Consider the following 56,987-nt stretch of genomic DNA (forward strand, 5'->3'; position numbering starts at 1 on the left):
GAGACGCGCATGCTGCTGCTCGGCGCTGACGGCAGGTATCACCTTGACCGGCCGTTCGAGCGCTGGTGCACCCCCGAATCGTATGGCTTCACCGGTTAGAGTTCGCTGCGATGACAACTGACCGATTCCACCGAGCCCTGGCGAGCCTGCGAGGGCTGGCCGTGGGTGACGCCCTCGGCTCCCAGTTCTTCGTCCCCGCCAACTATCCGTCGCTCAAGCGCCGCGAGCTGCCGCCCGCGCCCTGGCGATGGACCGACGACACCGAGATGGCCTGCTCCGTGCTGGCCGTCCTCGCCGAGCACGGCCGCATCGACCAGGACGCCCTCGCGCGCTCCTTCGCCGAGCGCCACGACTTCGACCGCGGCTACGGCCCGGCGGTCAACCGCATGCTGCGCCTGGTCAGGGAGGGCGGCGACTGGCGCGAGCTGGCCGCGGCCCTGTTCAAGGGGCAGGGGTCCTGGGGCAACGGTGCGGCCATGCGCATCGCCCCTCTGGGCGCCTGGTACGCCGACGACCCCGAGCAGGCGACGCACCAGGCGGAGATCTCGGCGTACACCACGCACCAGCACCGCGAGGCCGTGGCCGGAGCCATGGCCGTGGCCGCCGCCGCAGCCCTCGCGGCCGGCCCGGCCGGCACCCTCACCCCCGAGAGCCTGCTCGACGGCGTGGTCGCCCTCGTGCCGCGCAGCGCCGTCCAGCAGGGACTGCGCCGCGCCCGCGACATGCTCGACTACGGCGACGCGACCACCGTCGCCGCCGTCCTGGGCTGCGGCCGCCGGACCAGCGCGCACGACACCGTGCCCTTCGCGCTGTGGGCCGCCGCGCGCCATCTCGACTCGTTCGAGGCGGCTTTCTGGACGACGGCGCAGGCGGGCGGCGACGTGGACACCACGTCCGCCATCGCCGGCGGCGTGGTCGCCGCGGCGGAAGGAGGCGCTCCGCCGGCGGACTGGCTGCGGCACACCGAAGCGCTGCCCGACTGGCTCCCGGAGGCCGTGCGCTGACCGGACGGCGTGGAGTGGGGGCGGGGCGGGGCGGGACAGCTCGGCGCCGGGGGCGTAACCTTACAGGCGCCATGCCCTACCAACCGCCTACCCACAGCGTCGAGCGCTCGCTCCGAGCGACGACGGGAGCAAAGATCGTCGCCGGTGTGGACGAGGTCGGCCGGGGCGCCTGGGCCGGACCCGTCACCGTGTGCGCGGCCGTCACCGGCCTGCGCCGCCCGCCCGAGGGACTGACGGACTCCAAGCTGCTCACCCTCAAGCGACGCACGGTGCTCGCCGCGGCCCTGGAGACGTGGGTCACGTCCTACGCCCTCGGGCACGCCTCCCCGCAGGAGATCGACGAGCTGGGCATGACGGCGGCGCTGCGGCTGGCCGCGACCCGCGCCCTGGACGGCCTGCCCGTGCGACCCGACGCGGTGATCCTCGACGGCAAGCACGACTACCTCGGCGAGCCGTGGAAGGTCCGTACGGTCATCAAGGGCGATCAGTCCTGTGTGGCCGTCGCCGCGGCCTCCGTGATCGCCAAGGTGCGGCGCGACACGCTGATGGCCGAACTGGGCGCCGTGCACGCGGACTTCGGGTTCGGTGACAACGCCGGATATCCGTCGCCGGTGCACCGTGCCGCCCTGGAGGAGCTGGGGCCGACCCCGCACCACCGGCTGTCGTGGTCGTACCTGGACGCGCTGCCCCGCTGGCAGCACCTCAAGCGGGCCCGCATCAGCCCCGACAACGTGGCATTGGAGGCCGGAGGCCAGCTCGGCTTCGACTTCTGAGTGGCCCAAAACGCCACCCGCCGACGCGACTCGCACCGGCGTTTGATAGACATCACCCCATGCCTCTCATCCCCGAGGAGCCTCAGATTCACGAGAGTGTCCCGGGTCCCCGCGCAGTTCCGGCCGCCGGCCGTCCCGCGATGACCCCCCGCCCTGTCCCTGGTCCCCGCCCGGCCCCCGCGCGGTCCGGCAACCCCGGCCCGCGCAGCGGCCCTGTCCCGGGCCCCCGTCCTCCGCGTCCTGCGGCGGGCTCCCCGGCGGCCACCGCGCAGGTCCAGCTGATCCCCGCCCCCGCGGAGGGTGCGCTGGGCGCCGCGGACGAGGCCGTCGACCTGCTGCTCGATGCCGGCCGGGCGCCCGGCGAGGTCCTGGTCCTCACCACCGGCGACCCCCACCCGTGGGCGGCCCACGAGCTGTCCTTCGGCGAGGCGTCCTACTGGGCGCAGCACGACGCCGGGGACGACGTCTTCTACGCGGCCGCCGATGCCGACCGTGCCGCGACCCGGCCGGTCGTGGTCGTCGCCGTCAACGGTGGTTCGGACGCCGAGGTGGCGCGTGCGCTTCCCGCGGCCATGGCCCGTGCCGGTGCGCTGCTGATCGTCTGTGGCGACCCGAAGCGCGTCAACGCCCTTCTCTCCGCAGGAGTCTGACGTCCGGTTCCGGTGGCCGGCCCGCCCCCGCCGGGTGTGTCGGCCACTGTGCCGTCCCGGGTCACCGGGCGGCGGCGCGGCGGTGCGCTTCGGGTGCCCCGCCGCCGAAGCCGATCCGTGCGGCCGGGTAGGGCGAGGAGCGGGGGCAGCGTCCGCTGCGGCCCTCGCCGAGGATCTGCCAGCCGGTCCGGGTGAGGGTGATGTACGCGCCGCAGCGCAGCCCGTGCAGGGTGCATGCGTCGCGCAGCCCCCACATCCACGCCCCGTCCTCCTCGGTCCAATGGGCCTCGCCCTCACGGCAGTAGAGGAGTACGGCGGTGCGTATGGGCGCCCGTCTGCGCAGGTCGTGCGGGATGATCTGACGCAGTCGGCTCAGGAGCGCATTGCGCAGTTCCCAGCCGTCGGCGACGCCCGCCCGTCCGGTGTGGCGTGCGAAGGACGCACTGGCCGCGAGCCGTTCGTCGGGATCGAACACCGCGATGACGGCTGTGGACGGTGTCGGCATGTGGCGCGCGTGCAGACCGGTGACGACCTCGCGCGGATTGCGCAGCAGGGGGACGCCGGAGGCCACCCACTCGGCCGGTTCCAGCAGCCTGACCGGGCGGGGAGCGGAGTCGGCGGACGGTGCAGGAGCGGAGCCGAAGGTCATGGTTCTCCCTTCGTCTGCACGCCCGCGGAGCCGGGCGGAGGGGCAGGCAGGGCGGGCCGCCGCGTCGTCGGTCGTGGCAGACCGCGAGCGGGCGGGAGTGGGGAGCGGTTCAATTCTCGCGGCCCCATCGGCCGTGCGGCAACGATCAATTGACGCCACTGACCGGTATCTGACGATCCGCCGACTAAATTCCGCTTCGCCTCGCCCGCCTGCCCCTGCTCACCCCTGGACGGCCAGGACCAGGGGGAACACCTCCGCCGCCCCGGACCGCCGCAGCAGCCGAGCCGCGACGGCAAGGGTCCAGCCCGTATCGGCCAGGTCGTCCACGAGCAGGACCGGGCCGCCGGCCGTCGCCAGCGCCTCGGCGAGCGCGGGGGGAACGGTCAGTGCTCCGTCCAGCGCCCGCAGCCGCTGCGCGCTGTTGGTCCGCGGAACCCGGGTGTCCTCTTCGGCGCGTCCATAGTCGACCGTCCCCAGGAGCGGCATGCGCCCGACCCGGGCGATGTGCTCGCCCAGCGAGTGGATCAGCCGCGGCCGGGTGCGGGAGGCGACGGTGACGACACCCACCGGTCGCGCGGGAGCGTCCGGTGCCCCGGACGCCCAACCTCCGCTTCCCCGGGCCCAGTCGGCCAGCACGGTGACCACCGCGTCCGCCACATCATCCGGAATGTCGACGTCCGGAGCGTGGGGGGCGAGGAGCGGCCGCAGCCGGTTGCCCCAACCGATGTCGGAGAGCCGCCCCAGCGCCCGGCCCGTGGCGGCCTGCTCGCCCGCCGGGATACGGCCCTTGAGGTCCACGCCGACCGCCGGCATGCCCGTGGGCCACATCCGCCGCGGCTCCACCTCCACCCCCGGGCGGCCCAGTTCACCCCGCGAGGCGTCCAGGGAACCGGCGGACACGTCGGCGCCGAACCGGGGAGCCGCGCAGTTGTCGCACCGCCCGCACGGGGCGGCCTCCTCGTCGTCCAGCTGGCGCCGCAGGAACTCCATCCGGCACTGCGTCGTCGTGGCGTAGTCGCGCATCGCCTGCTGCTCCGCCTCGCGCTGGCGCGCCACCCAGGCATAACGCTCCGCGTCGTACACCCACGGCTCGCCCGTCGCGGTCCATCCGCCGCGCACCCGGTGGACCGCCCCGTCCACGTCGAGGACCTTGAGCATGGTCTCCAGCCGCGAACGGCGCAGCTCGACCTGGGGCTCCAGGGCGGGGAGCGACACAGGGCGCTCGGAGGCGGCCAGCACCGCCAGCGTGCGGCGGACCTGCTCCTCCGGGGGGAAGGCGAGCGAGGCGAAGTACTTCCAGATCGCCTCGTCCTCGCGGCCCGGCAGCAGCAGCACCTCGGCGTGCTCCACGCCACGTCCGGCGCGTCCCACCTGCTGGTAGTAGGCGATGGGGGAGGACGGCGAGCCCAGGTGGACCACGAAGCCGAGGTCGGGCTTGTCGAAGCCCATGCCGAGCGCGGACGTGGCGACGAGCGCCTTGACGCGGTTGGCGAGCAGGTCCTCCTCCGCCTGCTGGCGGTCCGCGTTCTCCGTCTTGCCCGTGTACGAGGCCACCACGTGGCCACGGCGCCGCAGGAACGCCGTGACCTCTTCGGCCGCGGCGACGGTGAGGGTGTAGATGATGCCGGAGCCCGGCAGCTCCTCCAGGTGGTCGGCGAGCCAGGCCAGGCGGTGCGCGGCGTCGGGCAGCGTCAGCACGCTCAGGCTCAGGCTCTCGCGGTCCAGCGGCCCGCGCAGGACGAGCGCCTCCTCCGCGCCCTCGCCCGTGCCGAGCTGCTCGGCGACGTCGGCGGTCACACGGGCGTTGGCCGTGGCGGTGGTCGCCAGCACCGGGACACCGGGCGGCAGGTCGGCCAGCATGGTGCGCAGCCGCCGGTAGTCCGGCCGGAAGTCGTGCCCCCAGTCGGAGATGCAGTGGGCCTCGTCGACGACCAGCAGACCGGTGGCCGCCGCGAGCTTGGGCAGCACCTGGTCGCGGAAGTCGGGGTTGTTCAGCCGCTCGGGGCTCACGAGCAGGACGTCGACCTCGCCCGCGGCGACCTCGGCCTGCACGGTCTCCCACTCCTCGGTGTTGGAGGAGTTGATCGTGCGGGCGTGGATCCCCGCCCGGGCGGCGGCGTCCACCTGGTTGCGCATGAGGGCGAGCAGCGGGGAGACGATCACCGTCGGACCGCTGCCGCGCTCGCGCAGCAGCGCGGTCGCGACGAAGTACACCGCCGACTTGCCCCACCCCGTGCGCTGGACGACCAGCGCGCGGCGGCGGTCGGCGACGAGCGCCTCGATCGCGCGCCACTGGTCCTCGCGCAGTCTCGCCGTGCCCGTGGTGTCTCCGACGAGACGGGCGAGGACGGTGTCCGCCGAGGTGCGGAGGGCTTCGTTGGTCATGCCCCCATGCAACACGAGGGCACTGACAAAGCGCGAATGGGCCGGGGGACCTGTGGAAAACCCGGGAGGCAGGCTGTCCACAGCGTTAGTACGACAATATTCCGGAGTTATCCACAGGGGTGGCGGGCCGGCTCGGCCCCGCGGGACTCTCGGGCCATGACGCAGCCCGATGAATCAGCTCCCATGCCGTCCTCGTCCGCCCCCTCGTCCGCGGTTCCTTCCCCGGCTGGGGGAACCGGCCCGGAGACGCAGATCACCCTGCGCAGCCCCGCCGAACTCGCGGATGCCCTCCCCTACCTGATGGGCTTTTATCCCACTGACTCGGTCGTGCTCCTCGCGCTGCACGGCGAGCGCGGCCGCTTCGGCGGCCGGCTCAGGCTCGGCATCCCCGGCAACCAGGCCGAATGGCCCGACGTCAGCGACCAGCTCGCCGAGACCCTCGTCACCGGCTGTGACAAGCGGGGATCCCGCCCCGACGGCATCGTGCTGTTCCTGTGCCAGGACCCCGCGGAGGGGGAGACGGGGCAGCAGGTGAGGGAACGGCTCCACCCGCTCGCCCAGAGCCTGCGCCTCGCCTGCGGCGGGCTCGACGTCCCCGTCTACGAGGCCCTGTGCATCTCCGACGGCCGGTTCTGGTCCTACTGCTGCCCCGACGACCGCTGCTGCCCGCCGGAAGGGGTGCCCCTGGCCCTGCCGGGCACCTCGGTGATGGCCGCGGCGGCCGCCTACGCCGGCATTCAGGTCCGCGGAACGCTGCGCGAGATGGAGGCGCGCTACGCGCCCCTGACCGGCCCGCGGGCCCATCAGCAGCAGACGGCGCTGGACGCGGCCGCCGCGGACCTCGTTCCCCGCATCCTCCGGGGAACGGACTGCGAGACCGTCCGGCAGGAGACGCTCGACCTCGCCGGCCTGCTCATCGGGCGCTTCCACGAAGCCCCGCCCGCGGCCGGCCGTGCGGCGGCCGACGAACGGGACGACGCCCTGGTGGCCGCCGACGAGGCGGCGGCCATCGTCCTCGGCCTCCAGGACCGCACCACGCGCGACCGGGCCGCCGAATGGATGGAGGGGCCGCAGGCCCCGGCAGCGCTGCGCGTGTGGCGCGCCCTCGCCCGGCGCTGCGTGCCGCCCTACATCGAACACGCGGCCGCCCCGCTCACCCTCGCCGGATGGGTCGCCTGGTCCACCGGCGACCAGCCCGAGGCCCGGGTCGCCCTCAGCAGCGCCCTGAGTGCCGACCCCGACTACCTCTTCGCCCAGCTCCTGCACCGCGCCTGCAACGACAGCATGGACCCCGAGCTGCTGCGCCGGTGCCTGCGCCGTGAGCGCGCCGACCGCGCCGTGCACTCCCGGACGCCGGAGGCAGGGGCCACCCCGGCCCCGCCCGCAGAAGCGGCCACGGCCACCCCGGCCCGGGACGCCCCGGCGCCCGAGGGCCGAGGCCGCCGGGCCGCGGGCCCGGGCAGCCTCGGCGGCCCCGGCGGGGCGCGCCGCCCCGCGGGCCCGGCAGGGGCGAGCGGACCGGCAGGAAAGGCCCGGCCGCGGCGCACGGGCCCCCGAGGGGTGCGGGGACGACAGTGACCGGGGCCACTCCGCACCCCCGTGACCTCCGCGGGCCCCGCGCCGTTCACCTGAGTGGCCCGCAGTCGTCGTCGGTCGTCCAGGCCCGTGATGCCCACAGGGAGCGCAGACACGTGCAAGGCATTGCCCCGAACGGTCCCTCGATCCGCCGCCCACCCGAACAGCGACGCGCCCCCGCCGGACGACCGCAGGGACCGCAACCCGTGCACGAGGCGCTGATCTGCGTCGCGCTCCCCGCGCTCGCGATCTCCTCCCAGCACGGGCAGCTCACCGGTCACGGCCTCGACGGCTTCTACCGCAGCGGGCGACGGCTGCTGGCCCGGTGCCGGGTCAAGGTCGCCGGTGCCGAGCCGGTGCCCGTCCAGGGGCGCATGCTCGGCGCGGAGCGGGCCCGCTTCGTCGGTACGGTACGCACGCCCGCCGACGCGGGGCCCGACCCGGCCGTCACCGTGGAACGGGTCCGGGACGCCGAGGGCATCGAGCGGATCACCGTGCGCAGCGCGGCCGTCCAGGAGCTCCGGCTGGTCGTCGAGGTGTCCCTGGGCACCGACCTCGCCGAGCTGGGCGCGATCGCCGCGGGGCTGGCCGGCCCCGAGGTGCCGGCCGCGGTGCACGGTTCCGGCCTGCGCTGGTCCACCCCCGGTCTGCACGCCGTCGTCACCGCCGATCCCCCGCCCGGGGACGCGCTGGCCTCGGCCGGCCTGCTCTGCTGGGAGATACAGCTGCCGCCCGGCGGCAGTCGTACGGTCGAGCTGCGGGTCCGCCCGGAATTCCCCGGCCGGCCCCGCACGCCGGAGCCGGCCGTCCACGGTCGCGGCGGAGCGGCGCCGCCCTGGGGCGACGCCGAGGCCGAGGGGGACGACGCACGGGCCGCGGCGCTGCTGGCAGCCGGCCTCGACGACCTGCGGGCCCTGCTGGTGCGCGACCCGGCGCACCCGGCCGATGCCCACCTCGCCGCGGGCATCCCCTGGCGGTGCGGTCACCTCGCGCCCGCCGAGGCCCTGTGGGCCGCCCGCATGACGTTGCCCCTGGGTGTGCGGCTCGCCGCCGGGACGCTGCGCACTCTGGCCCGTACGCAGCAGACCGGACCGGGCCCCGACCACGGCCGCATCCCCGGTGCGCTGCGGCACACGGGGGCGCATCTGCCGCCCGGATGCACGGGCGTCGAAGCCACGCTCCTGTTCCCCGTCGTGCTCGCGGAGGCCCGGCGCTGGGGGCTGCCCGCCCACGAGACCCAGGCGCTGCTTCCCGCCGCCGAGCGATGCCTGGACTGGCTGCGGACCGCTGCCGGGGACGGGCCCTACCTCGCGGACCCGGCCCCGGGCGGCCCGTACCGCTGCGAGGTGCAGGCGCACGCGCACCGGGCCGCCCTGCTCGGCGCGGACCTGCTGGAGTCGTACGACCGCCCCCGGTCCGCGGAGCTGCGGGAGTGGGCGGCCGAGCTGCGCCGCCGCTTCCGGGAGGGCTTCTGGACCGACGACCCGGGCGGCGGACGCCCCGTCGCAGCCCGTACGCCCGACGGCCGGCGGATACCTCACCTCGGCAGCGCTGCCGCGCATCTGCTCGACACGGGACTGCTGGGCGGCGGGGCGTACGCCCCGGGGCTGCTGGACCGGGTGCAGACCGAGCAGCTGGCCCGGTTGCTCGGCGGCCCCGCCCTCGACTCCGGCTGGGGGCTGCGCAGCCTCGGCTCCAAGGAGCCCGGCCACAATCCCTTCGGCCACCGCAGTGGGGCCGTGCGGGTCCATGAGACGGCCGTGGCCGTGGCCGGGCTCCTGGCGGCGGGCTACGAGAAGGAGGCGAGCGGCCTCCTGCGCGGGGCGCTGGACGCCGCCGAAGCCTTCGGATACCGGCTGCCGGAGATGTACGCGGGGGAGCAGCGCACCCTCGGCAGCGCGCCGCTGCCGCACCCGGCGGCGTGCCGGCCGGCGGCCGTCGCAGCGGCGGGCGCGGTCCACCTGCTGGCGACGCTCGCCGGGGTGCGGCCCGACGTGCCGGCCGGCACGGTGGCGGTCCGTCCTCCGCGCACCGCGCCGTTGGGCGAGCTGCGGTTCACCGGGCTCCGCGTGGCCGAGCAGCCGTTCGCGGTGCGGATCAGCAGACTCGGGCTGGGCATGGTCGAGGAGGCAGCCGAAGGGCTGCAGCTGGGGGCGTGAGCGGCATGGAGACGGGGTCGCCGGACGGCCTCCTCACGGACCGCGGTCGGGAGCTTGTCCACCGTGACCAAGAGCCTGTTTATCGTCAGGCAGACGACTATGATCACGTCATGCCCTACGACCCGTCGGCCTTCCCGCCCTTCGCCGTCACCGTGGACCTGGTCGTGCTCACGGTGCGACAGCACGCGCTGTGCGCGCTGGCCGTGCGCCGTGGCGAGCCCCCGTTCCAAGGACGCTGGGCGCTCCCCGGCGGCTTCGTCCGGGGTGACGAGGACCTGACGACCGCGGCGGCTCGCGAGCTCGCCGAGGAGACGGGGCTGCTCGCCCACGACCCGGCGGCGCCCGCGGTCGCCAACGCCGCGCACCTCGAACAGCTCGCCACGTACGGCGACCCGAAGCGCGACCCGCGCATGCGGGTGGTGAGCGTCGCGCATCTCGCGCTCGCGCCCGATCTGCCCGCCCCGCGCCCGGGCGGGGACGCGCGCAGCGTGCGCTGGGCGCCGGTGGAGGACCTGCTGGACCAGGAGATGGGCTACGGCCGCGAGGACGAGCAGGCCGCCCCGCTCGCCTTCGACCACGCCCGTATCCTCGCCGACGGCGTCGAGCGCGCCCGCTCCAAGATCGAGTACTCCTCGCTCGCGACCGCGTTCTGCCCGCAGGAATTCACCGTGGGCGAGCTCCGCCGCGTCTACGAGGCGGTGTGGGGCGTCGCCCTGGACCCACGGAACTTCCACCGCAAGGTGACCGGCACGCCCGGCTTCCTCGTGCCCACGGGTGGCACGACGACGCGCCAGGGCGGCCGACCGGCGCAACTCTTCCGGGCGGGCGGAGCCACGCTCCTCAACCCGCCCATGCTCCGGCCCGAAGCCTGACCAGGCCTGGCCCGGACCGGCTCCGCCGAGGGACGGGAGCGGGGGTTCGGCGGCGTCAGGTGTGACACACGTGCCGGAAGATGCTCGCGGTGCGTCGCAAATAGGACATATCGGGTTACGGTGCTCCGGTACGTGCTCCCGCCGTCCCGCGAGTGAAGCCATGATCCAGGCCATTGGACTGACCAGCGTCCCCCGCCGCCACCAGCCACCCGTCGTCGACGACCTCACCTTCGAAGCCCGGCCGGGCCGCGTCACCGTCCTGCTCGGCGAGCCCGGAGCCGGCAAGACCGCCGCCCTGCGCCTCCTGCTGCGGCTCGACCCCGGCCGCGGCGTCACCCTCTTCCGGGGTCGCACCCTGGACCGCATCCCCCACCCCACCCGCGAGATCGGCGTGATGCTCGGCGACGTCCCGGGCCACCCCTCCCGCACCGCCCGCAGCCACCTGCGCATGCTCAGCGCGGCCGCCGGCGTCCCCGTCGAGCGTGCCGACGACGTCCTTGAGGTCGTCGGCCTCAGCGGCCTCGCCGACCAGCGCCTCGGCGACTTCTCGCTCGGCATGGACCGGCGCCTCGGCCTCGCCTCCGCCCTCCTCGGCGACCCCCACACACTCGTCCTGGACGACCCCGCCCACGGGCTCTCCCCCCGCGAGACAGCCTGGCTCCACGGACTCCTGCGCGGCTACGCCGCCCAAGGGGGCGCCGTTCTCGTCACCTCCCGCGACGCCAAGGAGGCGGGCCGCATCGGCGACCAGGTGGTCACCATCGACCAGGGCCGCCTCGTCGCCGACCAGGACGCCGCCGCCTTCGCGGGCTGCCGGCTGCGCCCGCGTGTGACCGTCCAGTCGCCACTGGCCAACCGGCTCGCCCACGTTCTGGCCGAGGAGGCCGACATGGCCGACGAGGCGACGGGCGGGCCTTCCGTCGAAGTGGTGTACGAGGGCGGCAGCCGCATCTCCGTCTACGGCAGCAGCTGCGCCGCCGTGGGCGAGGCCGCCTTCCGCCACGGCATCCTCGTGCACCGCCTGGCCGAGGAGGCCGGCGACACCGGTCCCGTGACCCCGTTGCAGCGCGCCGACGGCCGCCCCTCCGGCCCTCCGGCGGACGAGGCCGCCACGACGGAGAAGCCCGAGAAGCCCGAGAAGCCCGAGAAGGCGGTCCCGCGGCCCGCGGCCGATGCCGGTGAGGGCCCCGGCGGCCGGCTGACCGCACCCGGGCCCGTCTGGCCCCTGCGGTACGAAGTGCGCCGGGCCACGGGCGTACGGACCGGCTGGAACGTGGCCGCGGCGGCCCTCGCCGCCTCGCTGGTCGCCTCCGTCCTGCTGGCGCGCACCGATGCCTCCCCGTCGCTGCGGCTGCTCACGGGCTGGCCGGTCTGGCTGCCCCTGCCGCCGGCCGCGTTCGCCGCGGGGCTGCTCGGAGCGCTCGCTTTCGGCCAGGAGTTCCGCTACCCGGCGCTCGCCCCGGACCAGGGAACGGTCCCGCGTCGCCTGGGTCTGCTCGGGGCGAAACTCGTCGTGACGGCCGGAGCGGCCCTCCTGCTTGCCGTCGCCTCGGTCGGCCTGGACGCCGCCGTCCTGCGTCTGCTCTTCGGCCGCTCCGCCGTCCTCCTCACGGACGGCTGGGGCGTGCCCCTCGCCGGCTGGGCCGGCCTCGCCCTGGGGTGCGCCTGGGCGGGGCTGCTCGCCGCGGGGTTGTTCCGGTCCACCGCCCTGGGGCTGGTGGCCGTGCTGGCGGTACCCACCGTGGTGGTGCCCGTCCTGGGCGGGCTGCTCTCCCGCCCCGCGGCCCGGTCGCTGATCGGACTTCCGGAGCGGCTGCGCTCGGCCGCCGTCGTGCAGTGGCCGGCGGGGCTCGACCAAGGCGTCTCCGCGGCCCTGCGGCTGATGTCCCAGCCCACCGGCTGGGCCCTGGCCCTGGCGCTGGCCGGGCTGCTCGGCGCCTACGTCCTCACGGTCTTCAGGGGGCGTCCGAGGTGAGAGCTGTGCTATTGCGCCGGGTTGGGCAGCAGCGAACGCAGAGTGACAATCTGCCGGAAGAGGCCGGAGAAATCGACCCACCGCCCTTACACTCCGCATTCGCCCCGCCGCGCAGGGTGCCCGATTCTGTCCATTTGGACGTCAATTGCGAGGTAATGGGCGATCACCCTTTCGTGTGCTTTTCACCAAAGACCTCAAGGGGCTGAGAGGTGTCGCCGACAAAGGAAGCGTGAGTACCCTTGCGCACACCATGATGACCGCGGCTCGCCCCGCCGACTCCGGCCTCGCCGGCCCGGGCGAGCTTGACCGCTACTCCTACGCGGAGGCCCCCGGGGCCGACCGCGTCGCCCCGTCCGCCTGGGACGGGGACGCGGAGCTGAGCCGGGCCGGCCGCCGCGCCGCCGGCAGCCGTGGCCGGGGGCTGCACGGCCAGCTCGTACAGCAGCTGGGACAGATGATCGTCTCCGGTGATCTGGGCGCCGACCGCCCGCTGGTCCCGGAGGAGATCGGCCAGCGCTTCGAGGTCTCCCGCACCGTCGTCCGTGAATCCCTGCGCGTCCTGGAGGCCAAGGGCCTGGTCAGCGCCCGGCCCAACGTCGGCACCCGGGTCCGCCCCGTCAGCGACTGGAACCTGCTCGACCCCGACATCATCGAATGGCGGGCCTTCGGGCCGCAGCGCGAGGACCAGCGCCGGGAGCTCTGCGAGCTGCGCTGGACCATCGAGCCGCTGGCCGCCCGGCTCGCCGCCGGCCACGGCCGGGAGGACGTCCAGCAGCGGCTCGCCGACATGGCCGAGATCATGGGGCACGCCCTCGCCCAGGGCGACTCCCTCACCTTCGCCCGTGCCGACGCCGAGTTCCACTCCCTGCTGCTGCAGGTCGCGGGCAACCGGATGCTGGAGCACCTCTCGGGCATCGTCTCGGCCGCCCTGCACGTCTCCGGTGCCTCGGCCGGCGGCTGCGACCGCCCCACCGAGGCGGGCGTCGGACAGCACCTGCGGATCGTGGACGCCGTGGCCGCGGGCGACGCCGCCGGGGCCGAGGCGGCGATGCGCCAACTGCTCGTCACGCACCCGGAGGTCGAGCGCGTGGTGCCCGCGCCGCGCGAGCACTGAGCGCGGAGGGCACCGGAGGGCGCGGTACGTACGGGACCGCTCGTCCAGCGCGCGCGTACGACCGTGCGCGCGGGCCGGACGAGCGTTCTGCACGCCGCGGACGGCACCGAGTCGTCGATCTGTCCACTTCAGTGGCCATTCACTCCGTTATGCGGTGTGACTCGGGCCACGAGGAACGGGCGTAACGCTCCTTGAGGCAGCGCGATGACTAAAGAGGTGGTGGTCGCGGAGGGAATACAGGTCTCGTCCGAGGCGCTGTGTTGCTCTGCATCATCACCCGCGCCGTCGGTTCATCCTTGCCGACGGTCGTCGGAACCGGTCGCCCGTCCAGGGCGGGCCGGTGCCGGAAGCCGTTTCCATCGTTCCGAGAGGTTGTTCGTGTCGGCCAGCACATCCCGTACGCTCCCGCCGGAGATCGCCGAATCCGAGTCTCTGATGGCGCTCATCGAGCAGGGAAAGGCCGAGGGGCAGATCGCCGGCGACGACGTGCGTCGGGCCTTCGAGGCTGACCAGATTCCGCCAACCCAGTGGAAGAACGTTCTGCGCAGCCTCAACCAGGTCCTCGACGAGGAGGGTGTGACGCTGATGGTCAGTGCCGCAGAGGCGCCCAAGCGCACCCGCAAGAGCGTCGCAGCGAAGAGCCCGGCGAAGCGCACCGCCACCAAGGCCGTTTCCTCCAAGACGGTCACGGCCCGGCAGGCGTCCACCTCGACGTCCGCGTCCTCGGCATCCGCCCAGGGCGCGTACGACGCCGAGGCCGACGAGGCCGTGGCGCCCGCCAAGAAGACCGCCGCCAAGAAGGCGGTCGCCAAGAAGACGGTGGCCAAGAAGGCCACCGCCAAGAAGACGACGGCCAAGAAGACCGCCGCGAAGAAGGACGCCGACGAGCTCCTTGAGGACGAGCTCCTCGAAGAGACCCCCACCCCGGGCAAGGGTGAGGACGAGGACGAGAGCGGCGAGGCCAAGGGCTTCGTCCTGTCCGACGAGGACGAGGACGACGCCCCGGCGCAGCAGGTCGCGGTCGCCGGTGCCACCGCCGACCCGGTCAAGGACTACCTGAAGCAGATCGGCAAGGTCCCCCTGCTCAACGCCGAGCAGGAGGTCGAGCTCGCCAAGCGCATCGAGGCCGGTCTGTTCGCCGAGGACAAGCTGGCGAACTCCGACAAGCTGGCCCCGAAGCTCAAGCGCGAGCTGGAGATCATCGCCGAGGACGGCCGGCGCGCCAAGAACCACCTGCTGGAGGCCAACCTCCGTCTGGTGGTCTCCCTGGCCAAGCGCTACACCGGCCGCGGCATGCTCTTCCTGGACCTGATCCAGGAGGGCAACCTCGGTCTGATCCGCGCCGTGGAGAAGTTCGACTACACCAAGGGCTACAAGTTCTCCACGTACGCGACCTGGTGGATCCGCCAGGCGATCACGCGCGCGATGGCCGACCAGGCCCGCACCATCCGTATCCCGGTGCACATGGTCGAGGTCATCAACAAGCTCGCGCGCGTCCAGCGCCAGATGCTCCAGGACCTGGGCCGCGAGCCCACCCCGGAGGAGCTGGCCAAGGAGCTCGACATGACCCCCGAGAAGGTCATCGAGGTCCAGAAGTACGGCCGTGAGCCGATCTCCCTCCACACCCCCCTGGGTGAGGACGGCGACAGCGAGTTCGGTGACCTCATCGAGGACTCCGAGGCGGTCGTTCCGGCCGACGCGGTCAGCTTCACGCTCCTGCAGGAGCAGCTGCACTCCGTCCTGGACACGCTCAGCGAGCGCGAGGCGGGCGTGGTCTCCATGCGCTTCGGTCTCACCGACGGCCAGCCCAAGACCCTCGACGAGATCGGCAAGGTCTACGGCGTCACCCGCGAGCGGATCCGGCAGATCGAGTCCAAGACGATGTCGAAGCTGCGTCACCCGTCGCGTTCGCAGGTGCTGCGGGACTACCTCGACTAGTCCGGACGGTTCGTCACTCGTCCACACCGTAGGGCCCGGTACCTCCTTGGAGGGACCGGGCCCTACGGCCGTTCCGGGGCGCGAGGATGCGCACCTGGGTGACTCTGGGTAAGTTGAAGACTCCATTCCGTCAGGAGAGTCCTATGCGAACCCTGAGATACCCGCTGGCCGTGGCCATCGCGCTGCTGCTGGCCGTCCCCTGCCCGGTGCGGGCGGAGGACCGCGGGGTCGTCGGGGGTCAGATCGTGAAGGTGGCTGACGCGCCCTGGATGGTGGCTCTGGCGAGCCGGGAGCGGTTCGGCGGCGTACGGTCCGGGCACTTCTGTGGCGGGGCTCTGGTGGGGCGCACAACGGTTGTGACCGCCGCGCACTGCCTGAGCCAGGAAGTGCTCGGTGTCGACGTCCTCGACTCCAAGGATCTGCGGGTGATCGTCGGGCGTGACGATCTGCGCGGCACCGCGGGTGTGGAGGTGCCGCTGCGGAGCGTCTGGGTCAACCCGGATTTCGACACCGAGACGAATGCGGGTGATGTGGCCGTGCTCACACTGGCCCAGTCCGTACCGTCCGGCCGTTCGATCGGCATGGCGCAGGCCGGGGACCCGGCGTACGAGCCGGGTACGGCGGCCGGGGTCTACGGCTGGGGTGATGTGAACGGCACCGGTGCGTACTCGGACAAGCTGCGCGGCGCCCGGGTGCTCGTGCTCGACGACGCGCTGTGCCGGCATGCCTACCCGGGCGGGCCGGAGGGCACGTACGACTCGGCGACGATGCTCTGTGGCGGGCTGCCGCTGGGCGGGCGGGACGCCTGTCAGGGGGACAGCGGGGGGCCGCTGGTGGCGCGGGGACGGCTGGTGGGGCTGGTGTCGTGGGGGAGCGGCTGCGCCCAGGCGGGGCGGCCGGGGGTGTACACGCGGATCTCGTCGGTGGCCGCCCTGGTGCGGGCCCACAGCACCGAGAGCCTGTCGGGGGCGGCTCCCGCCACGGCGCTGCCGGGTGCCTCGGCGCCGCTGGGCAAGCCGCAGTTCGACGTCCCGACGCACTGGGGTCCGCGGTGAACCGCCCGGCCGGTGCGGGGCGCGGGCGCACGAGGGTACGAGAGCGGGCGGCCTCCCCCGCTCTGGGGGAGCCGCCCGCGGCTGTCCAGCCCTGGGTGGCGGGACCTCGCTCGTCGTGGGGTGCGATGTGTCAGCGTTCCGTGGGGACTCAGCGGTCCTCGTCGGACGCGGACGCCGGGACGGCCGTCAGCCGCTCCGTCTCGTCCTGTATCTCCGCGGCGATCTTCTTGAGTTCTGGCTCGAACTTGCGGCCGTGGTGGGCGCAGAAGAGCAGTTCACCGCCGCTCATGAGAACGACGCGCAGGTAAGCCTGAGCGCCGCACCGGTCGCAGCGGTCAGCGGCCGTCAGCGGGCTCGCGGGGGTCAGAACAGTAGTCACGTCGCCTCTTCTCTAGCTCGACGAGCTGTCGTACCAGGGTCAACATCCAACCAGGCCGAAAACGTTCCCGCTCGTGGCTTTTCCTCGAAACTTCCTTCCGAGTGAGCCGGATCTTGACGTTTGGCGGCGAATGAGCCGTATTGCGTGGGCTTACGGTTTCACGTCGCTGGGGGTTGTCGTCCTCCCCGGCCGGCTTGCCGGGTTGTTCTTGAGGACGTGCCCGGAGCCTAAATGGTTCATGCCTCGAAGGGAACGTGATGTGCACGTCACCCCAACGGGGGATCGAACGTGTGATCGAATATCGATTAGGATGGTTGTTCTCAAGGGTGGCGGCACAAAGGCTCTATCTGGCCTCGGTACCCTCTGAACGGCAACTGAGCCACTCATGTGCCCGGACTCCGGGCAGACAGAAATTCAGCGAGGAGCGAACCGCGTGACCGCCGATACGTCCGTGCCGTCCACCGCATTGCTGACCGGGGCAGACCGGGACGGATCCAACTACACCGCGCGGCACCTGCTCGTCCTCGAAGGTCTCGAAGCCGTCCGCAAGCGGCCCGGCATGTACATCGGCTCCACCGACAGCCGCGGCCTGATGCACTGCCTGTGGGAGATCATCGACAACTCCGTCGACGAGGCCCTGGGCGGGTACTGCGACCGCATCGAGGTGATCCTCCACGACGACGGCTCGGTGGAGGTGCGCGACAACGGCCGTGGCATCCCCGTGGACGTCGAGCCGAAGACCGGGCTGTCCGGCGTCGAGGTCGTCATGACCAAGCTGCACGCGGGCGGCAAGTTCGGCGGCGGCTCCTACGCCGCCTCCGGCGGTCTGCACGGCGTCGGCGCCTCCGTCGTCAACGCGCTCTCCGCGCGGCTGGACGTCGAGGTCGACCGGAACAGCCGGACCCACTCGATCAGCTTCCGCCGCGGCGTGCCCGGCATCTTCACCGAGTCCGGGCCCGAGGCCCCGTTCGACCCGGCCAACGGCCTCCTCAAGGGCAAGAAGGTTCCCAAGGCCCGCACCGGCACCCGCGTCCGCTACTGGGCGGACCGCCAGATCTTCCTCAAGGACGCCAAGCTCTCCCTGGAGACGCTCTACGGGCGTGCCCGCCAGACGGCCTTCCTGGTGCCGGGCCTGACGATCGTCGTCCGTGACGAGCGCGGCCTGGACGGTCAGGAGAGCACCGAGGAGACCTTCCACTACGACGGCGGCATCAGCGAGTTCTGCGAGTACCTCGCGCAGGACAAGGCCGTCTGCGACGTCTTGCGGCTCAGCGGGCAGGGCACGTTCAAGGAGACCGTGCCGGTCCTCGACGACCGCGGCCACATGACCCCGACCGAGGTCACCCGCGAGCTCGGCGTGGACATCGCGCTGCGCTGGGGCACCGGCTACGACAGCACGGTGAAGTCCTTCGTCAACATCATCGCCACCCCCAAGGGCGGCACGCACGTGACCGGTTTCGAGCGCTCGATCACCAAGACGGTCAACGAGGCCCTGCGCTCGGCCAAGCTGCTGCGCGTCGCCGAGGACGACGTCGTCAAGGACGACGCCATGGAGGGCCTCACGGCGGTCGTGACCGTACGGCTGGCGGAGCCGCAGTTCGAGGGGCAGACCAAGGAGGTGCTGGGCACCTCGGCCGCCTCCCGGATCGTGGCCAACGTGGTGGCCAAGGAGCTCAAGGCGTTCCTGACCTCCACCAAGCGGGACGCCAAGCAGCAGGCCCGGGCCGTGCTGGAGAAGATCGTCGCCGCCGCCCGCACGCGCATCGCGGCCCGCCAGCACAAGGAGGCGCAGCGGCGGAAGACGGCCCTGGAGTCCTCCTCGCTGCCGGCCAAGCTCGCCGACTGCCGCAGCGACGACGTCGAGCGCAGCGAGCTGTTCATCGTCGAGGGGGACTCGGCGCTCGGCACGGCGAAGCTGGCGCGCAACTCCGAGTTCCAGGCGCTGCTGCCGATCCGCGGCAAGATCCTGAACGTCCAGAAGTCGTCGGTCTCGGACATGCTCAAGAACGCCGAGTGCGGTGCGATCATCCAGGTCATAGGGGCGGGGTCCGGCCGGACCTTCGACATCGACGCGGCGCGCTACGGGAAGGTCATCTTCCTCGCCGACGCCGATGTCGACGGCGCCCACATCCGCTGTCTGCTGCTGACGCTGTTCCAGCGCTACATGCGGCCGATGGTGGAGGAGGGCCGGGTCTTCTCGGCGGTGCCCCCGCTGCACCGGGTGGAGCTGACCCACCCCAAGAAGGGGCAGGACAAGTACATCTACACCTACTCCGACAGCGAGCTGCGGCAGACGCTGATGGAGCTGGACCGCAAGGGTGTTCGCTACAAGGAGGGCATCCAGCGCTACAAGGGTCTCGGTGAGATGGACGCCGACCAGCTCGCGGAGACCACGATGGACCCGCGCCACCGCACCCTGCGCCGGATCAACATCAGCGACCTGGAGGCCGCGGAGCGCGCCTTCGACCTCCTGATGGGCAACGAGGTCGCGCCGCGCAAGGAGTTCATCACCAACTCCGCGGCGACGCTCGACCGCTCGCGCATCGACGCCTGACCGGCGGGCGCCCGAGAGGCGCCTGCCCGGGGCGCCGTGGGCGGCCGGGGAGCCGGCCGGCGCGGGCGTCCACCCCCGGGTGGAGAGACGGTCTCCACCCGGGCTCCACCCCGGCTCCACCCGTGCTCCGATCCGCGCCGGGAGCCGACTCCGTAGCGTCGTATGCGTTGGTCATCCCCGCGCATCCGCGGTCCGCCCACGCTCTTACGGAGGCACTCCCATGTCCGGTCCGTCCGACGCCGCTGTTGCCGTCTCCTGCGCCCTCGTGGCCTGGACCACGCGAATACGGACCGCCCCCTCGGGGGTGGCGCGGGCCCGGGCAGGGGTGGTGGTGCACCGGGCCCGGGGGATCCGCCCGGCGTACCGTGTCCCTGCCGGTGCCTGAGCCCGACGCGCCGGGGGAAGGACCGCCCGTGACGTTCGAGACGTGGACCGAGTGGCCCGCCCGGGAGGCGCTCGCCCACACGGGGGTGCCCCGGCGTCGGCAGGCGATGTCCTGGGTGGTGCGGACCGTCCTGGTCGGGCTCTTCCTGTGGAACGTGCTCCGGGAAGGCGCCTTCGACGGATGGGGGTACGCCGCTCTGGGGGCTGGCTTCCTGCTCTGTGCGGCCGCGGTCCGGCGCTGGTACTCCTCGACGCTGGAACGGCGGCTGTGGCTCTCGGTGGGGCTGCTGGGGGTGCTGGTGGCGGTGGGGGCCGTCGCCGAGCTCGCCGGCGTGCACGCCGCGGCCACGGGGCTGTGGTGCGTGGCCGCGGCGCTGGCGGTGGAGCGGCTTCCGCTCGGGCCGGGGCTGGCCGTCGCCGCGGTCTGCATGGGGGCGTACGTCCTGGCGGGCGTGGACCGCTCGGTGACGACGGCCGGGACGGTGGGCGGCGTGCTGCTCATCGGGTATGCGCTGAGGCTGGACGAGGAGGCGCGGGGGGCCGGGTTCCGGCTGCTGGCCCAGGAGCGGGCGGCCCGGCAGGCGGAGGCGGAGTCGGCGGCGCTCGCCGAGCGGGCGCGCATCGCCCGGGAGATCCACGACGTGCTCGCGCACAGCCTCTCCGCCCAGTTGGTGCACCTGGAGGCGGCGCGGCTGCTGATCGAGAGCGGTGCGGAGCGGCAGCAGGTCCTGAAGCGGGTGGCGGCGGCCCGGGGGATGGCCCGCGAGGGCCTGGCCGAGACCCGGCAGGCGCTGTCCGCCCTGCGCGGGGAGCTGACGCACGCGGAGGACTTCCTGCGGGAGGCGGCGGCCTCGCAGGGGGCGCATCTGGAGGTGACGGGGGAGCCGCGCCGGCTGTCCGCCGAGGCCGGACTCGCCGTGCGGAGGGTCGCGCAGGAAGCGCTGACCAATGTGCGCAAGCACGCTCCGGGTGCGCGGGTGGAGATGGGATTCGCCTATCTGGTGGGGGAGGTGGAGTTGTGGGTGCGGGACAGCGGCGCACACGGGATCGTCGGAGGGCTGGCGGTCTCCGGCGCCGGGTACGGTCTGCTGGGGATGCGCGAGCGCGCCGAGCTGCTGGGCGGGACGCTGGAGGCCGGGCCGGCCGGGCCCGATGAGGAGGGATTTGTGGTGCGTCTGCGGGTGCCTGCGTGACGGGCGGTACGGACGGCGGGGGAGCGGGCCGGAGGCCGGCGCGCGTGGTCGTCGCCGACGACCAGACCGTGGTGCGCGAGGGCATCGTGATGCTGCTGGGACTGTTGCCGGGCATCGAGGTCGTGGGGGCGGCGGCCGACGGTCTGGAGGCCGTGCGCCTGGTCGCCGAGAAGGCCCCGGACGTGGTGCTGATGGACCTGCGGATGCCGCGGTGCGACGGAGTGGAGGCGACGCGGCGGATCCGGGCCGCGCATCCGGCCACCCAGGTGGTGATCCTCACCACCTACGGCGACGACGACTCCCTCTTCCCCGCCCTGCAGGCAGGTGCGCGCGGCTACCTCACCAAGGACGCCGGCGGAGAGGAGATCGTCCGGGCGGTGGAGCACGTGATGTCCGGGCAGGCCGGGCTGTCGCCCAAGGTGCAACTGCGGCTTCTGGAGCGGCTCTCCGCCGGCGGCGACCCGCGCCCGCCCGCCGCGCCCATGGCCCCCGGCGAGCTGCCGGACGGGCTCACGACCCGGGAGGCGGAGGTGCTCGCGCTCGTCGCCGAGGGCATGACGAACGCCGAGATCGCCCGCCGCCTGCACGTGAGCACCGCGACGGTGAAGACGCACATCAACAACCTGTTCGCCAAGACCGGGGTACGTGACCGGGCGCAGGCCGTGCGGTACGCCTTCCGGTACGGCATCGCCCGGCCTCCCGGGGCGCCCATCACCTGATGGGGTGAACGTCCGCTGGTGCGACGGGCTGGATCTTTCCGGTCTGTCCATTCTTGGGCACGCGGCCAACGGGGTCGGCGACCAAGGAGAGTTCTGTGAGAGACAGCGACGGGCGCGTTGCCGTAACGGTTCAGCGGACGGCCGGGGGCGAGCCCGCACGCGATGCGGCAGGGATCTACCGCGAGGTCCAGCGCAGCCCCGCGTTCCGGGAAGTGCGCCGCCGCTACCGCCGTTTCGCCTTTCCCGCCACCGTCGCGTTCCTCGGCTGGTACCTGGCGTACGTGCTGGCGGCGATCGCGGCGCCGGAGACGATGGCCCGTCCCGTGGCGGGAGCCCTCAACGTCGCCATGGTCGCCGGGCTCGCACAGTTCGCCACCACCTTCCTGCTCACCTGGGCCTACGCCCGCCACGCCCGGCTGCGCCGGGACCCCGCCGCCCGGGAACTGCGCTGGGCCGTCGCACTGGAGACGCTGCAGGGCGACGCGCGGTCGCAGCGGCCCGCGATCACGGCCGGCCCGGCGCACGACGCCCGGGTGGTGCGGGGGCCGGGTGAGCTCCGTTGACCGGCGCCCACCAGGGCCTGGCGCCGGCCCTCTTCACCGCCTTCGTCCTGATCGCCCTCGCCATCGCCGCCTGGGCCGGTCGCCAACGCCGCGGCTCCACCGAGGAGTTCTACGCGGGAGGCCGCCTGTTCTCCCCCCTGGAGAACGGTTTCGCCATCACCGGCGACTACCTGTCCGCCGCTTCCTTCCTCGGTATCTCCGGCCTCATCGCCCTCTACGGATACGACGGAATGCTCTACTCCGTCGGCTTCCTCGTCGCCTGGCTCGTCGTGCTGCTCCTCGTCGCCGAACTCGTCCGCAACTGCGGCCGGTTCACCCTCGCCGACGTCCTGGCGGCCCGGCTGCGCGAGCGTCCGGTCCGCATCGCCGCCGGCTTCTCCTCCCTCACCGTCTCCGTTCTCTACCTCGTCGCCCAGATGGTCGGCGCGGGCAGCCTGGTGGCCCTGCTGGTCGGCGGCACCGGCGACCGGGCCCGGGGCTGGACCGTGGTCGTCGTCGGGGCCCTGATGGTCGTCTACGTCACGCTGGGCGGGATGCGGGCCACCACCTGGATCCAGATCGTCAAGGCCGTGCTGCTCATGGGCGGCACGGTCGTCCTGACCGTCCTCGTGCTCGTCCGCTTCCACGGCGACGTCTCCGCCCTGCTCACCACGGCCGCGGACCGCAGCGGGCACGGCCGGGCCTTCCTCGCTCCCGGTCTGCGGTACGGCCACGACCTCACCTCCCGGCTGGACTTCATCAGCCTCGGCCTCGCCCTCGTCCTCGGCACCGCCGGGCTGCCGCACATCCTCGCCCGTTTCTCCACCGTGCCCACGGCCCGGGCCGCCCGCCGGTCCGTCATCTGGTCCATCGCCCTCATCGGCGGCTTCTACCTGATGACCATCGTGCTCGGCTTCGGCGCCGCGGCGGTGCTCGGCAGCGACGCCGTGCGCGCCTCCAGCCCGGCCGGGAACACGGCCGTGCCCCTCCTCGCCCTCGACCTGGGCGGCGGGCCCGGCTCCACGGGAGGAACGATCCTCTTCGCCGTCGTCGCGGCCGTCGCCTTCGCCACCATCCTCGCCGTCGTCGCGGGCGTCACCCTGGCCTCCTCCGCCTCGGTCGCCCACGACCTCTGCGCGACGCTCGGCCGGCGAACGGGCCGTGCACACCGCGGCCCCCGTGGCGAGGTCGCCGTCGCCCGCGCCGCGGCGGCCGCCACCGGCGCGGTCGCCATCGGCCTCGGGCTGCTCGCCCAGAACCTCAACGTCGCCTTCCTGGTCGGCCTCGCCTTCGCGGTCGCCGCGTCGGCCAACCTCCCCGTCCTGCTCTACTCCCTCTTCTGGGGCCGGTTCACCACGCGCGGCGCGGTCTGGTCCGTCGTCGGCGGGCTGCTCCCGGCCCTCGTGCTCGTGGTTCTCTCCCCGGTCGTCTCCGGGTCTCCGGACGCCCTCTTCCCCGGGCTCGACTTCCGGCTCTTCCCCCTGGAGAACCCCGGCCTGGTCTCCGTGCCGCTGGGCTTCCTGGCCGGCTGGCTCGGCACCGTCACCTCCCCGGAGGGCGCGGACGCCGCCGGGCACGCCGAGGCCGAGGTGCGCTCCCTCACCGGCGCCGGCGCGGCCTGAGGGGCACGGCGCGGCGGTTGGCCGGTTCGGCAGGGCGGAAGACCGTCCACCGCCTTACTCGTCCTGCAGGGTCGGTGGTAGACGTGGGAGACCCGCGAGCGAAGGAGCTCTCCATGCGCAAGCTCGTCGTACCGTTCGCCTCCGTCCTGCTGGCAGGAGCCGCAGGACTCACGTTCAGCGCACCCGCCGGAGCGGCGCAGGCCGCCGGGCAGGTCCCGGTCACCCAGGAGTGCGGGACGGTCTGTCCCGCCAACTACGACCCGGTCTTCTGCAGATTCTCCGACGGATCCACCGGAAGATTCACCAACCAGTGCTTCGCCGTCGTGCACGCCTGTCAGCGGGGCCTGCGCATCCTGTCCTGCCACCGGGTCCCCGGCACGGCGTGACCGGCTGACGCACCGGCCCTACCGTCCCGCCCACGCGTAACGGTGCTCGGGGCGGCCCGTCTCGCCGTACCGCAGCGTCAGGCTGAGCCGCCCCGACTCCTCCAGGCGCTTGAGGTACCGCTGGGCCGTCGAGCGGCTCAGCCCCGAGCGCTCCGCCACTTCGTGCGCGGACAGCGGTCGCGCGGCGTCCGAGAGGACCCGCCGTATCAGGTCCGCGGTCGGGGCCGAATGCCCCTTGGGCAGGGGAGCGGCGGCCGAGGCGGCGCGCAGCGCGCCGAAGATCCGGTCCACCTGGTCCTGCTCCGCCTCCTCGGCCCCCTCGAACGTGCGGCGCAGCCGCGCGTAGGCGTCGAGCTTCGCCCGCATTCCGGCGAAGGAGAACGGCTTGACCAGGTACTGCAGGGCCCCGTAGCGCATCGCCGTGCGGACCGTGGCGATGTCCCGGGCGGCGGTGACCATGATGACGTCCGTGTGGTGGCCCAGCTGCCGGATGCGGCGCACGAGCGACAGTCCCGTCTCGTCCGGCAGGTAGTGGTCGAGCAGTACGAGGTCGATGCCGCCGCGCTCCAGCAGGGCCAGTGCCTGCGCCGCGTTGTGAGCCGTCGCCCGGACGCGGAAGCCCGGCACCTTCGCCACGTACGCGGCGTTGATCTCGGCGACGCGGAAGTCGTCGTCCACGACCAGGACCTCGATCATCGGTTCACTCCTTCGAGGGATCGCACCGCACGCGCCGGCCCGGCCGGCGGATGCAGCGCCTCCGGCAGCTCCACGGTGAACACCGCGCCCCCGCCGTCGCGTTCGCCGGCCCGGGCCGAGCCGCCGTACCGTTCGGCGAGCCGCCTCACGAGCGAGAGGCCCAGGCCCCGGGGCCGGTTCGGGGCCGCCTCCTTGGTGGACCAGCCGTCGGCGAAGACCAGCTCGCGGGCCGCGGCGGGAACGCCCGGCCCGTTGTCCGCGACGCTCACCACGACCGTCGTGCCGCTCACCCGCACATCGACCTCCACGAACGCCTCCGCCCGGTGCCCGCCGGCCGCGTCCAGCGCGTTGTCGACGAGGTTGCCGAGCACCGTGACCAGGTCCCGGGCGTCCACCACCCGCCCCGGCAGATGCGTCCGGCCGCTCACCCGCAGTGCCACCCCGCGCTCCGCGGCGACCGCGCTCTTGCCCACCAGCAGGGCGCTGACCAGTGGCTCGTGCACCCGCTCGGTCACCTGCTCGGCGGTGGCCCGGTGCGCACCCGTCACCTCCGCCACGAAGTCCACGGCCTCCTCGTACAGCCCGAGCTCCAGCAGCCCGACGATGGTGTGCAGCCGGTTGGCGTGCTCGTGGTCCTGGGCCCGCAGCGCCTCGGTCAGCCCGCGGGTGCCGTCCAGCTCCCGGCCGAGCTGTTCCAGCTCCGTACGGTCGCGCAGCGTCGCCACCGCACCGCCGTCGGCCGTGCCCATCCGGTTGGCGACGAGCACCCGGCCGTCCCGGACGGTGAGCAGGTCCGTACCGCTCACGCGCCCCGTCAGGACGTCGGCGGTCCGGCCGGGCGGCAGGACGGCGTCCAGCGGCCGGCCGATGGCGTCCGGCCCGAGGCCGAGCAGCCGCTGCGCCTCGTCGTTGACCAGGCGCACCCGGCCGCGCCGGTCGAGCGCGACGACGCCCTCGCGGATGCCGTGCAGGATCGCCTCGCGCTCGTCGAGGAGGGCGGAGATCTCGGAGAGTTCGATGCCGTGGGTGCGCTTGCGCAGCCGCCAGGAGAGGGCGAACGCGGCCAGGGCGCCGGCGCCGAGCGCGGCACCGGCGTACGTCAGGAGGCCGGGCAGGGCGTGCAGCAGGACGTCGCGCACGTCGTCGTAGGCGATGCCGACGGAGACGGCGCCGACGATGGCGCCCTCGGTGTCGCGCAGCGGCACCTTGCCGCGGGCCGAGCGGCCGAGGGTGCCCTTCTCGATGCCCGTCCACTCGTGTCCGGTCAGCGCCGGGCCCGGGTCGGTGCTGACGTGCCGGCCGATCCGGCCGGGGGTGGTGTGGGAGTAGCGGATGCCGCGGGTGTCGACCACCACGACGTAACTGGCGTCCGTGGCCAGGCGGATGCGCTCGGCGGCGGCCTGGACCGGGCCGTCGGGCCCGGGGCGGCCGGCGAGCACGGCGTGGGCGATGCCGGGCTGCGCGGCGGTGGCCTGGGCGATGGCCAGCGCGCGGTGTTCGGCCTGCTCGTCGAGCTGGGCGGCGAGGGGCCTCAGGAACAGACCGGCGGTGAGCGCCGTGACGCCCGTGGTGATCAGGAGCTGGACCGAGAGGACCTGCGCGAAGACGCGGCGGGGCCACCGGAGGCGCATGCGTGTCCCTTTCGTCCTGCGGTCCGTCGCCCGGTCGGCCGGTCCGGCGGACATGTCCTGGAGATCACCGCGGCCGGGACCGCGTCCGTGGACATGCGTGTCATGGATGCGTACCGAACGTAGCCGGACGATGGCCTCTTGTGTTGCCCCCGTGTCACTTTTGTTGTTCTATCGCGAGCAAAACGAGCAGAACAGGCTTCGCGCACTCAAGTCGCACAGCGCACACAAGACTGCCCCTGTGGCGCACGCCACTCCTAACCTCCAGCACCGGCCGCCCTGCACGGGACGGCCGGGCAGGCCGGCCCTGAACATCCCGGCAGCGGAGGCGGACGCATGAACCACGACACCCCACCCGGCACCCCGCCGGACGGCGCCCCGGCGATCGAACTGCGCGGTGCGGGCAAGACGTTCCGCACGCCCTCGGGCGCGACGCACACGGCCGTCCGCGATCTCGACCTCACCGTCGCCCCAGGGGAGTTCGTCGCCGTCGTCGGCCCGACCGGATGCGGCAAGTCCACCACGCTCACGCTGGTCAGCGGGCTGGAGGAACCCACCGAAGGCGAGGTGTCGGTCGGCGGCGAGGCGGTGACCGGCATCCGGCCCGACGTCGGGTTCGTCTTCCAGCAGGACGCGGTCTTCCCCTGGCGGACGGTGCTGTCCAACGTGATGGCCGGGCCGCGCTTCCGCGGGGTGGCGAAGGCCGAGGCGCGCGAGCGGGCCCGCGACTGGCTCGGCCGCGTGGGCCTCGCGGCCTTCGAGGACCGTTACCCGCACCAGCTGTCCGGAGGGCAGCGCAAACGCGTGGCGCTCGCGCAGACCTTCGTCAACGACCCGGCGATCCTGCTGATGGACGAGCCCTTCTCGGCGCTCGACGTGCAGACCCGGGCACTGATGTCCGACGAGCTGCTGGAGCTGTGGAGCGCGCCGCGGGCCGACGGGAGGAAGGCGTCCGTCGTCTTCGTCACCCATGACCTGGAGGAGGCCATCGCGCTGGCCGACAAGGTCGTGGTGATGACGGCCGGACCGGCCACCGTCAAGCAGGTCTTCCCCATCGGCCTGCCCCGGCCGCGCCGGGTCGAAGCCATCCGGCTGGAGCCGGAGTTCATCGAGATCTACCGGGAGATCTGGTCCTCCCTCGGCGAGGAAGTCCGCATCACCCGCGAGAGGGGTGCCGCCCATGTCGCCTGAATCCCTGACCGCCACCGTCGTGGCCGAAAAGCGCGCCCCGGGGCGTACGGAAGCACGCGCCCGCGCGGCACGCAACCGCCGGCTCGTGGTCCTCGGCGCCCGTGTCCTGGTGTTCGTCGCGCTGGTCACCGCCTGGGAAGTCATGGCGCGCACCGAGGTCATCGACCCCTTCCACTTCTCGATGCCGTCGAAGATCTGGGACCAGACCGCCCAGTGGGCGCTGCACGGCACCCCGCAGGGCTCGCTCGGGGAACAGATCTGGGCCACGCTCTCCGAGGCCCTGCTCGGCTGGGTCATCGGCGTGGCGGCCGGCGTGGTCCTGGGCATCGTGCTCGGCCGCGTGCCCTTCCTGGCCGACGTCTTCGGCCCGTACATCAAGGTCCTCAACGCGCTGCCGCGGATCGTCCTCGCGCCGATCTTCCTGATCTGGTTCGGCCTCGGGCCCGCCTCCAAGATCGCCTCGGCCGTGGTGCTGGTCTTCTTCCCCGTCTTCTTCAACGCCTTCCAGGGCGCCCGCGAGGTCGACCGCAACCTCGTCGCCAACGCCCGCATCCTGGGCGCGAGCCACCGCCGGGTGACGCTGCAGGTCGTCATCCCCGCCGCCACCTCGTGGATCTTCACCAGCCTGCACGTCAGCTTCGGCTTCGCCCTCATCGGCGCGATCGTCGGCGAGTACCTCGGCGCGGAGAAGGGCGTCGGTCTGCTCGTCTCCCAGTCGCAGGGAACCTTCAACTCGGCCGGTGTGTACGCGGCGATGGTCATCCTCGCCGTCGTCGCCCTCCTCGCCGAAGGGCTGCTGACCTTCGCCGAGAAGCGGCTGTTCCGCTGGAAGCCCGGCGGGCACCGCAGCGAGCGCTGACCGCCCGGCGCCTTCCCACCGCCTCTCCACGCCCGGCTTCGGCGACCCCCACCTCCCCTCCACCCCCCGACTCCACCCATAAGGAACGGATCATGCGTACGTTCGGCAAGAGAGCCCAGGTCTCCGCGATGGCCGTCGCGGGAGTGATGTGCCTGTCCCTGACCGGTTGCGCCGACGAGTCCTCGACGAACAAGCAGGACAGCGAATCGCTCAAGGGCGAGACCGTCAAGATCATGGTCGGCGGCCTGGACAAGGTCATCTACCTGCCGGCGGTGCTCACCCAGCGCCTGGGCTACTTCCGGGAGGAGGGCGTGGCGGTCAAGCTCCTGAGCGAGCCGGCCGGCGTGCAGGCCACCACCTCGCTGGTGTCCGGAGACGTCCAGGGCGTCGTCGGCTTCTACGACCACACGCTCGACCTGCAGGCCAAGGGCAAGCAGGTCGAGTCCGTCGTCCAGCTCGCCCAGACGCCCGGCGAGGTGGAGATCGTCTCCAAGCAGGCCGCCTCCGGCCTGGCCTCCCCGAAGGACTTCAAGGGCAAGAAGCTCGGCGTCACCGGGCTCGGCTCGTCCACCGACTTCCTCACCAAGTACCTGGCGGTCAAGAACGGCGTGCAGGTCGGCGACTTCACGCCGGTGGCCGTCGGCGCCGGGCAGACGTTCATCTCCGCCCTGGAGCAGGGCGCCATCGACGGCGGCATGACCACCGACCCGACCGTCGCCCAGGTCCTCGCCAAGGACCTCGGCAAGGTGATCGTCGACATGCGCACCCCGGAGGGCTCCCGGGCGGCGCTCGGCGGGCTCTACCCCGCGTCGAGCCTGTACATGAACACCGACTGGGTCAACACCCACCAGGAGACCGTGCAGAAGCTCGCCAACGCCATGGTCAAGACCCTGAAGTGGATGTCGGAGCACACGCCCGAGGAGATCGCCGCCCAGATGCCGGCCGACTACGCCAAGGGCGGCAAGGAGCAGTACGCCAAGGCGATCGAGAGCACCCTGCCCATGTTCACCAAGGACGGCGTGATGCCCGCCGACGGGCCGAACACGGTCCTGGAGGTCCTCAAGTCCTTCAACCCCACCCTGAAGAACGCCTCCGTGGACCTCAAGAAGACCTACACCACCGAGTTCGTGGAGAAGGCCGGCTGACGCGGCCCGTCGGCGGCCGTGCTCGGGCCGTCGCGCTCATGCCGCCGCGCTCAGGCCGCCGTGGTGATGGCGACGACGTCCATGCGGGCCGGTGTGCCCAGCGCCCTGCCGCAGCTCTCCGGGCGGGGCGGCCCGGCCGCTCCCTGCTCGACCAGGACCGTCCAGGCGCGCCCGTCGGTGTGCGCGACGGTCACGGTCCAGCGGGGCGCCGCGCCCTCGGTCGCGGTGACGTCCAGGGCGTCGGCGTCCTCCTCGCCGGTCAGCGCGCGCACCGCCAGCTCGGCGGCCTGGCCGGGGCGCTCCCAGGCCGAGCGGCCACGGCAGTCGCCGATGACGACGCGACCGTGGCGCGCCGCTTCGAGCGCCTCCTTGACGGCGTGCGCGGTGGCCCGCCCGTAGGCGTAGCCGTAGGGCAGGACGAACAGCGTCGGCGCGAAGCGGTGGCCACCTATGTGGGTGACCTCCCAGATCCCGGTGCCGCCCGCGGCGGTCAGCTCGGCGGCGAGGGGGCGGCCCAGCAGTGCGCAGCAGCGGTCGCGCTTGCCGTTGGTGCAGACGAGGGCCAGCGGGTCGCCCTCGTACGCCTCCCACAGCCCGGCGTGCTCACCGGCCCCCAGCGCCGCCAGGTCCAGCTCCGGCAGCCGCGCGGGGTCGGTGAGGCGGGTCGTACGGATCCAGGAGCGGCCCGGCGCGGTGTGCGCGACGAAGACCTGCCGGCTCGTGGGCTCGTGGCAGTCGGCGTGCCGCCCGGGGCGGCGGATCAGCGCGATCCGGACGCCGGTGCCCGCGGCCGCCGCGTCCAGGGCACGGCCGACGGCGGGGTCCAGGCGGCTGGCGGTGAGTGCGTCGGCACCCCACGGGCCGGGCTGCTCGATCAGTAGCCACGTCCGCGCGGTCGCTGCGGTGCCGGCCAGGGGCTCGGTCAACTGGCGGGATGCGGTCGCGCACGTGCTCACGTAGGTAAGCCTAACCTGGGCCTGTCCCGGGTGGCCCGGGGAGCCCGGTCCGCCCCGGCCGGCCCGTGCGGTCCCTCCTATCCTGGGGCGGGCGAGCGACCCGCCCGACTCACGATGGAGACGCCCCTTGGCCAAGCGACAGATCCCGGTCATCGTCCTCGCCGGCTTCCTCGGGTCCGGCAAGACGACCCTGCTCAACCACCTGCTCTCCCGCAGCGGCGGCAGCCGCATCGGGGCCGTCGTCAACGACTTCGGCAGCATCGAGATCGATGCGATGAGCGTGGCCGGCCAGGTCGACTCCATGGTCTCGCTGGGCAACGGCTGTCTGTGCTGCGCCGTGGACACCAGCGAGCTCGACGGCTTCCTCGACCGGCTGGCGCGGCCCGCGGCCCGCATCGACGTCATCGTCATCGAGGCCAGCGGCCTGGCCGAGCCGCAGGAACTCATCCGGATGATCCTGGCCAGCGACAACAAGAACATCGTCTACGGCGGGCTCGTCGAGGTGGTCGACGCGGCCGAGTTCTCCGGCACGCGCGCCCGGCACCCGGAGCTCGACCGGCACGTGGGCATCGCCGACCTCGTGGTCCTCAACAAGGCCGACCGGATCGGGGACGCGGCGCGCGAGAGCCTGCTCGCCACCCTCGCGGAGCTCGCGCCCGGCACGCCCGTCGTCCCGGCGTCGTACGGGCGCATCGACCCGGAGCTGCTCTTCGACCGCAAGCCCCGCGAGGAGCGCAACGAGGCGATCCTGCAGCTGTCCTTCGAGGACCTGTGCGCGGCGGACGAGGAGCACGGGCCCGGCGGGCACGGCCACGACGGGCATCTGCACGCGGCCTACGAGAGCGTGGAATTCATATCCGACGAGCCGATGCACCCGCGCCGTCTGATGGACTTCCTCGACCGCAGGCCCGAGGGGCTCTACCGCATCAAGGGCTTCGTCCGCTTCGGCGTCGCCGGGCACCGCGACAAGTTCACCGTCCACGCCGTCGGCGACTTCCTGCGCTTCTACCGTTCGTCGTGGACGCGCTCCGAGCGGCGGGCCACCCAGCTCGTCATGATCGGCAGCGGGATCGATGCGGGGGCGCTGCGGGCCGGGCTCGAAGCCTGCCGCGACACCGCACCGCAGGACACCGACGAACACAGCATGTGGGGCGTCCTGCGGTACGCACAGTCCTGAGCCGGCCGGCCGGGCCGGCCCAGGACCGCACGGCCGGCTACACCGGCCCGGCGACCACGGCCACCGGCTTGGCCAGGGGCGTGCCGGAGCCGTCGCGGCGCGGGTCGGGCTCGGGCAGCGGAACGGGCGTGCCGTTCGCGGCCGCGGCGCGTGCCGGGGCGGCTCCCGCCCAGGCCAGCACCAGGCAGTCCTCGCCCTTCAGGAAGCGCTGGCAGCGCACGCCGCCCGTCGCCCGCCCCTTGCGCGGGTACTGGTCGAACGGCGTCAGCTTGGCCGTCGCCTCCGAGGCCGCCCCCGGCAGGCCGCCCCGGGCCCCGGCCACCGTGAGGACCACCGCGTCCTCGGCGGGGTCGGCGGCCGTGAACGAGATGACCTTGGCGCCCGCCGACAGCTTGATGCCGGCCATGCCGCCCGCGGCCCGCCCCTGCGGCCGGACCTGCGCGGCCTGGTACCGCAGCAGCTGGGCGTCGTCCGTGATGAAGACCAGGTCCTCCTCGCCCGTCCGCAGCTCGACCGCGCCGACGACGGTGTCGCCGTCCTTGAGGGAGATGACCTCCAGCTCGTCCTTGTTGGCCGGGTAGTCGGGGACCACGCGCTTGACGACGCCCTGCTCGGTGCCGATCGCCAGACCCGGCGAGGACTCGTCCAGCGTGGTCAGGCAGACCAGGCGCTCGCCGTCCGCCAGGGACAGGAACTCCGACACCGGAGCGCCACCGGCGAGGTTCGGGGCGGACGCCGTCTCCGGCAGCTGCGGCAGGTCGATCACCCTCAGCCGCAGCAGCCGCCCCGCCGAGGTCACCGCGCCCACCTCGCCCAGGGCCGTGGCCGGCACGGCCGAGACGATCACGTCGTGCTTCACGCGCTTGGCGTCGTCCGTCCCCGGCGGGACCGGCTCGCCGGAGGCCGTACGGGCCAGCAGGCCGGTGGAGGAGAGCAGCACCCGGCACGGGTCGTCCGCCACCTGCAGCGGCACCGCCGACGCCGGGGCGCCCGCCGACTCCAGCAGGACCGTGCGCCGGTCGGTGCCGAACTTCTTGGCCACGTCGGCCAGTTCGGAGGAGACGAGCCTGCGGAGCTCGGCGTCGGACTCCAGGATGCGGGTGAGCTCCTCGATCTCGGCCGTGAGCTTGTCGCGCTCCGACTCCAGCTCGATCCGGTCGAACTTCGTCAGGCGGCGGAGCGGGGTGTCCAGGATGTACTGGGTCTGGACCTCCGAGAGCGAGAAGCGCTCCACGAGTGACGCCTTCGCCTCCGCGGCGTTCTCACTCGATCGAATGATTCGGATGACCTCGTCGATGTCGACGAGCGCCACCAGCAGACCCTCGACCAGGTGCAGCCGGTCCTGCCGCTTGCCGCGCCGGAACTCGCTGCGCCGGCGGACCACCTCGAAGCGGTGGTCGACGTAGACCTCCAGCAGCTCCTTCAGGCCCAGCGTCAGGGGCTGGCCGTCGACCAGGGCGACGTTGTTGATGCCGAAGGACTCCTCCATCGGCGTCAGCTTGTAGAGCTGCTCCAGCACGGCCTCGGGGTTGAAGCCGTTCTTGATCTCGATGACCAGGCGCAGGCCGTGGGCGCGGTCGGTGAGGTCCTTGACGTCGGCGATGCCCTGCAGCTTCTTCGAGCCGACCAGGTCCTTGATCTTGGAGATGACCTTCTCCGGGCCCACCGTGAACGGCAGCTCCGTGACGACCAGTCCCTTGCGGCGGGCGGTCACCGTCTCCACGGAGACGGTGGCGCGGATCTTGAAGGTGCCGCGGCCCGTCTCGTAGGCGTCCCGGATCCCGCTCAGGCCCACGATGCGGCCGCCCGTGGGGAGGTCGGGGCCGGGGATGTACTTCATGAGCGTGTCGAGGTCGGCGCCCGGGTGCCGGATCAGGTGCCGGGCGGCGGCGATCACCTCGCCCAGGTTGTGCGGCGGCATGTTCGTCGCCATGCCCACCGCGATCCCGGACGAGCCGTTGACCAGCAGGTTCGGGTAGGCGGCAGGCAGGGCCACCGGCTCCCGCTCGCTGCCGTCGTAGTTCGGCGCGAAATCGACGGTGTCCTCGTCGATCGACTCCGTCATCAGGGACGTCGGCGACGCCATCCGGGCCTCGGTGTAGCGCATGGCCGCGGGCGGGTCGTCGTTGCCGAGCGAACCGAAGTTCCCGTGGCCGTCGACCAGGGGCAGCCGCATGGAGAAGGGCTGCGCCATGCGCACCAGGGCGTCGTAGATCGAGGCGTCGCCGTGCGGGTGGAGCTTGCCCATCACCTCGCCGACGACGCGGGCGCACTTCACGTGGCCCCGCTCCGGCCGCAGGCCCATCTCGTTCATCTGGAAGAGGATGCGGCGCTGGACCGGCTTGAGGCCGTCCCGGGCGTCCGGCAGGGCGCGGGAGTAGATGACCGAGTAGGCGTACTCAAGGAAGGAGCCCTGCATCTCGTCGACGACGTCGATGTCGAGGATCCGCTCCTCGAACTCTTCCGGCGGCGGGGTCTTCGTGCTGCGGCGGGCCATCGCGGCTGCTGCTCCTTCGATCGATGCCGAGGCGGGTACTGACGCCGACCATTGTGGACCGCCCCACTGACAACCCCGACCGCGACCCGTCCCGGGCGTGTACGGCGGGTCGGGAACTTCGCCAGATGTCAGCGCGCTTGCATACAGTGACAGCACTGTTCATCACGCGAGTCGTCGCGAGGCACCGCGAGATCTCAAGAGATCGAAGGGACGTACATGCCCATGGGTCACACGGCCACGCAACAGGCCGGTTCCGGCGGCCTGACAGCGACAGAGCACCGCCTGGCCAATGGCCTGCGGGTCGTGCTCTCCGAGGACCATCTGACCCCGGTCGCGGCCGTCTGCCTCTGGTACGACGTCGGCTCGCGCCACGAGGTCAAGGGCCGCACCGGCCTCGCCCACCTCTTCGAGCACCTGATGTTCCAGGGCTCGGCGCAGGTCAAGGGCAACGGCCACTTCGAGCTGGTGCAGGGCGCCGGCGGTTCCCTCAACGGCACCACCAGCTTCGAGCGCACCAATTACTTCGAGACCATGCCCGCCCACCAGGTGGAGCTGGCTCTGTGGCTGGAAGCCGACCGCATGGGCTCGCTGCTCACCGCGCTCGACGACGAGTCCATGGAGAACCAGCGCGACGTCGTCAAGAACGAGCGCCGCCAGCGCTACGACAACGTGCCCTACGGCACGGCCTTCGAGAAGCTGACGGCCATGGCCTACCCCGAGGGCCACCCGTACCACCACACGCCCATCGGCTCCATGGCCGACCTGGACGCCGCCTCCCTGGAGGACGCGCGCGCCTTCTTCCGCACGTACTACGCGCCGGGCAACGCCGTTCTGGCGGTCGTCGGCGACATCGACCCCGAGCAGACGCTCGCCTGGATCGAGAAGTACTTCGGCTCCATCCCCGCCCACGACGCCAAGCAGCCCCCGCGCGACGGCACCCTGCCGGACACCATCGGCGCGGAGCTGCGCGAGGTCGTCCGCGAGGAGGTGCCCTCCCGCGCCCTGATGGCCGCCTACCGCCTCCCGCACGACGGCACCCGCGAGTCCGACGCCGCCGACCTCGCCCTGACCATCCTCGGCGGGGGCGAGTCCTCCCGCCTCCACAACCGCCTGGTCCGGCACGACCGCACGGCGGTCGCCGCCGGCTTCGGCCTGCTGCGCCTGGCCGGCGCCCCCTCGCTGGGCTGGCTGGACGTCAAGGCGTCCGGCGGCGTCGAGGTGCCCGCCATCGAGGCCGCCGTCGACGAGGAGCTGGCCCGCTTCGCCGTCGAGGGGCCGACCCCGCAGGAGATGGAGCGCGCCCAGGCCCAGCTGGAGCGCGAGTGGCTCGACCGGCTCGCCACCGTCAGCGGCCGGGCCGACGAACTGTGCCGCTTCGCCGTGCTGTTCGGTGACCCCCAGCTGGCCCTGACCGCCGTGCAGCGCGTCCTGGAGGTCACCCCCGAGGAGGTCCAGGCCGTCGCCAAGGCCCGCCTGCACCCCGGCAACCGCGCCGTGCTGGTGTACGAGCCGACCGCCCCGCAGGACAGCGCCGCCGCCGACCAGAACGAGGAAGAGGAGACGGCCAAGTGAGCGACGCCGTGGCCGCGAGCACCCCGCAGATGGAGTTCCACCCCCAGCCCGGCCCCGGCCGGGCCACGCCCTGGGCCTTCCCCGCCCCCGAGCGCAGCCGGCTGGACAACGGCCTCACCGTCCTGCGCTGCCACCGCCCCGGCCAGCAGGTCATCGCCGTGGAGGTGAGCCTGGACGCCCCGCTGGAGGCCGAGCCCGCGGGCCTGGACGGCGTCGCCACGATCATGGCGCGCGCCTTCTCCGAGGGCACCGACAAGCTCAGCGCCGAGGACTTCACCGCCGAGCTGGAGCGCTGCGGCGCCACCCTCGACGCGCACGCGGACCACCCCGCCGTGCGGGTCTCCCTGGAGGTCCCGGCGTCCCGGCTGGCCAAGGCCATGGGCCTGCTCGCCGACGCCCTGCGCGCCCCCGCCTTCCCGGACAACGAGGTCGAGCGCCTCGTGGACAACCGGCTGGACGAGATCCCGCACGAGCTGGCCAACCCCGCCCGCCGCGCGGCCATGGCGCTGGCCGCCGAGATCTTCCCGGCCGACTCCCGGCTCTCCCGCCCCCGCCAGGGCACCGAGGAGACCGTGAAGCGCATCGACGCCGCCGCCGTGCGCGCCTTCTACGAGGCCCACGTGCGTCCCGCCACGGCGACCGTCGTGGTCGTCGGCGACTTCACCGGCATCGACCTCGACGAGGTCCTCGCCGAGACCCTCGGCGCCTGGACGGGCGCGAGCGCCGAGACCCGCCCCGTCCCGGCGGTCAGCGCCGACGACACCGGCCGCGTCGTGATCGTGGACCGCCCCGGCGCCGTCCAGACGCAGCTGCTCATCGGCCGCGTCGGCCCCGACCGGCACGAGCGCGTCTGGCCCGCCCAGGTGCTCGGCACGTACTGCCTCGGCGGCACCCTCACCTCCCGCCTGGACCGCGTCCTGCGCGAGGAGAAGGGCTACACCTACGGCGTGCGCGCCTTCGGCCAGGTGCTGCGCTCGGCTCCGCCGTCCTCCGACGGCGCCGGCACGGGCATGATCGCCATCAGCGGCTCCGTGGACACCCCCAACACCGGCCCGGCGCTGGAGGACCTCTGGACGGTCCTGCGCACCCTGGCGGCCGAGGGCCTGACCGAGGCCGAGCGCGACGTCGCCGTGCAGAACCTCGTCGGCGTCGCCCCGCTGAAGTACGAGACCGCGGCGGCCGTCGCCGGCACCCTCGCCGACCAGGTCGAGCAGTTCCTGCCGGACGACTTCCAGGCGCGGATGTACGAACGCCTCGCGGAGACGGGCACGGTGGAGGCCACCGCGGCCGTCGTGAGCGCGTTCCCGGTCGACCGCATGGTCACCGTGCTCGTCGGTGACGCGGCCGAGATCGCCGAGCCGGTCAAGGCGCTGGGCATCGGCCCGGTGACGGTCATTCCGGCCTGACGTCGTCCCGGGCGTGCCCGGCGTCCCGCCGGCCTGACGCCTGACGGGGGTTCAGCGCGCCGTATTCCCGGCCGTGGCGCCCGATATGGCAGGACAAAGGAGGCGTGTGAGCCCTCAGGGGCTCATGCGCCTCCTTTATGTCCACTTTCATCCAGTGGTTGCATGTTGGTCGTGTGGCGTACGTCATAAAAGCCCCGTTCTGTTTGCCGTTCGAATCTGACGCCGATTAGCGTCAGGGCGGCAGTCCGTCAGATCGGAGCCGCAACCGCGGCCCCGGGCAGCCATCGCCGAGTCCCCGAGACGCCAGTCGAGGGGAGCCGGGGACCCAAACGTCCCTGGGGTGAATCGGGTCCCTCTCACGAGGGAGCCGTAGGAGACCTTCCTGCTCCGAACCCGTCAGCTAACCCGGTAGGCGAGAAGGAAGGAAAGGATCGCCCAGCCATGGGTAAGCACCGTCGTCCGAGCCGAGCCGTGCGTGTCAGCGCCAATGTCGCGGGCATAGCCACCCTCACCGCCGCGGGCGTGGTCGCCGGTGTCGCCGCCCCGGCCTTCGCCGCCTCTGACGACACCCAGCGCCCCGAGGACACCGGTCTGACGCAGGCCGTCGTCATCGGCGACGTCATGGCCGGCAACGTCGACGCCCAGGCGGAGACCCAGCGCAGCGCCGCCGACGAGGCCGCCATCCGCCTCCAGGCCGAGGCCACCGCCAAGCAGAAGGCCGCCGAGGCCAAGCAGCGCGCCGAAGAGGCCAAGCGCAAGATCGAGGAGGAGCGCGCCGCCAAGGAGCGCGCCGCCCGCGACGAGGAGCGCAAGCGCCTCGGCACGTACGTGAGCCCCATCGACGGCTCCTACGTCTCCACCTCCTACAAGGCGTCCAGCGGCCTGTGGTCCTCCGGCAGCCACACCGGCATCGACATCCACGCCGCGACCGGCACCTCGGTGCACGCGGTCGCCGCCGGCACCATCGTCGAGGCCGGCTGGGGCGGCGCGTACGGCAACAACGTCGTCATCAAGCACAACGACGGCACCTACACCCAGTACGCGCACCTCTCCTCGCTCGACGTCTCCGTCGGCCAGACGGTCACCCCGGGCCAGCAGATCGGCCTCTCCGGTGCCACGGGCAACGTCACCGGCCCGCACCTGCACTTCGAGGCCCGCACCGGCGCCACCTACGGCTCCGACATCGACCCGATCGCCTACATGAGCGCGCACGGCGTCAGCCTGTAGCAGCGCCCGCGTCCGCGCGAGCGGCGACAGCCTCACGAAAGGCCCCGGCCCCCACGGCCGGGGCCTTCGCGTTGTGCCCGTTCCCGGTTGGCCAAAAAATATCCATGAAACGACGGACCCGTCGGAAATCCCAAGCGATTGCCATAGAGTCGCTGAACGGGCGTCAATCGGCCGTGCTGCACGGGGGTTGAGTCATTGGTCGGAGGTACACCCATGCGGGGCCGTACGTGAACGGCAATGGCGAGACGGTCCGCGCCGGCGGACGCATTTCCGCGCACGCGGTGTGCACGGCGATCCGCGACGACATCGTCTCCGGCGTTTTCCCGCCGGGCAGCAGGCTCATCGAGGAACTCCTGGCCCGCCGCTACGGGGTCTCCCGTGTCCCGGTGCGCGAGGCGCTGCGCACCCTGGCCTCCGAGGGCTTCGTGACCACCCGGCGGCACGCGGGCGCCTGCGTCGCCGAACCCACCGAGCGGGAGGCCGCCGACCTGCTCGACGTGCGCGCCCTGCTGGAGCCGCTGGGCGCCGCCCGGGCCGCCCAGCGCCGCACGGAGGCCCACCTGAAGGTGCTGCGCGGACTGGTCCGGCTCGGCCAGGAGCGGGCCCGCGCGGGCCGGACCGCGGAGCTGCGCCCGCTGGCCGACTGGTTCGACGAGACCCTCGCCCAGGCGTCGGGCAGCGCCAGCCTCGCGGCGCTCCTCACCCAGCTGCGCCGCAAGATCGCATGGGTGTACGCGGCGGAGCCGCAGGTGCGGCCGCTGGAGAGCTGGGAGGCGTGCGGGGCGCTGGTGGACGCCGTGGCCCGCGGGGACGCCGAGCGCGCGCGGGCCCTGGCGGTCGCCCGGGCCGGCCGTTCCCCCGGGCAATTCCGGCTGCGCCGGCCGGCGGGCGCGGAAACGGTGCCGGCGCCGAAACAATCCGTCAACACGGCGAGCGCCCGTTCTTAACAACCGGCCGCTATTCATGGGGAATAGCGGCGGGGAATTCGTGGCGGTTCCCGGCCGGATGTGAACAGCGGGGCCGCGGTGGCCTTCCGGCCGCCGCGGCCCCGCCGCACGCCCGCTCCCGTGGAGCGGGCGGAAAAGGAAAACAGAGGAAAGACGTCCGGACGGCCGGAGCGTCAGACGGTCTCCGGGAGCTCCTCAAGCCCCTCGGCGACGAGCTTGGCCAGACGGTCGAGCGCGGCCTCGGCACCCTCGGCCTCGGTGGCCAGGACGATCTCCTCGCCACCCTGGGCGCCCAGGCCCAGCACGGCGAGCATGGAGGCGGCGTTGACGGGGTTGCCGTCCGCCTTGGCGATCGTCACGGGGACGCCGGCGGCGGTCGCCGCACGGACGAAGATCGACGCGGGCCGGGCGTGCAGGCCCTCGGCCCAGCCGACGTTTACGCGGCGCTCAACCATGGTGTTGCCCTTCAAGTCGATATTGGTTGTCTAGACCATTGTCGCACGGGGCGCACGATGCCCCGCGCGCCCCCGCCCGGGCCGTCCGGCCCCGTGACCGGGGGCCGGACGCCACCACCGCTTGTCGGTGCCCGGCCTTACGCTGGCCCCATGCAGACGCCGCCCGAGCATGTGTACCCGGCTCACTGGGAAGCCGATGTCGTGCTGCGCGACGGAGGCACCGCGCGGATCCGCCCCATCACGCCCGACGACGCGGAGCGCCTCGTCAGCTTCTACGAACAGGTCTCGGACGAGTCCAAGTACTACCGCTTCTTCGCCCCCTACCCCCGCCTCTCCGACCGGGACGTGCACCGCTTCACCCACCACGACTACGTCGACCGGGTGGGCCTCGCCGCGACCGTCGGAGGCGAGTTCATCGCCACCGTCCGCTACGACCGCATCGACGGCCGCGGCATGTCGGCCTCCGGCGCCGCCGACGAGGCCGAGGTCGCCTTCCTCGTGCAGGACGCCCACCAGGGCCGGGGCGTGGCCTCCGCCCTGCTGGAGCACATCGCGGCCGTCGCCCGCGAGCGCTCCATCCGGCGCTTCGCCGCCGAAGTGCTGCCCGCCAACACGAAGATGATCAAGGTCTTCACGGACGCCGGCTACACCCAGAAGCGCAGCTTCGAGGACGGCATCGTCCGCCTGGAGTTCGACCTCGAACCCACCGACGCCTCGCTCGCCGTCCAGCGCGCCCGCGAGCGGCTCGCGGAGGCCCGCTCGGTGCAGCGGCTCCTCGCCCCCCGCTCGCTCGCCGTCGTCGGCACCGGCCGCGAGCCGGGCGGCCTCGGCCGCACCGTGCTGCGCAACGTCCTGGCGGGCGGCTTCACCGGACGCACCTACGCCGTCAACACCGCCTTCCCCGCGGAGCCTTCCGTCCTGGAGCCCGAGGGCGTCCCCGCCCACCGCTCCGTCCTCACCATCGAGGACCCCGTCGACCTCGCCGTCGTCGCCGTCCCCGCCGAGCACGTCCCCGCCGTCGTCGCCGACTGCGGCGAGCACGGCGTCCAGGGCCTGGTCGTCCTGTCCGCCGGCTACGCCGAGAGCGGGGCCGAGGGCCGCGAGCGCCAGCGCGAGCTCGTCCGGCAGGCCCGCACCTACGGCATGCGCGTCATCGGCCCCAACGCCCTCGGCCTGATCAACACCGCCGCCGGCGTCCGGCTCAACGCCTCCCTGTCGCCCGAGCTCCCCGCCGCCGGGCGCGTTGGCCTCTTCAGCCAGTCCGGCGCGATCGGCATCGCCCTGCTCAGCGGCCTGCACCGGCGTGCGGCCGGCCTCGTCGGCATCTCCACCTTCGTCTCCGCCGGCAACCGCGCCGACGTCTCCGGCAACGACTTCCTGCAGTACTGGCACGACGACCCCGACACCGACGTCGCCCTGATGTACCTGGAATCCATCGGCAACCCGCGCAAGTTCGCACGCCTGGCCAGACGGACCGCGGCCCGCAAGCCGCTCGTCGTCGTCAAGGGCGCCCGCCACGGCTCCGCGGCGCCCGCCGGGCACACCGTCCCCACCACCCGCATCCCCGACGCCACCGTCTCCGGCCTGCTGCGCCAGGCCGGCGTCATCCGCGTCGACACCGTCACCGAGCTCGCCGACGCGGGCCTGCTCCTCGCCTCCCAGCCCCTGCCCGACGGCCCCCGCGTCGCCATCCTCGGCAACTCCGAGTCCCTCGCCCTGCTCACCTACGACGCCTGCCTCACCGACGGGCTGCGCCCCCTCATGCCGCGCGACCTGACCACCGCCGCCACCCCGGCGGACTTCCGCACGGCCCTGAGCGAGGCCCTCGCCGACCGGGCCTGCGACGCCGTCGTCGTCACCGCCATCCCCTGGGTCGGCGACACCTCCGCCGCCGACCTCGCCGAGGCCCTGCGCGACGCCGTCGCCGCGGCCCCGGCCGCCAAGCCCGTGGCCGTCGTCCACCTGGAGATCCCCGGCCTCCCCGAGGCCCTCGCCGCCCCAACGGCCCCGGCCCCGGCGCCCGGCGACGGACCGCCCCCCGCGCCGCCGGCGGTCCGCATACCCGCCTACCCCGCCGCCGAGCGCGCCGTCCGGGCGCTCGCCGAGGCCGTGCGCTACGCCCAGTGGCGCAAGCAGGCTGCCACCCCCGGGCGCGTGCCCGAGTACGACGACATCGACGAGGCCGGCGCCGCCGCCGACATCGACGTCCTCCTCACCGCCCACCACGCGACCCGCGCCGTGACGCTCTCCGCCGCCGACACCCAGCGGCTGCTCGCCCGCTACGGCATCGCCGTGCTGCCCGCCCTCCCCGCACCCCACCCCGACGGAGCCGTCCGCGCCGCGGAGCGCCTGGGCTACCCCGTCGCCCTCAAGCCCACCGCCCCGCACCTGCGCCACCGCGCCGACCTCGGCGGCGTCCGGCTCGACCTCGGCAGCGAGGCCGAACTGCGCCGCTCCTACACCGAATTGACCGAGCTCCTCGGCAGACCCGAGGAGATCCGCCTCGTCGTGCAGTCCATGGCCCCGCGCGGCGTCGACACCGTCGTCCGGGCCACCATCGACCCCGCCGCCGGGGCCGTCCTCTCCTTCGGGCTGGCCGGCGCCCCCTCCCTGCTGCTCGGCGACACGGCCCACCGCCTCGTGCCCGCCACCGACCGGGACGCCGCCGAGCTGATCCGCTCCGTCCGCACCGCGCCCCTGCTCTTCGGCTGGCGCGGCTCCACCCCCGTCGACACCCCGGCGCTGGAGGAGCTGCTGTTGCGCGTGTCCCGCCTGGTCGACGACCACCCCGAGGTCGTGGGCGCCGACCTGGAGCCGGTGATCGTCGCCCAGCACGGCGTGCACGTCCTCGGCGCATCCCTGCGCATCGCCCCGCCACCGGCCCGCACCGACCTCGGCCCGCGCAGTCTGCCGCCGTACTGAGCGCCCTGCCCGGGATCGGCGGCAGAGGGGTCCCGTACGCCCCGTAGGATGGGCATATGGCGAAGACCGGTACGACGACCCAGGGGCTGCGCGCGGCCATCGAGCGCAGCGGCTACTACCCGGCTCTCGTGGCCGAGGCGGTGGAGGCCGCCGTGGGCGGGGAGCCGGTCGTGTCGTACCTGGTCCACCAGGAGACGACCTTCGATTCCAACGAGGTGCGCCGTCACGTCACGGTCCTCGTCCTGACCGGCACCCGATTCATCGTCAGCCACACCGACGAGCAGGCCGCCGACAACACCTCCCCGTCGCCGTACGCCACCACGTCCACCGAGTCGGTCAAGCTCGACCGCATCTCCTCGGTCGTGCTCAGCCGCGTCGTCGCCAACCCGGAGGCGTACACCCCGGGCACCCTGCCCCGCGAGGTCGTCCTGACCATCGGCTGGGGCGCCGTCTCCCGCATCGACCTGGAGCCGGCCGCCTGCGGCGACCCCAACTGCGACGCCGATCACGGCTACACCGGCTCCTCCACCGCCGACGACCTGAGCCTGCGGGTCAGCGAGGCGGGTGACGGCCCGGACACCGTCCGCCAGGCCCTCGCCTTCGCCCAGTCGCTCTCCGAGGCCACCGCGGCGACCGCCCGCTGATGTCCCATCCCGCCTTCGCCGGCTCCGCCTGGCCCGAGCCGGCCCCGCTCGACCCCCGCTCCGCCCCGCTGCCCCGCTACGGCACCGGCTCGCTCGCCGACCTGCTGCCGACGATCGCCGCGGGCATGGGCGTGCCCGGCCTCGGCACGGGCATGGAACTGGCCCCCGCCGACCGGGTCTGCGTCTTCCTCATCGACGGCCTGGGCTGGGAGCTGCTGCGCGCCCACCCGGACGAGGCGCCCTTCCTGCACTCGCTGCTGCCGAGCTCGATGAACGGCACCGGCGCGCCCATGACGGCCGGCTTCCCGTCGACCACCGCCACGTCCCTGGCCTCGGTCGGCACGGGCCTGCCGCCCGGCGCCCACGGCCTGCCCGGCTACACCGTCGCCGACCCGGCCACCGGCCGGCTGATGAACCAGCTGCGCTGGCGCCCGTGGACCGACCCGCACGCCTGGCAGCCGTACCCCACCGTCTTCCAGCTCGCCGACGCCGCCGGCGTCGCCACCTGCCAGGTCTCGTCCCCCGACTTCGAGCACACCCCGCTGACGAAGATCGCACTGAGTGGCGGCACCTTCCACGGCCGCCTCTCCGGCGAGGAGCGGATGGACCTCGCCGCCGACCGGCTGGGCGCGGCGGACCGCTCGCTCGTCTACACCTACTACAGCGAGGTGGACGGCAAGGGCCACCGCTTCGGCGTCGACTCCGACGAGTGGCGCGGCCAGCTGATGTACGTGGACCTGCTCGCCCAGCGCCTGGCCGAGCAGCTGCCCCCGCGCTCCGCGCTGTACGTCACCGCCGACCACGGCATGATCGACATCCCCTTCGACCCGGAGTCGCGCATCGACTTCGACGAGGACTGGGAGCTGCGCGCCGGCGTGGCGCTCCTGGGCGGCGAGGCCCGGGCCCGGCACGTCTACGCGGTGCCCGGCGCGGCCGCCGACGTGCTGGCCGTGTGGCGCGAGGTGCTCGGCGAGCAGATGTGGGTCGCCGGACGGGACGAGGCGATCGAGGCGGGCTGGTTCGGGCCGCCCGGCCAGGGCGTCGACGACCGGGTGCACGCACGCATCGGTGACGTCGTCGCGGCCGCGCGCGACGACATCGCGATCGTGGCGACCGAGACCGAACCGAACGAATCGACCATGGTCGGCCTGCACGGTTCCATGACGCCCGTCGAGCAGCTCGTGCCGCTCCTCGAAGTGCGCTCCTGACGGGCCCGCCGCCCGCCCCCACGCTTCTCACCCACCCCCGCCGACAAGACGAAAGGCATTGGCCTTCCCATGCCCGAGCTGGTGTTCTTCTCCGGAACCATGGACTGTGGAAAGAGCACCCTCGCTCTGCAGATCGAGCACAACCGTTCGGCCCGTGGCCTGCAAGGCATGATCTTCACCCGCAACGACCGTGCGGGCGCGGGCAAGCTGTCCTCCCGGCTGGGCCTGGTCACCGACTCCGTCGAGGCGGGGGAGGGGTTCGACTTCTACGCGCACCTCGTCGCGCACCTCTCGGCGGGCGGCCGCGCCGATTACGTCATAGCGGACGAGGCGCAGTTCCTCACCCCGGACCAGATCGACCAGCTGGCCAGGGTCGTCGACGACCTCGAACTGGACGTCTTCGCGTTCGGCATCACCACCGACTTCCGCACCAAGCTCTTCCCCGGTTCCCAGCGCCTGGTCGAGCTCGCCGACCGCATCGAGGTCCTGCAGGTCGAAGCGCTGTGCTGGTGCGGGGCCCGGGCCACGCACAACGCCCGTACGATCGGTGGCCACATGGTCGTCGAGGGCGAGCAGATCGTCGTCGGCGACGTCAACCAGCCCGAGACCGTGGTCGGTTACGAGGTGCTGTGCCGCCGGCACCACCGCCGCCGGCTGACGGCCGCCGCCGCGCACGCCGCCGCCCTGTCGCCCGACGTGCTGCCCGTGGACCCCGTCGGCTCCGAGTGACCCGCGGCGAGCCGGCGCGGTCCGGCTAGCCGGCCGTCCGCAGCAGGGTGAAGGCCGAGCCCTCCGGGTCCGTGACCGTCGCCACCCGGCCGGCCGGCGTCTCCTGCGGAGCGCTCACCACCCGGCCGCCCAGCTCCGTGACCCGCCCGGCGGCCGTGTCCACGTCCGCCGCCTCGAAGTACGGCATCCAGTGCGGCTGGCGCAGCCCGGGGCCGGCGCTGCGGATCGCGGCCACCGGGCGCCCGTCCACGTGCAGCGTGACCGTCTCGCCGTCCATGTCGCCGGCAGCCTTGGCCTCGTAGCCGAAGAGCGCGCGGTAGAACTTCAGGACCACCGACGCGTCGTGGGTCACCAGTTCGTGCCAGACCGGGGTGCCCGGCGTGCGTTCCGGCCGGGAGCCCAGCAGCCGCTGCCCCTGCCAGACGCCGAAGGAGGCCCCCGCCGGGTCGGAGGCCAGCACCAGCCGCCCCGCCCGCTCGGCCGCCAGCGGGCCCACCCCGACCGTGCCGCCGGCGCAGTGGATCCACTCCGCGCACACGTCCGCGTCGTCGCTCGCCAGATAGGTGGTCCAGGAGCCCGTGAGTTGACGGTCGGGCGGCAGTTCGCCGATTCCGGCGACGTTGCGGCCGTCGAGCGTCGCCCGGACGTACGGTCCCAGGTGGCGCGGGCCCGGGTCGTAGTACGACCAGCCGAACAGCGCGCCGTAGAACTCCTTGGCCGTCTCCAGGTCGTGCACCATGAGCCCGGTCCAGCAGGGGGTGCCGGGTGCCTGCCGCGGGCCCTCCTCCTCGCCGGTCCCGGAGGATCCCCATACCTCGGTCATCGTCAGTCGTCTCCTCGGACCCTCGTGGTGGCCGCGCGTCCCGCTCCGGCGCGCGCGGGGTGGTACAGGGCGGTGCCCGACCAGATGTTTGCACCACCGGTCGTGGGACGCCTCCGGCCGCGCCGGACTTCACCGGTTCCCGCGGGAGAATGCCCGCATTCGCGTTCCGCTTCACCGCCCGCGGGTCGGCGTCCAGTATCGATCAGCATCGTGGCGTCTGGCCAGGGGGCCGTTCGGCGCAATGCCGGTACGCCAGGATGGGGGTATGACTGCCATCATCACCGCGACGCAATGGGAGAGCGAGGCGGCGGGCGAGCGGCCGCCGACGCTCCTGGACATCCGCTACCGGCCCGGCGGGCCGCCCGGCCGGCCGGAGTACGCGGCGGGCCACCTCCCCGGAGCCGTCTACGTCGACATGGATGCGGAGCTGGCCTCCGCGCCGGGGGCGAGGGGGCGTCACCCGCTGCCGGACGCCGGGGAGTTCGGGGCGGCGATGCGGCGGGCCGGCGTCCGGGCGGACCACCCGGTCGTCGTGTACGACGGGGGTCTGGGCTGGGCCGCCGCCCGGGCGTGGTGGCTGCTGCGCTGGGCCGGGCACCCGTCCGTGCGCGTGCTCGACGGCGGCTTCGCCGCCTGGACGGCGGCCGGGGGCCGGCCGGTGACCGAGGTGCCGACGGTGACGGAGGGCGACTTCGTCCCGCGGCCGGGGGCGCTGCCGGTCCTCGACGCGGACGGCGCGGCGGCGCTGGCGCGCCGGGGGCTGCTGCTCGACGCCCGGGCGGGGGAGCGCTACCGCGGTGAGGTGGAGCCGCTCGACCCGGTCGCCGGGCACATCCCCGGGGCCGTCTCGGCGCCCACCACGGACAACGTGGGCGAGGACGGCCGCCTGCGGCCCGCGCGGGAGCTCGCGGCGCGGTTCGCCGGACTGGGGGCGGTGGACGGGACCGAGGTGGGCGTCTACTGCGGGTCCGGCGTCTCCGCGGCGCAGCAGGTACTCGCACTGGAGACGGCGGGCATCTCCGCGGCCCTGTACGTCGGTTCGTGGAGCGAATGGACGTCCGACCCGGCCCGGCCGGTGGCCACGGGACCGCTGCCGGGCTGACGCCGCCGCGCCCCGGGAGACCCGGGGCGCACGCCGTCAGTCCTGCTTCTTGCGCCGGGTGCCGAAGACGATCTCGTCCCAGCTCGGGACCGCCGCGCGGCGGCCCGGGCGGACGCCGTCGGCCTCGGCCTGGCGGTCCGTGGTGCCGATGAGGCGTTCGCGGTGACCGGCGACGGAGCGCGGCATGAGCACATCGGCGTACGCGGATCCCGCGCTGGCGGCCGGCGCGGGCGGATCCACCGCATCCGCTTCCTCGTCCGGCGTGTCGGGGGCCGGGGCGGGGGCCGTGCCGGCCGTCTCCGGGACGACCATGTCGCCCCGGAAGCTGGGCACCGCTTCGAGCAGGCTCGTCAGGGAGTCCCGCTCCTTGGCGGTCTCCTCGGCCGGGGCCTCGTCGGAGGAAGCCTCCGGATCCGTCGAGGGGGCCTGCTGCTGCCGGTCCAGGGAGCGGTCCAGCGGCCGGTCGCGCGGCAGACGGGCGATGCGCGGCACGAACGGGAAGCTCGGCTCGGGCGTGTCGTCGGTCTCGCCGATCAGCGCGCGGGCCTCGTCGTCCAGCGCCTGAACGATCCGGCGCGGCGGGTCGTACGTCCAGCTCGCCGCGCGCGGCTCGCCGGCGGCGCGGTAGACGAGCAGGACCTCCCACGTGCCGTCGTCGCGGCGCCAGGAGTCCCACTGGGCGGTGTCCTTGTCGGCGCCGCGCAGCACCAGGCGCTCCGCCACGGCCTCGCCGAGCGGCGGTCCGCCGGCGTTCTCACCCGGACGGCGCACGGGCGTCTTGCGGGCGCGCTCCGCCATGAAGGCGCGCTCGGCGAGCACGGGGCCCTCGAAGCGCCGGACCCGCTCCACGGGGATGCCCGCGAGCTGCGCGACTTCCTCCGCGGACGCACCGGCCCGGATGCGGGCCTGGATGTCGCGGGGGCGGAGGTGGCTCTCCACTTCGATCTCGATCTGGCCGAGACGCGCACGGTCGTTGCGCACGGCGGCACGCAGCCGCTCGTCGATGGGAAGCGTGTACTCCGTGCTGTCCGCAGCCTTGAGCACCAGCCGTGTGCCGTCGTTGGAGACTGCCACGACACGCAGTTCGGGCATGGGGACCTCCCGGGTGGTGCCTGCCGACGTCACCTGCGTCGCTGCTTCCGCTAGTCGAGTGTGGCCTGCCCGGGTAGCAGCCTGCCACAACATTGCCGAGTTGACGGGGCGAGAGCCGCCCGGGCCCCTCCCGTCGGTTCCGGTGGGTTCCGGGCAGCCGGACGGGATATTGGGGCCAGGGCTCGTCACAGTACTCCATTCGGGCCACTGGGGGTGGATCGGCGCGCCAGCGAAGTTCACCTGCGACAAGGGAGTTGAAATGCGCCCCTTGTGGCGGGGCGCCTACCCATGGGTGGCGAGGTTCACACAATCGCCCGATTCGGAACTGTTCGTTAGGCTCGAATGTCTCTTCTGTCTACAACAGGGACCGAAGGTACCAACAGGGGTTGGAGATGGACGACAAAGCCGAAAGCGAGGCAAAAGCCAAGGACAGGCGCCTGGACCTGAGCGTCGCACAAGTGTCCGGTAGTGCGCTGGCGGCGGTGATTGCGGCACTGCTCGCGGGCAAACTCGGTGTATATGGCACGGTCATCGGTGCCGGTGTCGTCAGCGTGGTGGCCACCACGGGTGGCACGGTCTTTCATCACCTGTTCAAACGTACGGGTGAGCAGTTCCGCGACGCGACGACCCCGTCGGCGAACCGGCCGGAGCCGCGGCCCGGCCGCCTTCCGGTGCGGGGCACGGCCGACGAGCCTCCTGCGCCGCCCCGGGCCGAGGACCGTACGCAACTCCTGCCTCAGGCGTCCCGTTCCGACGGGCACCGGGCGCCCTCGCGGGCGCACGCCGGTGCGTACACCGGCGCGCTCCCTCACGCGCACACCGACGGATGGTCCGGGGCATCCCGGGAATCCGGGGAGTACGGCCACGGCACGGTCCACGGCACCCGGCTGCGCGGCTGGAAGCGCCCCCTGCTGGCCGCCGGAGCCGTCTTCGCCCTCGCGATGGGCACGGTGACCGCGGTCGAGCTGGTCTCCGGCTCCAGCGCCGACGGCAGCAAGGACGGGACGACCGTCAGCCGCCTGTTCCAGCCGGAGAAGCAGGGGAAGCAGCAGGACGACGACCGGCGGCAGGAGCCCGGAACCGGCGGCTCCCGGGACGGCGGCAGCGAGCGGCCCGGCCGCGACGACACCCCGACGCCCTCCCCCGGCGCCTCGCAGCCGGGCGGCGGTACGGGCCGGCAGACGCCGGACCCGAAGACCTCCCCCTCGGCCGGGGGCGGCGGCACGCCGTCGCCGGACACCACGCCCGCGCCCAGCGGGTCCCCGGGCGGCGGCACGAGCGGCGACGGCAAGGGCGGTGCGACCGGCGGCCAGGGGACCGGCGGCGCCGGTGGCGCCCCCTCCGCCTCCCCGCAGGGTCAGAACGCCGCGGCGGGCACGACCACCGGTACCGGGCCGGGCACGACCGCCTAGGCCCGGCCGCGCCGCCTCACTCCCCGAGCACGCGCCGCAGGTAGTCGTTGCCGAACACGCGGTGCGGGTCCAGCCGGTCCCGCACCGCGGTGAACTCCCCGAAGCGCGGATAGACGCCGGCCAGGTACGCCGCGTCGCGGCTGTGCAGCTTCCCCCAGTGCGGCCGGCCGCCGTGGGCGGTCATGATCTGCTCGGCCGCGGTGAAGTACGCCCGGTGCGGTGTTCCCCTGTACATGTGTACGGCGAGGTAGGCGGTGTCCCGCCCGGACGCCGTGGACAGGGGGACGTCGTCCTCCGGGGCCGTCCGCACCTCCACGGGGAAGCCGACGCGCAGCCGCTTGCGCTCGATCATCTTCCGCAGCTCCTGCAGCGCCGCCATCGCCGCCGCCCGTGGCAGCGCGTACTCCATCTCCAGGAAGCGGACGCGGCGCGGGCTGGTGAAGACCTTGTAGGGCACGTCGGTGTACGTACGGGCCGACAGGGCGCGGGCGGCGAGGGCGGCGATGCCGGGGACGGCCGCCGGCACGGCACGGCCCAGGGCGCAGGCGGCACCGAAGACGCCGTTGGAGAGCAGCTCGTCCTCCACCCAGCCGCCGAACCGGCCGGCCGGTGCCGCGGGACCCGGGCTGCGGTTGTTGCGCTTGGTGGTGCAGCTCGCCGTGTGCGGGAACCAGTAGAACTCGAAGTGTTCGTTCTCGGCGACCAGCTGATCGAACTCGGTCGTCACCCGGTCGAGGGGCATGGGTTCCTCCCGCGCCCTGAGCAGGAACTCCGGCTCGACGGCGAAGGTGATCGCGGTGATCACACCCAGGGCGCCGAGCCCCACACGGGCCGCGGCGAAGACGTCCGCGTTCTGCTGTGCCGAGCAGGTCAGCACCGCGCCGTCGGCGGTCACCAGCTCCAGGCCGCGGATCTGGGCGGCGATCGCACCCGAGTCCCGGCCGGTGCCGTGCGTGCCGGTGCTGACGGCCCCGGAGACCGTCTGCTCCATGATGTCGCCCATGTTCGTCAGCGACAGGCCGTGTGCCGACAGCGTGCGGTTGAGGTGCCGCAGCGTCGTGCCCGCGGCGACCGTCACCGTCCCGGCGGCCCGGTCCAGCGAGCGGATGCCGGTCAGCCGCTCGGGGCGTATCAGCAGGCCGTCCGTGGCGGCGGCCGCGGTGAAGGAGTGACCGGAGCCGGCCGCCTTGACCCTCAGACCGTCCGAGGCCGCTCGGACGACGGCGTCCGCCAGCTCCTCCGCCGTCGCCGGGGCGACCGTTCGCACGGGCCGTGCGGTGACGTTGCCCGCCCAGTTGCGCCATTCTCCGTTGCGTCGTCCGCTGCTACGCCAGGCACTGCTCGCCCGTGTCGTCGCCGTCGTCAATGCGAACCCCCACCCGCTCCGGCGCCGGCCGGAGCCGGCGGTACCCGAGGAACGCGCCGGCGGCCGCGAGCACTCCCGCCGCGCCGGGCACCGCGTACCCCGCCGCGGCGCCGGCGGCGTCCACCGCCCAGCCGGCGGCCGACGAGCCGAGCGCCACCCCGACCGCGAGCCCGGTGCTCGTCCAGCTCATGCCCTCGGTCAGCTGTGCGCGCGGTACGTACTGCTCGACGAGGGCCATGGTGGTGACCATCGTCGGCGCGATGGACAGGCCCGCGACAAAGAGCGCCACGGCCAGGAACGGCAGGTTCCCGACCAGTTGGAGGGGGATCATACTCACGGCCATCGCACACACGCCCAGAACCCAGCGGCGGGCCGGCTCGCCCTTCAGGTGCAGCAGTCCGAAGACGGCCCCCGCCAGACAGGAGCCCAGTGCGTACACGGCCAGCACCAGGCTCGACGCCGCCTTGTGGCCCTGCTCCTCGGCGAAGGCCACGGTCACCACCTCGACCGAGCCGAAGATGGCACCGGTGGCCACGAAGACGCCCACCAGCACCTGCAGTCCCGGAGACTTCAGCGCGGAGCCGCCCGAGTGCTCCGTGCGCGGGTGGGGCCGGGGCTCGGTGGCCCGCTGGGCGGTCAGCCAGTAGACGCCGGCTCCGAGGAAGCAGGCGGCGAGCAGCGGGCCCGACTCGGGGAACCACGCCGTGGACAGGCCGATCGACAGGATCGGCCCGACGATGAAGACCACCTCGTCGATGACGGACTCGGCGGAGTAGGCCGTGTGCAGCTCGCGCGGCGACCCCTCGTAGATCGCCGCCCAGCGGGCCCGCACCATCGAACCCACGCTGGGCACGCAGCCCACGCCGGCCGAGAAGAGGAACAGCGTCCAGTCCGGCCACCGCTCGTGCGCGCTCACCAGCAGCCCCGCCACCGAGACGAGCGAGACGGCCGTCACCGGCCGCAGCACCCGGCGCTGCCCCAGCCTGTCGACCAGCCGGGAGATCTGCGGGCCGCACACCGCCGCCGCCAGCGCCAGGGTCGCGGACAGCGCGCCCGCCAGGCCGTAGCGGCCGGTGAGCTGCGAGACCATCGTGACGATACCGATGCCCATCATCGACAGCGGCAGCCGGCCGAAGAAACCGGCCGCGGAGAAGCCCTTGGCGCCGGGGGCGGCGAATATCGCACCGTACGGACTGGACAACGACGGCTCCCGTGGAGGCTCAGAGGGACGGACGGAGGGTGCCGTAAGGACTGTTGGAGGCCGATACAGCTTACGGGCCGGCTTTCCCCGCCGCACTCGCATTTCCCGCCTGTCAGTACCGGGTGGCAGGATCGGGGCCATGTCGGATCAGTCAGCCCACGCCCCCTATGACGCCCTGCTGTTGCTCTCCTTCGGCGGGCCCGAGGGACCGGACGACGTCGTGCCGTTCCTGGAGAACGTGACCCGCGGGCGCGGCATCCCCCGCGAGCGGCTCAAGGAGGTCGGGCAGCACTACTTCCTCTTCGGCGGCGTCAGCCCCATCAACGACCAGAACCGCGAGCTGCTGCGCGCCCTGCGCGAGGACTTCGCCGCGCACGGCGTGGACCTGCCGGTCTACTGGGGCAACCGCAACTGGGCGCCGTACCTGACCGACACCCTGCGCGAGCTGGTCGCCGACGGCCACCGCCGCGTGCTCACCCTGACCACCAGCGCCTACGCCTCCTACTCCGGCTGCCGGCAGTACCGCGAGAACCTCGCCGACGCCCTGGCCGCGCTGGAGGCGGAGGGTCTGCCCCTGCCACGCGTGGACAAGCTGCGGCACTACTTCAACCACCCCGGCTTCGTCCGGCCCGTGGTCGACGCGACGCTGGCCGCGCTGGACCGGCTGCCCGAGGACGTACGGGCCGGCGCGCACCTCGCCTTCACCACGCACTCCATCCCCACGGCCGCCGCCGACACCTCCGGCCCGGCCGAGGGCCACGGCGACGGCGGGGCGTACGTCGCCGAGCACCTGGACGTGGCCCGGCTCGTCGCCGAAGCGGTGCGCGAGCGGACCGGCACCGACCGCCCGTGGCGCCTGGTCTACCAGTCGCGCAGCGGCGCCCCGCACATCCCCTGGCTCGAACCCGACATCTGCGACCACCTGGAAGCCGTGCACGGCGAGGGGGCGCCGGCCGTGGTCATGGTCCCGATCGGCTTCGTCTCCGACCACATGGAGGTCAAGTACGACCTCGACACCGAGGCCACGGCCAAGGCCGCCGAGCTGGGCCTGCCGGTCGCCCGGGCCGCCACCGTCGGGGCCGACCCCCGCTTCGCCGCCGCCGTGCGGGAGCTCGTCCTGGAGCGCGCCGCGAGCGAGCGCGGCGAGCTGCCCGAGCGCTGTGCGCTGGGCGCGCTCGGCCCCGGCCACGACCTCTGCCCCGCCGGCTGCTGCCCGGCCCGGGCGCCCCGCCCGGCGGCCGCGGGCGCCGACAGCCCGTACGCGTAAGGAGCACCACCATCGTGAGCGACACCCTCAAGGCCGAACTGCTGGCCGTGGCCCTGGAGGCCGCCGAGCGGGCCGGCGCCCTGCTGAAGGACGGCCGTCCGGCCGACCTCGGCGTGGCCTCGACGAAGACCAGCCCCATCGACGTGGTCACCGAGATGGACATCGCCGCCGAGAAGCTGATCACCTCCTTCCTCGCCGAGCGCCGTCCCCGGGACGGGCTGCTGGGCGAGGAGGGCACCAGCAGCGAGGGCACCAGCGGGGTGCGCTGGGTCATCGACCCGGTCGACGGGACGGTCAACTACCTCTACGGCCTCCCGGCCTGGGCCGTGTCCATCGCCGCGGAGATCGACGGCGAGGCCGTCGTCGGCGTCGTCACGGCGCCGGTGCGCGGCGAGACCTACCGGGCGGTGCGCGGCGAGGGCGCCTTCCTGGGCGACCGGCGGCTGCGCTGCCGGCCGGCAGCGCCCTTCGCCCAGGCCCTGCTGGGCACCGGCTTCGGCTACCTGACCGACCGGCGGGCCGCCCAGGCGGAGGTCCTGCGGGCGCTGCTGCCGGAGGTCCGTGACATCCGGCGCAGCGGCTCCGCCGCGATCGACCTGTGCGACGTGGCCTCCGGCCGGATCGACGCCTACTACGAGCGGGGCCTGAACCCGTGGGACCACGCCGCGGGCGCGCTGATCGCCCGCGAGGCGGGCGCCCTCACCGGCGGGCGGCCCGGCGAGCCCGCGTCGGGCGAGCTGACGGTGGCGGCACCCCCCGGCCTGTTCGAGCCCCTCCAGGAGCGGCTGGAGGCCCTGGGGGCCTGGCACGACTGACCCCGTCCGCCACGGCCCGGTGGGCGGCCCCTGCCGCCCCGCAGGCCCCGGGACACGGCAAAGCGCCCCGGCACCGTCCAGACGGTGCCGGGGCGCCTTGCGAGCGTCAGAGCGCGTTGATCGCTACGCCGTGCTCGGCGGCCAGGCGGTGGAGGTCGTCCAGCTCCGCCTGTTCGACGTCGGCGAGGTACTCGTCGCCCGTACGGCGGGCGTGGTCGAGGTCGGACCGGGTGCTCTCTATGCGCTGCAGGATGCCAGCGGTGAACGCGTCCATGGTGCTGCGCCCCCTCGTCGTGGGTAGGCGGCACGGGGGTGTGCCACGGCGAAAACGATCACGTGCGTGGGTATCCGGGTACGCGTGGACGTACGGAGAAGCGTGATCGCGGGTGTGCAGACGTCTTCCCCACCCCCGCCCGGAGGGAAACCTGCCACCGGCAAGCAATCCGGAATCCCTGCCCCGTCCGGCCGAGGAGCACCCCTTACGGCCGGTTTATCGACATCCGAGGCAGGATGGAGTGACCCAACGGGGTCATCGAGGCTGCCCAGAGGGGCACAAGAGGAAGGATCAGCGCCGTGCGCGTACTCGTCGTCGAGGACGAGCAGCTGCTCGCAGACGCCGTAGCCACCGGACTGCGCCGGGAGGCCATGGCCGTCGACGTCGTGTACGACGGGGCCGCCGCCCTGGAGCGCATCGCCGTCAACGACTACGACGTCATCGTGCTCGACCGCGACCTGCCGGTCGTCCATGGCGACGACGTCTGCCGCAAGGTCGTCGAGCTCGGCATCCCCACCCGCGTCCTGATGCTGACCGCCTCCGGTGACGTCAGCGACCGCGTGGCGGGCCTGGAGCTCGGCGCCGACGACTACCTCCCCAAGCCGTTCGCGTTCACCGAGCTGACCGCGCGCGTCCGGGCCCTCGGCCGGCGCACGACCGTCGCGCTGCCGCCCGTCCTGGAGCGGGCCGGCATCAAGCTGGACCCCAACCGCCGCGAGGTGTTCCGCGAGGGCAAGGAGGTACAGCTGGCGCCCAAGGAGTTCGCGGTGCTGGAGGTGCTGATGCGCAGCGAGGGGGCCGTGGTCTCGGCCGAGCAGCTGCTGGAGAAGGCGTGGGACGAGAACACCGACCCGTTCACCAACGTCGTGCGGGTCACCGTCATGACCCTGCGCCGCAAGCTCGGGGAGCCTCCGGTGATCGTCACCGTGCCCGGCTCCGGATACCGGATCTGACCCGCGATGCCGGCCACGCCCCCCACCCCCGCCCCGCCCACGCCGCCGCAGGCCGGGCCGTCGGCGACGCCGCCCAAGCCCACCTGGGACCCCCGTCAGCCGGTCGTCCGCCCGTTCCCGTGGCTGCGCCCGACCATCCGCATACGCCTCACCCTGCTGTACGGCGGGATGTTCCTGATGGCGGGCGTGCTGCTGCTGACGATCATCTACCTGCTGGCCGCCAACGCGCTGAGCGTGGGCAGTGAGCCGCTGATCAAGCTCGTCGACGGCAGTCAGGTCCGGGTCACCGGCGACACCTGCCCGGACCTGAAGACGCCCGGCCTCAACGCCGAGCAGGCCAACCGCATCCTCGAACAGTGCATGCTCGACCAGCGCGCCCAGGCCCTGGGCTCCCTGCTGCGCCGCTCCCTGCTGGCGCTGCTGGGCCTCGCCGTGATCGCGTTCGCCTTCGGCTACGCCATGGCGGGCCGGGTCCTCTCGCCGCTGGGCAAGATCACCCGGACGGCCCGCCGGGTCGCCGGCACCGACCTGACCCGGCGCATCGAACTGGGGGGACCGGACGACGAGTTGAAGGAGCTCTCGGACACCTTCGACGAGATGCTCGACCGGCTGGAGCGGGCGTTCACGGCGCAACAGCGGTTCGTGGCCAACGCCTCGCACGAGCTGCGGACGCCGCTGGCCATCAACCGGACGCTGCTGGAGGTCCACCTCTCCGACCCCGGGGTCTCCCCGGAGCTGCAGCAGCTGGGCAAGACGCTGCTGGCCACCAACGAGCGCAGCGAGCAGCTCGTGGAGGGCCTGCTGCTGCTCGCCCGCAGCGACAACGAGATCGTGGACCGCAAGCCCGTGGACCTCGCCGAGGTGGCCTCCCAGGCCCTCGACCAGGCCCGTGCCGAGGCCCAGGTCAAGGGCGTCGAGCTCAGGGGCACCCGCCAGCCCGCGGTCGTCCAGGGCAACGGCGTGCTGCTGGAGCGGATCGCGCTGAACCTGGTGCAGAACGCGGTGCGCTACAACGCCCCGGACGGCTGGGTGGAGGTCACCACCGAGGCCCAGCCGGGCCAGGCGGTGCTGGTGGTGGAGAACACCGGCCCGGTCGTCCCGGCCTACGAGCTGGAGAACATCTTCGAGCCCTTCCGCCGGCTGCGCACGGAGCGTACGGGCAGCGACAAGGGCGTCGGCCTGGGTCTGTCCATCGTGCGCTCGGTGGCCCGCGCGCACGGCGGGCGGATCACCGCGGAGCCCCGCGAGGGGGGTGGCCTGGTCATGCGTGTGGTGCTGCCCACCTGACGCAGGGGGCCGGGAGGTCCGCAGCAGCCGCGCAGACCTGAGACAATAGGTCGGCCACCGGTTCGCTTTGGGCGGAATTTACCCGTTCCGACCGGCACCGTGGCCGTGTGTGTTCAGTCACATACGCCGACTTCCGGCCATCTACTCTCCGTGACGGCCGTGGCTCCGGGAACGCCTGAAAAATGGGGGTTTCCGGGGGTCCTGATCA

48 protein-coding genes and 1 riboswitch (1 of these 49 only partly in view) are annotated in these 56,987 nt (G+C 73.3%); of the genes, 35 read left to right on the top strand and 13 right to left on the bottom strand.

What is annotated here, in order from left to right; all coding sequences use genetic code 11:
• The 4 genes from LE181_RS10230 to LE181_RS10245 form a co-directional block, all read left to right on the top strand.
• On the top strand, positions 1-99 hold the final stretch of the coding sequence (locus LE181_RS10230; RefSeq protein ID WP_225660901.1) for a histidine phosphatase family protein. It extends 561 nt beyond the left edge of the window; only the last 99 of its 660 coding nucleotides appear in the window; its start codon lies beyond the left edge, outside the window; it ends in the stop codon at positions 97-99.
• A gap of 11 nt (positions 100-110) precedes the next feature.
• Positions 111-1,004 carry an ADP-ribosylglycohydrolase family protein gene (locus LE181_RS10235; RefSeq protein ID WP_225660902.1) on the top strand — a complete coding sequence of 298 codons (894 nt, stop codon included), beginning with the start codon at positions 111-113 and terminating at the stop codon, positions 1,002-1,004.
• Between the two features lie 71 nt (positions 1,005-1,075).
• The gene (gene rnhB / locus LE181_RS10240) at positions 1,076-1,777 is read left to right on the top strand and encodes a ribonuclease HII (RefSeq protein WP_225660903.1); all 702 of its coding nucleotides are present in this window, start codon (positions 1,076-1,078) and stop codon (positions 1,775-1,777) included.
• 59 nt (positions 1,778-1,836) lie between these two features.
• Positions 1,837-2,427: a hypothetical protein gene (locus LE181_RS10245; RefSeq protein WP_225660904.1), complete on the top strand. Its 591-nt coding sequence runs from the start codon at positions 1,837-1,839 to the stop codon at positions 2,425-2,427.
• Positions 2,428-2,488: 61 nt separating this feature from the next.
• On the opposite strand, the gene LE181_RS10250 is transcribed toward LE181_RS10245, so the two are convergent.
• On the bottom strand, positions 2,489-3,076 hold the full coding sequence (locus tag LE181_RS10250) for a hypothetical protein (protein WP_225660905.1): 588 nt from the start codon (positions 3,074-3,076) through the stop codon (positions 2,489-2,491).
• 219 nt (positions 3,077-3,295) lie between these two features.
• Positions 3,296-5,461, bottom strand: a complete 2,166-nt coding sequence (locus LE181_RS10255; RefSeq protein ID WP_225660906.1) for a RecQ family ATP-dependent DNA helicase — start codon at positions 5,459-5,461, stop codon at positions 3,296-3,298.
• Positions 5,462-5,644: 183 nt separating this feature from the next.
• Between LE181_RS10255 and LE181_RS10260 the strand changes: the two genes are divergently transcribed.
• From LE181_RS10260 to LE181_RS10290, 7 genes are all read left to right on the top strand, one after another.
• Entirely contained in the window at positions 5,645-7,039 is a 1,395-nt protein-coding gene (locus tag LE181_RS10260; protein ID WP_225660956.1) for a DUF4192 domain-containing protein, read from the top strand.
• Positions 7,040-7,242: 203 nt separating this feature from the next.
• Complete coding sequence (locus LE181_RS10265) at positions 7,243-9,195, top strand: glycogen debranching N-terminal domain-containing protein (protein WP_225660907.1); 1,953 nt, start codon at positions 7,243-7,245, stop codon at positions 9,193-9,195.
• A 110-nt stretch (positions 9,196-9,305) separates the two neighbouring features.
• Complete coding sequence (locus LE181_RS10270) at positions 9,306-10,067, top strand: NUDIX hydrolase (RefSeq protein WP_225660908.1); 762 nt, start codon at positions 9,306-9,308, stop codon at positions 10,065-10,067.
• A gap of 160 nt (positions 10,068-10,227) precedes the next feature.
• Positions 10,228-12,042 carry an ATP-binding cassette domain-containing protein gene (locus LE181_RS10275; protein ID WP_225660909.1) on the top strand — a complete coding sequence of 605 codons (1,815 nt, stop codon included), beginning with the start codon at positions 10,228-10,230 and terminating at the stop codon, positions 12,040-12,042.
• A 175-nt stretch (positions 12,043-12,217) separates the two neighbouring features.
• Entirely contained in the window at positions 12,218-13,156 is a 939-nt protein-coding gene (locus tag LE181_RS10280; RefSeq protein ID WP_308103115.1) for a FadR/GntR family transcriptional regulator, read from the top strand.
• Positions 13,157-13,528: 372 nt separating this feature from the next.
• Positions 13,529-15,094 carry an RNA polymerase sigma factor gene (locus tag LE181_RS10285; RefSeq protein WP_225660911.1) on the top strand — a complete coding sequence of 522 codons (1,566 nt, stop codon included), beginning with the start codon at positions 13,529-13,531 and terminating at the stop codon, positions 15,092-15,094.
• A gap of 143 nt (positions 15,095-15,237) precedes the next feature.
• Entirely contained in the window at positions 15,238-16,149 is a 912-nt protein-coding gene (locus LE181_RS10290; RefSeq protein WP_225660912.1) for a S1 family peptidase, read from the top strand.
• 148 nt (positions 16,150-16,297) lie between these two features.
• Here LE181_RS10290 and LE181_RS10295 read toward each other — a convergent pair whose 3' ends face one another.
• Positions 16,298-16,528, bottom strand: a complete 231-nt coding sequence (locus LE181_RS10295) for a DUF7455 domain-containing protein (RefSeq protein ID WP_071961820.1) — start codon at positions 16,526-16,528, stop codon at positions 16,298-16,300.
• Positions 16,529-16,961: 433 nt separating this feature from the next.
• On the opposite strand from LE181_RS10295, the gene LE181_RS10300 reads away from it, so the two are divergent.
• The 6 genes from LE181_RS10300 (at position 16,962) to LE181_RS10325 (ending at position 23,928) form a co-directional block, all read left to right on the top strand.
• Positions 16,962-19,082 carry a DNA gyrase/topoisomerase IV subunit B gene (locus tag LE181_RS10300; RefSeq protein ID WP_225660913.1) on the top strand — a complete coding sequence of 707 codons (2,121 nt, stop codon included), beginning with the start codon at positions 16,962-16,964 and terminating at the stop codon, positions 19,080-19,082.
• A gap of 413 nt (positions 19,083-19,495) precedes the next feature.
• Complete coding sequence (locus LE181_RS10305; RefSeq protein WP_225660914.1) at positions 19,496-20,659, top strand: sensor histidine kinase; 1,164 nt, start codon at positions 19,496-19,498, stop codon at positions 20,657-20,659.
• On the top strand, positions 20,656-21,378 hold the full coding sequence (locus tag LE181_RS10310; RefSeq protein ID WP_225660915.1) for a response regulator transcription factor: 723 nt from the start codon (positions 20,656-20,658) through the stop codon (positions 21,376-21,378). Before LE181_RS10305 ends, LE181_RS10310 begins: the two co-directional genes overlap by 4 nt.
• Positions 21,379-21,410: 32 nt before the next feature.
• Positions 21,411-21,941, top strand: a complete 531-nt coding sequence (locus LE181_RS10315) for a DUF485 domain-containing protein (protein ID WP_372458308.1) — start codon at positions 21,411-21,413, stop codon at positions 21,939-21,941.
• Entirely contained in the window at positions 21,938-23,542 is a 1,605-nt protein-coding gene (locus LE181_RS10320; protein ID WP_225660917.1) for a monocarboxylic acid transporter, read from the top strand. Before LE181_RS10315 ends, LE181_RS10320 begins: the two co-directional genes overlap by 4 nt.
• Before the next feature lie 113 nt (positions 23,543-23,655).
• Entirely contained in the window at positions 23,656-23,928 is a 273-nt protein-coding gene (locus LE181_RS10325; RefSeq protein ID WP_225660918.1) for a hypothetical protein, read from the top strand.
• Between the two features lie 18 nt (positions 23,929-23,946).
• Here the strand turns inward: LE181_RS10325 and LE181_RS10330 are convergent, their stop codons facing one another.
• The gene (locus tag LE181_RS10330; RefSeq protein ID WP_225660919.1) at positions 23,947-24,624 is read right to left on the bottom strand and encodes a response regulator; all 678 of its coding nucleotides are present in this window, start codon (positions 24,622-24,624) and stop codon (positions 23,947-23,949) included.
• Positions 24,621-26,255, bottom strand: a complete 1,635-nt coding sequence (locus tag LE181_RS10335; protein ID WP_225660920.1) for a sensor histidine kinase — start codon at positions 26,253-26,255, stop codon at positions 24,621-24,623. The genes LE181_RS10330 and LE181_RS10335 overlap by 4 nt, the downstream gene beginning before the upstream one ends.
• A gap of 333 nt (positions 26,256-26,588) precedes the next feature.
• On the opposite strand from LE181_RS10335, the gene LE181_RS10340 reads away from it, so the two are divergent.
• The 3 genes from LE181_RS10340 to LE181_RS10350 all read left to right on the top strand — a co-directional run bounded on the left by LE181_RS10340 (position 26,589) and on the right by LE181_RS10350 (position 29,447).
• Positions 26,589-27,443: an ABC transporter ATP-binding protein gene (locus LE181_RS10340; RefSeq protein ID WP_225660921.1), complete on the top strand. Its 855-nt coding sequence runs from the start codon at positions 26,589-26,591 to the stop codon at positions 27,441-27,443.
• The gene (locus tag LE181_RS10345) at positions 27,433-28,302 is read left to right on the top strand and encodes an ABC transporter permease (protein WP_225660922.1); all 870 of its coding nucleotides are present in this window, start codon (positions 27,433-27,435) and stop codon (positions 28,300-28,302) included. The genes LE181_RS10340 and LE181_RS10345 overlap by 11 nt, the downstream gene beginning before the upstream one ends.
• Positions 28,303-28,394: 92 nt before the next feature.
• Positions 28,395-29,447: an ABC transporter substrate-binding protein gene (locus LE181_RS10350; protein WP_225660923.1), complete on the top strand. Its 1,053-nt coding sequence runs from the start codon at positions 28,395-28,397 to the stop codon at positions 29,445-29,447.
• 50 nt (positions 29,448-29,497) lie between these two features.
• Here LE181_RS10350 and LE181_RS10355 read toward each other — a convergent pair whose 3' ends face one another.
• The gene (locus tag LE181_RS10355) at positions 29,498-30,403 is read right to left on the bottom strand and encodes a ferredoxin family protein (RefSeq protein ID WP_225660924.1); all 906 of its coding nucleotides are present in this window, start codon (positions 30,401-30,403) and stop codon (positions 29,498-29,500) included.
• Between the two features lie 127 nt (positions 30,404-30,530).
• Between LE181_RS10355 and LE181_RS10360 the strand changes: the two genes are divergently transcribed.
• Positions 30,531-31,580 (top strand): CobW family GTP-binding protein, encoded by a 1,050-nt coding sequence (locus tag LE181_RS10360; protein ID WP_225660925.1) that lies wholly within the window; start codon positions 30,531-30,533, stop codon positions 31,578-31,580.
• 37 nt (positions 31,581-31,617) lie between these two features.
• On the opposite strand, the gene LE181_RS10365 is transcribed toward LE181_RS10360, so the two are convergent.
• Positions 31,618-34,077, bottom strand: a complete 2,460-nt coding sequence (locus tag LE181_RS10365; protein WP_225660926.1) for a DNA gyrase/topoisomerase IV subunit A — start codon at positions 34,075-34,077, stop codon at positions 31,618-31,620.
• Positions 34,078-34,299: 222 nt separating this feature from the next.
• Here LE181_RS10365 and LE181_RS10370 point away from each other — a divergent pair, with 222 nt between their 5' ends.
• The 4 genes from LE181_RS10370 to LE181_RS10385 all read left to right on the top strand — a co-directional run bounded on the left by LE181_RS10370 (position 34,300) and on the right by LE181_RS10385 (position 39,229).
• Positions 34,300-35,649: a M16 family metallopeptidase gene (locus tag LE181_RS10370; RefSeq protein WP_225660957.1), complete on the top strand. Its 1,350-nt coding sequence runs from the start codon at positions 34,300-34,302 to the stop codon at positions 35,647-35,649.
• 29 nt (positions 35,650-35,678) lie between these two features.
• Positions 35,679-37,055 carry a M16 family metallopeptidase gene (locus tag LE181_RS10375; RefSeq protein ID WP_225660958.1) on the top strand — a complete coding sequence of 459 codons (1,377 nt, stop codon included), beginning with the start codon at positions 35,679-35,681 and terminating at the stop codon, positions 37,053-37,055.
• 275 nt (positions 37,056-37,330) lie between these two features.
• Positions 37,331-37,484, top strand: a riboswitch (cyclic di-AMP (ydaO/yuaA leader).
• 12 nt (positions 37,485-37,496) lie between these two features.
• Positions 37,497-38,282, top strand: coding sequence for a M23 family metallopeptidase (locus tag LE181_RS10380; RefSeq protein ID WP_225660927.1), 786 nt, complete (start codon positions 37,497-37,499; stop codon positions 38,280-38,282).
• Between the two features lie 227 nt (positions 38,283-38,509).
• Positions 38,510-39,229: a GntR family transcriptional regulator gene (locus LE181_RS10385; protein ID WP_225660928.1), complete on the top strand. Its 720-nt coding sequence runs from the start codon at positions 38,510-38,512 to the stop codon at positions 39,227-39,229.
• Between the two features lie 173 nt (positions 39,230-39,402).
• Here the strand turns inward: LE181_RS10385 and LE181_RS10390 are convergent, their stop codons facing one another.
• The gene (locus LE181_RS10390) at positions 39,403-39,684 is read right to left on the bottom strand and encodes an HPr family phosphocarrier protein (protein WP_225660929.1); all 282 of its coding nucleotides are present in this window, start codon (positions 39,682-39,684) and stop codon (positions 39,403-39,405) included.
• A gap of 150 nt (positions 39,685-39,834) precedes the next feature.
• Between LE181_RS10390 and LE181_RS10395 the strand changes: the two genes are divergently transcribed.
• From LE181_RS10395 to LE181_RS10410, 4 genes are all read left to right on the top strand, one after another.
• The gene (locus LE181_RS10395) at positions 39,835-42,606 is read left to right on the top strand and encodes a bifunctional acetate--CoA ligase family protein/GNAT family N-acetyltransferase (RefSeq protein WP_225660930.1); all 2,772 of its coding nucleotides are present in this window, start codon (positions 39,835-39,837) and stop codon (positions 42,604-42,606) included.
• 56 nt (positions 42,607-42,662) lie between these two features.
• Positions 42,663-43,250 (top strand): DUF5998 family protein, encoded by a 588-nt coding sequence (locus tag LE181_RS10400; protein WP_225660931.1) that lies wholly within the window; start codon positions 42,663-42,665, stop codon positions 43,248-43,250.
• Complete coding sequence (locus LE181_RS10405) at positions 43,250-44,458, top strand: alkaline phosphatase family protein (protein WP_225660932.1); 1,209 nt, start codon at positions 43,250-43,252, stop codon at positions 44,456-44,458. Before LE181_RS10400 ends, LE181_RS10405 begins: the two co-directional genes overlap by 1 nt.
• A 69-nt stretch (positions 44,459-44,527) precedes the next feature.
• On the top strand, positions 44,528-45,187 hold the full coding sequence (locus tag LE181_RS10410) for a thymidine kinase (protein WP_225660933.1): 660 nt from the start codon (positions 44,528-44,530) through the stop codon (positions 45,185-45,187).
• 25 nt (positions 45,188-45,212) lie between these two features.
• Here the strand turns inward: LE181_RS10410 and LE181_RS10415 are convergent, their stop codons facing one another.
• The gene (locus LE181_RS10415; RefSeq protein ID WP_225660934.1) at positions 45,213-46,010 is read right to left on the bottom strand and encodes a VOC family protein; all 798 of its coding nucleotides are present in this window, start codon (positions 46,008-46,010) and stop codon (positions 45,213-45,215) included.
• A 265-nt stretch (positions 46,011-46,275) separates the two neighbouring features.
• Here LE181_RS10415 and LE181_RS10420 point away from each other — a divergent pair, with 265 nt between their 5' ends.
• A complete protein-coding gene (locus LE181_RS10420; protein WP_225660935.1) occupies positions 46,276-47,112 on the top strand; it encodes a sulfurtransferase in 837 nt (278 codons plus the stop codon).
• 36 nt (positions 47,113-47,148) lie between these two features.
• On the opposite strand, the gene sepH is transcribed toward LE181_RS10420, so the two are convergent.
• Positions 47,149-48,204 (bottom strand): septation protein SepH, encoded by a 1,056-nt coding sequence (sepH, locus tag LE181_RS10425; RefSeq protein WP_225660936.1) that lies wholly within the window; start codon positions 48,202-48,204, stop codon positions 47,149-47,151.
• A gap of 392 nt (positions 48,205-48,596) precedes the next feature.
• Between sepH and LE181_RS10430 the strand changes: the two genes are divergently transcribed.
• Positions 48,597-49,616 carry a chromosomal replication initiator protein DnaA gene (locus LE181_RS10430; protein ID WP_225660937.1) on the top strand — a complete coding sequence of 340 codons (1,020 nt, stop codon included), beginning with the start codon at positions 48,597-48,599 and terminating at the stop codon, positions 49,614-49,616.
• A gap of 16 nt (positions 49,617-49,632) precedes the next feature.
• Here the strand turns inward: LE181_RS10430 and LE181_RS10435 are convergent, their stop codons facing one another.
• The gene (locus LE181_RS10435; protein WP_225660938.1) at positions 49,633-50,982 is read right to left on the bottom strand and encodes a D-arabinono-1,4-lactone oxidase; all 1,350 of its coding nucleotides are present in this window, start codon (positions 50,980-50,982) and stop codon (positions 49,633-49,635) included.
• Complete coding sequence (locus LE181_RS10440; RefSeq protein WP_225660939.1) at positions 50,942-52,183, bottom strand: MFS transporter; 1,242 nt, start codon at positions 52,181-52,183, stop codon at positions 50,942-50,944. The genes LE181_RS10435 and LE181_RS10440 overlap by 41 nt, the downstream gene beginning before the upstream one ends.
• Before the next feature lie 139 nt (positions 52,184-52,322).
• Between LE181_RS10440 and LE181_RS10445 the strand changes: the two genes are divergently transcribed.
• Positions 52,323-53,450: a ferrochelatase gene (locus LE181_RS10445; protein WP_225660940.1), complete on the top strand. Its 1,128-nt coding sequence runs from the start codon at positions 52,323-52,325 to the stop codon at positions 53,448-53,450.
• Between the two features lie 14 nt (positions 53,451-53,464).
• Complete coding sequence (locus tag LE181_RS10450) at positions 53,465-54,265, top strand: inositol monophosphatase family protein (protein ID WP_225660941.1); 801 nt, start codon at positions 53,465-53,467, stop codon at positions 54,263-54,265.
• A 106-nt stretch (positions 54,266-54,371) separates the two neighbouring features.
• Here LE181_RS10450 and LE181_RS10455 read toward each other — a convergent pair whose 3' ends face one another.
• The gene (locus LE181_RS10455) at positions 54,372-54,539 is read right to left on the bottom strand and encodes a hypothetical protein (protein ID WP_225660942.1); all 168 of its coding nucleotides are present in this window, start codon (positions 54,537-54,539) and stop codon (positions 54,372-54,374) included.
• A 299-nt stretch (positions 54,540-54,838) separates the two neighbouring features.
• Between LE181_RS10455 and LE181_RS10460 the strand changes: the two genes are divergently transcribed.
• Together LE181_RS10460 and LE181_RS10465 are read left to right on the top strand one after the other, a co-directional pair.
• Positions 54,839-55,492: a response regulator transcription factor gene (locus LE181_RS10460; protein WP_190110453.1), complete on the top strand. Its 654-nt coding sequence runs from the start codon at positions 54,839-54,841 to the stop codon at positions 55,490-55,492.
• A 6-nt stretch (positions 55,493-55,498) separates the two neighbouring features.
• Positions 55,499-56,779 carry a sensor histidine kinase gene (locus LE181_RS10465; RefSeq protein ID WP_225660943.1) on the top strand — a complete coding sequence of 427 codons (1,281 nt, stop codon included), beginning with the start codon at positions 55,499-55,501 and terminating at the stop codon, positions 56,777-56,779.
• Positions 56,780-56,987: the final 208 nt, after the last annotated feature.

This window comes from Streptomyces sichuanensis (genome assembly GCF_020328095.1).
Taxonomy (GTDB): Bacteria; Actinomycetota; Actinomycetes; order Streptomycetales; family Streptomycetaceae; genus Streptomyces; species Streptomyces cinnamoneus.

Bases quoted from the DNA above. Each gene is read 5' to 3' on its own strand.
- LE181_RS10405 (WP_225660932.1), top strand. From the start codon at position 43,250: ATGTCCCATCCCGCCTTCGCCGGCTCCGCCTGGCCCGAGCCGGCCCCG.
- LE181_RS10275 (WP_225660909.1), top strand. From the start codon at position 10,228: ATGATCCAGGCCATTGGACTGACCAGCGTCCCCCGCCGCCACCAGCCA.
- LE181_RS10395 (WP_225660930.1), top strand. From the start codon at position 39,835: ATGCAGACGCCGCCCGAGCATGTGTACCCGGCTCACTGGGAAGCCGAT.
- LE181_RS10415 (WP_225660934.1), bottom strand. From the start codon at position 46,010: ATGACCGAGGTATGGGGATCCTCCGGGACCGGCGAGGAGGAGGGCCCG.
- LE181_RS10260 (WP_225660956.1), top strand. From the start codon at position 5,645: ATGCCGTCCTCGTCCGCCCCCTCGTCCGCGGTTCCTTCCCCGGCTGGG.
- LE181_RS10430 (WP_225660937.1), top strand. From the start codon at position 48,597: ATGGACGACAAAGCCGAAAGCGAGGCAAAAGCCAAGGACAGGCGCCTG.
- LE181_RS10335 (WP_225660920.1), bottom strand. From the start codon at position 26,255: ATGCGCCTCCGGTGGCCCCGCCGCGTCTTCGCGCAGGTCCTCTCGGTC.
- LE181_RS10350 (WP_225660923.1), top strand. From the start codon at position 28,395: ATGCGTACGTTCGGCAAGAGAGCCCAGGTCTCCGCGATGGCCGTCGCG.
- LE181_RS10400 (WP_225660931.1), top strand. From the start codon at position 42,663: ATGGCGAAGACCGGTACGACGACCCAGGGGCTGCGCGCGGCCATCGAG.
- LE181_RS10375 (WP_225660958.1), top strand. From the start codon at position 35,679: ATGGAGTTCCACCCCCAGCCCGGCCCCGGCCGGGCCACGCCCTGGGCC.
- LE181_RS10365 (WP_225660926.1), bottom strand. From the start codon at position 34,077: ATGGCCCGCCGCAGCACGAAGACCCCGCCGCCGGAAGAGTTCGAGGAG.
- LE181_RS10245 (WP_225660904.1), top strand. From the start codon at position 1,837: ATGCCTCTCATCCCCGAGGAGCCTCAGATTCACGAGAGTGTCCCGGGT.
- LE181_RS10390 (WP_225660929.1), bottom strand. From the start codon at position 39,684: ATGGTTGAGCGCCGCGTAAACGTCGGCTGGGCCGAGGGCCTGCACGCC.
- LE181_RS10465 (WP_225660943.1), top strand. From the start codon at position 55,499: ATGCCGGCCACGCCCCCCACCCCCGCCCCGCCCACGCCGCCGCAGGCC.
- LE181_RS10455 (WP_225660942.1), bottom strand. From the start codon at position 54,539: ATGGACGCGTTCACCGCTGGCATCCTGCAGCGCATAGAGAGCACCCGG.
- LE181_RS10370 (WP_225660957.1), top strand. From the start codon at position 34,300: ATGGGTCACACGGCCACGCAACAGGCCGGTTCCGGCGGCCTGACAGCG.
- LE181_RS10250 (WP_225660905.1), bottom strand. From the start codon at position 3,076: ATGACCTTCGGCTCCGCTCCTGCACCGTCCGCCGACTCCGCTCCCCGC.
- LE181_RS10325 (WP_225660918.1), top strand. From the start codon at position 23,656: ATGCGCAAGCTCGTCGTACCGTTCGCCTCCGTCCTGCTGGCAGGAGCC.
- LE181_RS10235 (WP_225660902.1), top strand. From the start codon at position 111: ATGACAACTGACCGATTCCACCGAGCCCTGGCGAGCCTGCGAGGGCTG.
- LE181_RS10380 (WP_225660927.1), top strand. From the start codon at position 37,497: ATGGGTAAGCACCGTCGTCCGAGCCGAGCCGTGCGTGTCAGCGCCAAT.
- sepH (WP_225660936.1), bottom strand. From the start codon at position 48,204: ATGCCCGAACTGCGTGTCGTGGCAGTCTCCAACGACGGCACACGGCTG.
- LE181_RS10420 (WP_225660935.1), top strand. From the start codon at position 46,276: ATGACTGCCATCATCACCGCGACGCAATGGGAGAGCGAGGCGGCGGGC.
- LE181_RS10270 (WP_225660908.1), top strand. From the start codon at position 9,306: ATGCCCTACGACCCGTCGGCCTTCCCGCCCTTCGCCGTCACCGTGGAC.
- LE181_RS10445 (WP_225660940.1), top strand. From the start codon at position 52,323: ATGTCGGATCAGTCAGCCCACGCCCCCTATGACGCCCTGCTGTTGCTC.
- LE181_RS10255 (WP_225660906.1), bottom strand. From the start codon at position 5,461: ATGACCAACGAAGCCCTCCGCACCTCGGCGGACACCGTCCTCGCCCGT.
- rnhB (WP_225660903.1), top strand. From the start codon at position 1,076: ATGCCCTACCAACCGCCTACCCACAGCGTCGAGCGCTCGCTCCGAGCG.
- LE181_RS10290 (WP_225660912.1), top strand. From the start codon at position 15,238: ATGCGAACCCTGAGATACCCGCTGGCCGTGGCCATCGCGCTGCTGCTG.
- LE181_RS10330 (WP_225660919.1), bottom strand. From the start codon at position 24,624: ATGATCGAGGTCCTGGTCGTGGACGACGACTTCCGCGTCGCCGAGATC.
- LE181_RS10410 (WP_225660933.1), top strand. From the start codon at position 44,528: ATGCCCGAGCTGGTGTTCTTCTCCGGAACCATGGACTGTGGAAAGAGC.
- LE181_RS10340 (WP_225660921.1), top strand. From the start codon at position 26,589: ATGAACCACGACACCCCACCCGGCACCCCGCCGGACGGCGCCCCGGCG.
- LE181_RS10345 (WP_225660922.1), top strand. From the start codon at position 27,433: ATGTCGCCTGAATCCCTGACCGCCACCGTCGTGGCCGAAAAGCGCGCC.